Source organism: Brevibacterium sp., assembly GCF_031179145.1.
Classification (GTDB): domain Bacteria; phylum Actinomycetota; class Actinomycetes; order Actinomycetales; family Brevibacteriaceae; genus Brevibacterium.
The window spans coordinates 1-43,628 of sequence record NZ_JAPSIB010000020.1 but is presented as its reverse complement, the minus strand read 5'-3'; the positions used below and the strand labels follow the sequence as shown (position 1 = coordinate 43,628).

Below are 43,628 nucleotides of genomic sequence, written 5' to 3'. Positions count from 1 at the left end.
TGAGCGAGGAGGCCCACCGGGCGAGCACGGCTGTGCTGTCGATCGCCCAGTTCGGTTCTACGCGGTCGATGAATGCCGCAGCCGCCGCGGCCATCACCATGCACTCCTGGGTGCGCCGCCACGTCTACGGCCAGAGCGTGGACTGAGGCGAACACGGCGAAAATGAGCCGACCACGGCGAATGCGACCGTGTGCGCTTGGACCACATCACCGAGCGGCCCACTTTCCATCGAGAGACCGGGCTGCAACCGGACCTCTCGATGGAAAGTGGGCCGCTCGGTGTTCTCGCAAAGTGGGCCGCTCGGTGTTCTCGCAAAGTGGGCCGCTCGTCGGGCGCCGTGGCCCGCGGAGCTCAGTTCAGATCGGCGGCGTGGGGCTCGATGAGTCCACCCAGCTGCGCGAGCTCTGCGGTCAGCGAGTCAGCGTCGTCGAAGGTCCGGGAGATGACCGTCAGACGCTTGGCGTAGTGCCCGATGGGGTACTCCATCGTCATGCCGATGCCGCCGTGCATCTGGATCGACTCCTGGCTGATGTGGCGTGCCGTCCCGTCGACGACGATCTTCGCGGCGACGACATCGCGATGGCGGTCCTTCTCCGCGCCCTCTGATTCGGCGGTGACGGCCAGGCGGGCGAACAGTGCCATGCTGCGGGCATCCTCGAGGGACGCGTACATGTCCGCGGCTCGGTGCTGCAGCGCCTGATTGGTGCCGATAGGGGCGCCGAACTGCTCGCGGGTCCGCAGGTAGTCTGCCGTCATCTTCAGCGACGTCTCCATCGCCCCGACGGCCTCGGCCATGATCGCCGCGTTCGCGGTGTCGAGAACCTCGGCGACCACCTCGGCGGCGGGGGCCGAGTCGAGGCGCTGGGCCGGGGCGTCCTCGAAGAGCACGCTCGCAGTCCCCAGCCCATCGGCCTGCCGGTGCGCGATGCGGCTGACTCCTCGCGCCGAGGCGTCGACGAGGAACAGTCCGAGCTCGCCGTCCTCGACGGCAGTGACGATGAACTGATCGGCGACGTCACCGCCGAGGACGCTGCACTTCTCCCCGTGCAGGGTCACGGATGCATCCCCCGCCGAGGCGGTCGTGCCGTCGGTCGCGAGCCCCTGACTCGCCGTGGCGGTCGTGGCGGTCGTTGCGGGGGAGTCGAGGGAGTAGCGCTGTCCCGCTTCGTAGCCGGCGAACGCGAGGAAGACGCTGCCCTCGCACACACCCGGCAGGATCGCCTGCTTCTGCTCCTCGGTGCCCGCGGCGACCACCGCGTTCGCACCGAGCACCGCCGTGGCCAGATACGGCTCGAGGACCAGAGCGCGGCCGAATGCCTCCATCACGACGGCCACCTCGGCGAAGGTCATACCCGCACCTCCATAGCTCTCCGGCACGGCGAGCCCGAGCAGGCCCATCTCCGCGAAGCTCTTCCACTGCTCGCGGGAGATGCCCTCCTCGCTGCCGAGGATGGCTTCACGCACCGACTGGTCGTACTCGCTGCGGAGGTATTTGGCCAGGCTGCTGCCGAGCTCCTGCTGAATGTCACTGAGTTCGAGATCCATTTCCGTCCTTCTCTTCTCGTCCCTGAAGTCGAAGTGCTGCCGCGCCCGCATCCGCCGTCTGCGCTGCGGGCGCAGATCCGCCTTCAGAGACCGAGCAATGCCTTGGAGATGATGCCGCGCTGCACCTCTGACGAACCGCCGTAGATGGTGACTTTGCGGGTGTTGAAGTAGGCCGGGAGGGCATCGACCGCGCCGAGGGGGAGATCGCTGAAGCCCTCGGCCTGCACCCGATCGGCCACGAAGTCGAGGCCCTGAGGTCCGAGGACGTCGACGAGGAGTTCGCTGATGTCCTCCTGCAGCTGGGACCCTTTGAGCTTGAGCACGGATGAGCGAGGGTCGGGTGCGTCCGCACCGGCTGCCTGGGTGGACAGGATCCGCAGCTGCGTCATCTCGAGTGCCGTGAGCTCGGCTTCGAGTTTCGTCAGCCGGGCCGAGAACAGAGGATCGTCGAGGAGGGTGCCGCGGGCCGTCTTCGTCACCGCCGCGTATGCCTTGGCGCGGGCGAGGTTGACCTTCGACATCCCGATCCGGGCGATTCCGGTGCGCTCGTTGCCGAGGAGGAACTTCGCATAGGTCCAGCCCTTGTTCTCCTCACCGACGCGGTTGCCGACGGGCACCACGACGTTGTCGAAGAACACTTCGTTGACCTCGTGCCCACCGTCGATGAGCTGGATGGGGCGAACCGTGACGCCCGATGACTTCATGTCGATGAGCAGGAAGGAGATGCCGGCCTGCTTCTTCACGCTCGGATCGGTGCGCACCAGGGTGAAGATCCAGTCCCCGTACTGGCCGAGGGTCGTCCACGTCTTCTGCCCGTTGACGATGTACGTCTCGCCGTCGCGCACCGCGGAGGTCTTCAGCGAGGCGAGGTCGGAACCGGCGTTGGGCTCGGAGAAGCCCTGGGACCACCAGATGTCGAGGTTGGCCGTGTCCGGCAGGAAGCGCTCCTTGAGCGACTGCGAGCCGAAGGCCGCGATGACGGGGCCGACCATCGAAGTGTTGAAGGGCAGCGGTTGGGGCACACAGGCCAGCTGCATCTCCTCGAGCCAGATGTGACGCTGGACGGCAGTCCAGTCCTGACCGCCCCATTCCTCCGGCCAGTGGGGCACCGCGCAGCCGTGCCGATTGAGAATCCTCTGCGAAGTGACCATGTCGTCCTTGCTGAGTTCCTGTCCGGTGGCGACCTTGAATCGCAGAGACTCCGGGATCTCGGTGCGGTAGAACTGGCGCATCTGCCGCGCGAAATCGCGCTCCTGCGCGCTCAGAAGGGTGTCCATGAAAACTCCTGATTGATCGTTCATTAAGTCCTGTTCGACATGTTACTGTCCAGTGTCCTCGGTCACAAACGCAATGCGCGCACCTGCTCGGTCACATTTTGGTGTCGACCGGGTAACGATCGCAGGGTCGAAGGGATGCGTTCCTCAAGTTCCGGTCTCGGACTCCCGCTGCGGGATTAGGATGGGGCCATCCGGGGCTCACCGAAGAGTTCGCGTTTTTCGGTGGGCTTCCGCGCGCCGGAACCTGCGCGCACGATGGCCAGAGCAGGAGCAAGATCCCGTCATGATCGCAACACGACCGCAGAAGCAGAGCATCTACGGCTACGTCGCCGAGATCTCCGCCACCACTGCGGCCCTGACCTGCTCTGAGAGCAGCGGGGCAGTCGTCGTCGGTGCGGCCGGGACGGGGAAGACGACGGTGATGCACGCAGCTCTGTCCGGGCTCGACCCGAGGACGCCGATCTTCCGCTTCCGGGGCTCTTCACAGCTGGCGAATCGCAACCTGGGCATCTTCGAGATCTTCCTGTCGCGCAGCGGATCCGCCGGCGACCTGTCGCCGGGCACCGCACTGTCCGTGATCGCCCGGACCATGGAGGCTCGCGCAGAAGGCGGCGTGCCGGTCGCCGTGGTGGACAACGCCGGCCGGGTCGATCCGCATTCGCTCTCGGTCCTGTCGCATCTGGCTGAATCCGGAAGAATCCGTATCCTGGCGGCGATGGAGTCGATCCGTCCGCCGCTCGACCTTCTCGCCGGTCTGTGGATGGCCGGTCTCATGAAGCGCATCGATCTGACCGGCATCGACAAGGAGTCCGCAGCCGCCCTGATGCGCGACGCGGACCCAGAGGCGAGCCCGCGCACCATAGCCGAGCTCCATCGCATGACACGAGGCAACCCCCAGATGCTCAAGGACCTCCTCGCGGGTCGGACGAAGCTGGGTGCCCAGGAGCGGGTGCTCTGGTCGATCGATCCCCGCCATCACCGGCTCCTCGAGATGATCGCCGTCGTCGGAGCCCTGCCCTACGATTCGCTCGTGAGGCTCAGCGAGCCCGGAGACCTCGACGCCCTCACCGAGCACGGGATCATCGCGATGACCAGGGAGCGGCATCCCGCGGTGACCGTGGCCGAACCTGTCGTCGCACAGACGCTGAGAGCGGAACTGCGGCCCGCCCAGGCCCTGCAGCTGTGGAAGGACGTCGTCCGTGTCGTCGACATCGAGGCGGTGGAGGGGCGGGCTCTGTTCGGACTCGTGGCCTGGGGTCAGTCGCTGGGCATCAAGCTCCCGGCCGAGCGAGTGCTCGCCGCGGGATCGTGGGCGAACTCGGCCTGGATGTACGCCGAGGCTGCTGGGATTCTGCGCAACGCGACGCGGTTGGATCGAAGGATCAAGCTCGAGCTCGCTCGTGCTGAGCGCGGACGGGGTGATTTCGCCGGAGCGAAGAAGATCATCGATCACCTCGTCGGGACCGCTCCGGAGGAGGAGGCGTCAGAGACCGAGCTGTCGCGGTTGGCGTGCATCGAGCTGCGGTTGACGGATCCGCGCGAGCCCGAGAAGCTGGGGTCGATCTGGGTGCGTGAACGGCTGACCTCGGCGGCGGAACGGGGCAGGCTCGACGTCACGCGTGCTCGCTTCGACCTCAAGGGCGGACGGATCGTCGCCGGTCGGGACCTGGCCGAACGGGTCTACCGCGATCGAGCGTGTGCGACTCGGCATCGGCTGCGGGCGTGCGCCCTGCTCGGAGTCGCCGAGGTGATGTGCGGGCGGATCGGAATCGGGCTCGAATACCTGGCCCAGGCGGAGGTGATGTTCGAACTGCCCGGAATGACGAGTTTCGAGATCGAGGATGCTGTGCCGCAGTTCTTCCTCGGCCGGTACATCGCCGGGGACTGGGAGGAGGCCCGCCGATCTCTGCGCTGGATGGAGACCTCGCCTCAGCTCGCGGAGGTCACCGCCGCGCTCATCGACATCCGCACCGGCCATGTCGCCCGCGCCCACCAGATCTTCGAGCGCCAGCGGCGCGACTCGAAGATGCTCGAGATGGTGGATCCGATACGGCTCGCCCATCTGGCCAGGCTCCTGGCCGAGGCGCTGCTCGGTCGCATCGTGTCCTCGTCGCTGCCGCAGCCGCCCCCTCCGCCTCCGCCCGACAGCGGATTCGGCGCCTACACCTGGTGGGAGGGCATCGAGGGCCGCCTCTTCGAGCTCCAGACGCGCGCTCTCACCAGCGCCGAGGAGGCTGCGGAGGGACTCTGGGAACTCGGACTCCGGACCGAGGAGGCGGGAGCCCACACACTGACCGCATACGCGTGGATCGATGCGGCTCGGTACGGCCATGCCGGTGCCGTCGAGGCTCTGCCGGCAGTGGCAGCGCAGGTGGACGGTGCGGTGGGCCGCCTTGCGCACGCCGTCGCGACCGCCTTCGCCGGCGGCGACCACGCGGCGCTCATCGAGGCGGCCCGGGAGGCTTTGGCGTTCGGCGCGGTGCTCATGTGCTCGGACATCGCCAAGCTCGCCCGCGCGCGGGCGATGGAGCACCAGGATGCCAAGGGTGTGAAGGAGGCCCGGATCCTGATGGAGACCAGCCTGCGCACCATGCGCTACAACACGCCCGGTGCCCGGCTGCCTGATGTGCTCACCGAAGTCGAGCGGCAGCTCGTCGACGGCGTCATGGCCGGAACGAGCAGTGCCCAGCTGGGCGCGGAGCTGCATCTGTCACCCCGCACCGTCGAATGGCACCTGAGTCGGATCTATCGGCGACTGCACGTGGGCAGCCGTCAGGAGCTGCGGGACGTCGTGCGGACCTGGAGGCGGAGATGACGGCCGAGCCGCTGCTCGACGATTCGCCAGCGGTCTTCGGCCGTGCGGATGAGCTGCAGAGGATCGAGGAAGCCCTCGACTCCTCGTACTGCTCGGGGATCCTCATCGAAGGCGAGATCGGCATCGGCAAGAGCCTGCTGAGCAGAGAGATCCACCGCCGCCGAGGCGATCGTGAGCTGTGGCTGCGCGCCGATTCCGTTCTGTCCTCGGCTCCGTTCGGCGTGTTCGGTCTGGTCGTCGACCTCGACAGAGACCCCGAGACGGTGCTGCCGCGGGTCGTGGCCGCATTGACGGCCGAGGACACTGCTCCCGTCGTGTTCGTCGACGATGTTCAGCACCTCGACGAACACAGCGTCCGCGTGCTGTCCCAGCTGGCCAATGACCGGGCGATCAGGATCCTCGCGACCGCGCGGAGAGCGACCCGGAACGAGAATCTGCCCTTCGCTGATCTCGTCGACGAACGAGTCCTCGATCATCTCGTCCTCGACGTGCTGCCGCATGAGGCGTTCCGGGAGCTGATGGAGGACTTCCTCGGCGGCATCGCCTCGCAGGGGGCCATCGACATCGTCGCCTTCCACTCGGGCCGCAATCCCGGCAAGCTGCTCGAACTCCTGAGGTACACGCGACGGAAGAACCGGTTCCTCCTTCGTCACGGCGTCTGGCTGCTCGATGGGGCTGACATCGACTACGACGACCGGGCGCGCGATTTCACCCGCGCCGACCTCACGCAGTATTCGCAGTCGGAGAGGGAGGCGTTGGAACTCGTCGTCCTGGCCGGGGAGATCGAGGTCGAGCTGATGCTCAGCACGGGTCTGGGATCGGCAGCGGATGCGCTGGTGGCCATCGGCGAGCTGCGGATCGAGCACCGGGATCAGGGCGTCCGCGCCTATGTCGCCGTGGAGAACCACGCCTCCGAGACGATCAGGTACACCGTGCCCATCGGGCGCAGTCGCGAGAAGTTCGAGATGGTGTCGGCCTACCCGGACGCGCCCTCGGAGCGTGCTCGCATCCTCCGGGCCGAATGGGGGCTGGGCTGTGGTGCTGAGTTCGATGAGCAGGACCTCATCGATGCAGCCAGGATCGCGATCCGTCACGGGGAGTGGCACAGGGCGCTGCGACTGCTCACCCAGGTGCCCACCGATCGGATGGCGGCCCACGAGCTCTTCGACCTGGCACGCCTCTACTGCGACTCCGGCAAGATCCCTCTCGGCCTCGACGTGCTGGCACAGTGTCTCGAGAAGTCCTGCTGCCCCTCCGTGATCGTCGACTCGATGGTGGTGTGGTTCCATCATGACTTCGAACGGCGCTCGCCCGCGATCGAATACGACGCATTCACCCGGGCTCTGAAGCGACTCCGGGGCGAGGGCGGCCGAGAGGCTCGTCCGGGCTGCCCGGGAGGAGAGCTCGACCATGAACGTGCGGCGGTGCTGCTCGAACGGATCGACATGCTCTTCCACCAGGGTCGGCCGGCAGCCTTGCCGGTCAGCCCCGAGCAAGTACTCGATCGGACCCTTCCGGAGACGTTCCGGGTCCTCGTCGCGGTCGGCCATGCCTCCGAACTGCTCGATGCGGGACGTGGGCATGAAGCGTTCGCCATGCTGGCGCACACCCGCAGGACGTATCAGTCGTTGGGAACGGGAATGCTCCTGCTCAAGATGATGCAGGTGCGGATCCTCATCCAGCAGGGTGAGCTCAAAGAGGCGAAGCAGCGCCTCCTCTCCCTGCCCACCCACGACATCGCCTACCTCGCGGCCAGAAGCGGGCCCAGCGACATTCTGTGGGCACAGATCCATCTGCTGGAGGGGAGGCTGCCCGAGGCGGCGCGGGCGCTGCGGGCGGGAGTGGAGGGCCTGGCCTACTGGAATCAGGTACCGCTGCTGGCCGCTGCTCTGGGCACGTTGGAACACGTATCGATGCTCCGGGGCGAGGTCGACGCCGCCGACGACTGTCATTCGCGTTTCTCTCAGCTCTCCCACACCAGGCCCTACATCGAGTACAAGCGGGGCCTCGTCCATGCCCTCGTCGCGAGGTGGATGCGAACCGGCGATCCTCTGTACCAGGGGCAGCTGCAGGAGCTGCTCGACGAAGCGATGGCCGCTGGAGCCTACGGGATCGCCGCCTTGATCAGGTTCCTCCGCTTCCGCCATTTCGACGAGATGGATCCGGCCGCGATGTGCTGGTTGGCGAAGCAGGGCACCGATTACGAGCTCCGGCTCCTCGGCGCTCTCGGCCCGGCACTGCGCGACCGCGACGCCTCCGCCATGAACGAATTCGTACAAGAGCATGGGCAGTCGATGCCCGATGTCGCGGCGAAGTGTCGAGAACTGGCGCGGTCGTTCCGGCCTGGGGACAGCAACAGCGGCCAGGTGCGAGCAGGAGACGGCTTGACGGCGCGTGAGCGGCAGATCAGCCGCCTGATCATCACCGGGATGTCGAACGCCGAGATCGGCGAGGAGCTGGGAGTTGCTCTGCGCACGGTCGAGGGCCACACGTACCGGCTGTACCGGAAGCTGGGGATCACCAGTCGCGGGGAGGTCGCTGCGGCGCTGCGCCAGCTGGAGCACTCGTCGACCGAGTGAGCGGCAGGCTGCTCGTCGAGTAGTCGAACGGCTCCAGTTCGACCCCTGCAGGGATCGAGTAGGCCGGTCACGTAATGACCGCTCCATGACTGGGTAGTGACATTGGAATGTCCCGGGATGACCACCTATCGTGTGGCGGTGCATCGGGACGATCGTTGGAGCATGAATACGACGACGATGGTTCCGGTGCAGGAGAGAGCGCTCCCGGACGAAGCCTTTCCATTCCTCGTTCTCAGTGCCGGCGCACCCGAGGAGCGCGCAGCGTGGATCCGGCTGTGGGAGGAATCGCCCGGCCAGCTTCCCTACGCTCACCCCGCCGTCGCCGAGCTCATGGTCGCGCCGGACGACGAGCTGCTCTGCGCGGCCGCACGGACATCGGAGGGAACAGTGTTCTACCCGGTCGTGCTGCGAACCGTGGATGGCGAAGCACGGGACCTGATCTCTCCCTACGGCTATGGGGGTGCGATGTGCTGGAACAGCGAGAACCCCATGGCCTTCGCCTATGACTTCTGGACCTGCTTCGATGATTGGGCTCGCGAGCACAACGTGATCAGTGAGTTCGTCCGCGCATCGCTCTTCGACGACATACTCCCGCACCCCGGCCGGTCCCGCGTGAGATCCCTCAACTTCGTGGCCACCATCGACTCCGATGTCGAGGTGCTCACCGCCTGTGTGCCGAAGGTGAGGCAGAACGTCCGGAAGGCGATTCGATCGGGACTGAGTATGGAGATCGATCGGGATGGTCGCCTCGGGGAGCAGTTCCACCGCATCTACTCAGGGACGATGAAGAGGTTGGGCAGCTCCGAATGGTATCGGTTCCCACCCGAGTTCTTCACCAGGCTCACAGAGGGGTTCGGCGACAGGGCAGTTTATTTCGCGGCATCTCTCGACGGCACTCCGATATCGATGGACCTGGTTCTTCTGGGACGCGATACCGCCTACTACTTCCTCGGCGGGACTGATGTCGAGTACTCGCGTCTGCGGCCCAACGATCTGGTTAAGGCGACGGTCATGGAATGGCTGGCCGGGCATGGCTACCGGAGCTATGTGCTCGGAGGCGGTGTCGCACCGGGGGACGGGCTCGAGAGGTACAAGAAGGGCTTCGCCCCGGACGGTGGAACGAGATTCCGGACGTTCGAACGAGTTCTCGACGGACAGGCCTATTCCCTCCGGGTCGAATCCCGCCGCGCCGAGGCACGATCGCGGGGGCTCGAATGGCCGGCCGACTCGGACTTCTTCCCTCGATACCGATCTCCACTCCCGGAGCCTGCGCCCCTGTCCGTCGAAGAGACCACGGCTGAGAAGGTGCCGACGGTGGAGACAGCTGAGGAGGCAGCCTCTGAGTGGGCGCCCGGGCAAGAGACTCGTGAGTTCGAATGGGAACGAGTAGCGACGTCCGGTAGTGATTCTGGAGTGATCGAGCAGTGCCTCGCATCATTCCCGTGACGACCACCTGGTGAAGGACGGATGACGCGACGATCGTGGAACCGTGATCCTGCATCACTCGACCGGAACCTGCTCATAGGAAAGAGATCTCATGCACCTGATCAATCGACACGGTGAGTTGGAGCGCCTCCGCACTCTGCTCGACCAGGGGCTCAGCGTCGTGCTCGCAGGTCCGCAGGGATCGGGCAAGACAGCACTGCTCGGCAGCCTCGAACGCAGCCTCGGTGTCGATCAGGTCGTCCACGTGCCCTACAACCGGGCCGAATCGAGCATCCGATTCTCCGGCCTCGACATCACGATGTCGACTCTGCGGTCGCTCGCACCCGGAGACTTCGTGCGCGACGTGATCCTCACCGGGGAGGACGACGCCGAGGTTCCCGAGCGCTTCGTGACCCTCATCCGCTCTCTGCCGGTGACGCTCCCGACACTCCTCGTCTTCGACGATGCCGATGCGATGGACGCCGATTCGCAGGACGTCCTCGGGCATGTGCTGAGACGGTTCACGGGAGGTCTGTTGCGGATGGTCGTCTCCGTGCGATCGATCGATTCGCGCAGTCCCTTCTCCGGAGCACCCACCGTCGTCCTGGAGCGCTTCGACCACTCAGCCTCCGTGGCACTGGCCCATCAGCTGGTTCCCGATCAGCTCGCAGCGGAGTCGGCGGAGCTGGTCGCAAGGGCCGGCCAGGGAAACCCACTCGCCATTCAGGACCTGCTCGAGAACATGACGCCCCGGCAGCGACGGGGAGAGACGGCACTGCAACGGCCCCTGCGGACCGGCGCGCCGGTGAAATCGCTTCTCGACGACGAGTTCGGCACTCTCGACGAGGGGACGAGGGAGATTCTCAAAGTGCTGTCCTTGGCCCCGCTGACCTCGTACGGACCCCTCCGCATCCGGTTCCCCGAACTCTGGGAGCGCCTCGACGACCTCGAGGCCGCAGGGGTGATCGAACGCGCGGGAGGTTACCTGTATTTCGCGAATGAACTGCTTCGATCCGCCATCTACCAGGAGATGGACGCCGGCACGCGGGCCGAGATGCACCGGCGGATGAGCGAACAGTGTGCTGCCGCCTCTCCCCGTCTGATGCGCTGGCACAATTCCTTCTGGATCGCCGACGACAACCAGTCGGCCGAGCTCTTCGCCGACGCCTGCCAGATTCTCAGGGAGGGCAGAGCCGACGCCGGCATCGAATTCTGCGAACGGGCGCTCCAGTTGTGCGCGGAACCGAGTGAGCATGCCCATGCGCTGCTCGACGTGGCGGCCCAACTGCACGTCCTCGGAGACTTCGTCTTCGCCGACCGCTGCATCCGACTGGCCGGCGGGTCGAAGGACGCCGCAGCTCGAATCAGGGCGAGGACATTGTCGATCCTCACCGAATTCTGCCGCACCCAGTCCCTGCCGTCGGGATTCCACCGGCCGTGGAGCCGCATGGAGGCGTCGCAGGAACCGACAGAAGTGGCGAAGCTCCAGCTCACCTTGGCCCTGTGCCACGCGTGGAAACGAGATCTGACAGAATCCCAGGAGCTTCTCGACTCGGCAGCCGCTCTTCAGGTCGACTTCGACGACGAATCGCGGAACCTCAGCGAATCGGTGCTCATTCTGCTCGACAGCAGCCGCGGCAGGAGCGAGACGACGCTGGCCGCATTCGAGAAGTTCGTCGACGGCGAATTCTCGGAGACCGTCCCCGGCGTCATTCTGGCTGAGGGGCTGATCCGTACGGAGCACTACAATCGTGCTCGCGCGGTACTCGAACACATTGATGAGAACAGTCCGCGGGCGACGATCTGGAAGGCCTGGATTTCGACGCTCAGAGCCGAGAACGAGATCCGCTCCGGTCAGATCGGCCGCGCGCTGGAGTTGGCGGACGAAGCGAGGAGCAGACACAGCCAGTGTCGGAGCATCCGTGAGGACCGATTCCTGCTGCTCGAATGCTGGCGGCTGCTGGCCCAGGGCAGGGCCAGTGACGCCGAGGCCGTCGAATCGCAGCTGGTCGACTATGCCGCGCGTGCGAACAACAGGCGCGTGATCGCCGACCTCAACGCGCTGCAGGGCGCCTATCTGCTCAGCGTCGACCTCCCCGCCGAGGCGTTGCGCCATCTCCAGCGATGCGAAGAGCTGAGCGCAGGAATATCCAACCCGAACGTCCAGCGGCATGAACCGGACCTCATCGAGGCTCTCATCCGAGTGGGGCGGAGGGAGAATGCTGCGCTCGCACTTCAGCGATTCGAAAAGCGGCTCGACCACTGCCCTTCCCGGTGGGGGGAGCTCGCCGCAGACAGGTGCGAAGCTCTTCTGGCCATGGCGGAGCGCTCGCTGGAGAAGTTTCAGCGAGCACTTCGGAACTGTGGACTCAGCGATTCGCTGTACGACAGAGCCCGACTCATCGAGTGTTTCGGCAGAAGACTCGACGAGCTGGGGTATCACGCCCAGGCAGCGGAGCAGATGAAGATGGCGGCCGACCACTTCGACGAGGCCGGGTCACCTCGCGCCGCCTCGAGAACCGCCCGCCGATCGGTCGAACCGAAAGTGACTCCCGATGACCAGATCCTGGCGCAGCTGACGGAGGAGGAGCAGTCCGTCGTCGAGCTGGTGCGGATGGGTCTGAAGAATCGCGACATAGCCCACCGGATATTCGTTTCCCTGCGGACGGTGGAACTGCGCCTGACTTCCGTCTATCGGAAGCTCGGCGTCGGATCGCGCACAGAGCTCGTCGCGCGATTGAGCCATCAGCCGACTCCGGCCTGATCGCCGCCATCGCTCGACTGAGCGGTCTGCCGACCCCGACCAGCCGATTCCGGTCAGATGATCCCGGTCTGATGGTCTCCGTCATCGAATGCGAGCGCTGACGACGAGGCCGGAGCTGTCCGCGACGAGGCCGGAGTCGTCCGCGAAGACGACCGGAGGCAGGGACCCCAGGCCGGTGAACTCGAGGAGTTCACCGGCCTTCGGCATACCCGGGGATGCCGGTCCAGGGCAACGGCCTCCACGGTCGGCATGCGGCCTCCCGCAGGGTCCGCGCGGAAGGCCGCACTCTGCCACCGTTTTCGGCCCTGACCAGGAAATTCACTGATTACCTGGACAGTGATCGAGCAGATCTCCACCGGCTTCCCCGCGGTCGGGCTGCACATTCCCATCCTGATGAACCTGGGAGAAGACAATGACAATCCTGCCTCTCGAATGGTCCAAACCGGGCCACTCCCTGAGCTGCTGGGCTCAGACAGCTTCGGTCGCTCTATGGAACCGGCGCACCTGGGTGCAGAGCACCTTCGATTTCCTCGCCTGGTTCGCAGCATGCAGCTTGACCTGGCTGGTCCTCGGCGACTCGCAGCCGAATGTGTCCGGTTTCCTCGTGGTTGCGGCCGCCTCGGTGGTCCTTCAGCTCCTTCTCGGCGTCAGTCTTCGACTGTACTCAGAGCATTACCGGTACGGGAGCTTCTCCGAATTCGGAGCACTGGCGGTGTCCACGGTCCTGATCACCGCTGCACTGCTCATCGCCAGGGTCGGAGACGTCTCCTTCATCCTCCTGCTGTCCTCGAGCGCGCTGCTGCTCATGGCCGGCAGCCGGTATCTCATCCGGCTCGGCTACGATGCGGCACAACGGCCGGTCTCGGGGCAGCCGGTTCTCATCATCGGCGCAGGCAGTGCGGGCCAGTCTCTGATCCGGCAGATGGTCGCGGACCCACAGGGGGAGTATCTTCCGGTCGGCATCATCGAGGACGAGCCGAAGAAGCGTCACCTGAGGATCTGCGGTGTTCCCGTTCGCGGAACCAGCGACGACGTCGAGGCAGTGGCCGCACAGCTGGGTGTTTCGGGGGCGATCATCGCGATCGCCGACACGAATGCAGCGTTCGTGCAGAAATGCCGAGATCAGCTGGCAGGGAGCGAATGCTGGCTGCGAACGATCCCTCCGCTGTCCGAACTTGTCAGTCGGCGCGCAGAGGTCACGGACATCCGCGACATCAAGGTCGAGGATCTGATCGGCCGCAGCAGCGTCCACACTGATCTGTCTGCGATCGCGGACATCGTCCGAGGTCGGAGGGTGCTCGTCACCGGAGCGGGAGGTTCCATCGGCAGTGAACTGTGCCTGCAGCTCGCAGCCCTCGAGCCCGCGAACCTCGTCATGCTCGACCGCGACGAGTCAGCTCTGCACGGAGTGGAGCTCACTCTCTTCGGTTCGGCCCTGCTGACTTCGCCCGACACGGTGCTTGCCGACATCAGGGATCCGGAGGCGATCGAGCAGGTCTTCAGCCGGGCCCGCCCGGACATCGTCTTCCATGCTGCCGCCCTCAAGCATCTTCCGATGCTGCAGCGGTTCCCGCAGGAGGCGTGGAAGACGAACGTGCACGGAACCCTCAATGTTCTGACGGCGGCCCGAGCGGTGGGAGTCTCCACATTCATCAACATCTCCACCGACAAGGCGGCCGCGCCGACGAGTGAACTGGGCAGAAGCAAACGCATCGCCGAACGGCTGGTCAGCGAGTTCGCCCAGCGGTCGCGGGGAACCTACCTCTCCGTGCGATTCGGAAACGTCCTCGGCTCTCGAGGGTCGGTGCTGCTGTCCTTCCAGGAGCAGATCCGCAAGGGACTGCCTGTGACTGTGACCGATCCGGAGGTCCGGCGCTACTTCATGACGATCCCCGAGGCGTGTCAATTGGTGCTCCAAGCAGCGGCGATCGGCCAGGACGGCTACGTCATGGTCCTCGACATGGGGGAACCGGTGAAGATCGTCGACATCGCGAAGAACCTCATCGCCATGTCCAACCGAGAGGTCGAGATCATCTACACAGGCCTGCGCGAGGGGGAGAAGCTCGACGAGGAGCTCTTCGGCAACTACGAAGGGACGGTCGTGAGGATCCACGAGAAGATCAACCGGGTCGAGGTCCCTGAGCTCTCCGCCGGGTCGCTGCCTCCGGCAGACGCCTCGACGGAGGAGATCAAGCGATTCTGCGACAGCAGCTGCACGACGCTGCCCGATCCCCGCATTGATATCGATGAGACCGGCCGCGAAGTCGAACATGAAGTCGTCGGCTTCAATGCCGGGCGCTTCCTCGACGTCCGGACGATGGTGAATCGTCATGCTGTCTGAGGCCACGTCCCTTGAACCCACAGCCCTGGCAGTCAGAGCGGATTCCCTCGGAGTCTCGCTCATCACAGCAGATTTCACCTGGCAGATCTGGGATGCGGACGTCGATGCGGACTGCTCAGCCTGGTTGGAGCTGTGGGAGCGCTCTCCGAGTCGGAACCCCTTTGCTCACCCACAGCTGTGCAGGCTCCTCGCTCCCAGCGGCTCCCGTCTGCTGGCGGCGACTCTGACCGACGGACGAGGCCACATCCTCTACCCCTTCTGCCTCCGCCAGGTCGAGGCCGACACGGCTGCGGGTGATGGTGCCACGGACCGCGCAGAGCTGCACGACGTCGTCTCTCCATACGGCTATGGGGGCCCGGTGCATTGGGACCTCACCGACGTCGAGGAATCGGCCGCGTGCTTCTGGCCGCTGTTCGACGCCTGGGCCCGGCTGCATTCGGTCGTCAGCGAATTCATCAGGTTCTCACTGTTCGACGATGAGATTCTGCCCTACCCGGGGACGTTCCGGAGCCGCCAGGCCAACTTCGTCAGGGAACTGGACCATGCTCCCGATCAGATGTGGACGGGGCACGAATTCAAGAAGGTCAGGAAGAACGCGAAAAGGGCGGTTCGCGAGGGAACAAGCATTGTGTTCGACGAGCAGGGCGCGTTCATCGACGACTTCCTCGAGATCTATATCGGCACGATGAACAGGCGCTCCAGCTCGTCCTGGTACAGGTTCGACCGTTCGTTCTTCGAAGAAGTGCACCGTTGGCTCGCTGGTCGCTTCGTCTATGTGTTCGCTCAGCTGGACGGTCGGATGGTCTCAGCCGATCTGCTGGTCCTCGGTTCGGACACCGGATACGACTTCCTTGGAGGAACCGATGAGGGCGCGTTCTCGGTTCGGCCCAATGACCTCGTCAAGGTCGAGACGATGAGGTGGTTGCACGAACACGGGTATCGGCGCTTCGTCATCGGCGGAGGTCTGACCCCGGGCGACACGCTCGAGCGGTACAAACGAGGATTCGCTCCACATGGAGAGGTCGCATTCCGCACCGGCGAGAGAGTGCTGGCGAGAGCGGAGTATGACCGACTCACCACCGACTTGTTCCGGCGGCAACCCGATGCCGAAGCCGCGACGGGCGAGACCGGAAACTTCTTCCCCGCCTACCGGCGGCCTCTGCAGCGCCCCCTTCCGGCCTCAGCGCCCGAGCTCGCCGAGGAGTTCTGAGATGGTCGACTACCCGAGAGTCAAACGCGCAGTCGACTGCGTCGGTGCAGCAGCGGGAATCGTCGTGCTCAGTCCGGTCCTCATCATTGTGGCGGTTCTGGTCATGGCATTCCTGGGCGGTCCGGTGCTGTTCACTCAGCGGCGAGTGACCAAGGACTCGAGAGTCTTCCTCCTGTTGAAATTCCGCAGCATGCGGCCGGTCGACCCATCACGTGGATGGATCGAGGACGAGGACCGCCTGACTTCTTTCGGCCGGTTCCTCAGGGCATCGAGCTTGGACGAACTGCCGAGCCTGTGGAATGTGCTCGTCGGAGACATGAGCTTCATCGGGCCTCGTCCGCTGATGCCTGATCTTCTCCGGCTCTATACGCCTGCGCAGGCAAGACGCCACGAGGTGCGCGGTGGGATCAGCGGTCTCGCCCAGGTCAGCGGACGCAATCAGCTGCCCTGGGACGAGAAGTTCGACCTGGATGTCCGCTACGTCGAGACATTGAACTGGCGACTGGACATGGAGATTCTGGTCAAGACCCTGTTCACGGTCGTCACTGCGCGCGGGGTGACGAACGGGGTGGAGGCGACCACTGACAGCTACGGCGGCACGCTTCGGTCCGACCTGGTCTCCTTCACCGCAATCGAGCGCTCTCGAACTCTGCGGACCTGGGAGGTGACGACGAAGACGGGGATGCGTCTCGGTCGCTGCGAGATCCGCTCTCCCGGCCGGACGACTTGCTTCGTGTCGTTCGAACCACAGCCGGGGTCCGCGCTGAGCCGAGGCGGCGACTACGACGAGCTGCACCGAGAGGTGCTGCGCCTGCTCGTCAATCGGGCAAGGGGCACGGATGCCCAATTCGCCCTCAGCCGATTTCCGGCGAGCACGCCGATCCCCGACTGCTTTCAAGAAGCGGGGTTCGTTCCGGTGGACATCGAAAGAGATCTTCCCGCTCAGGGGTGGAAACCGGAGGAAGAGTTGGACGGCCGGGCCCAGTACGTCTGCCGCCATCTGGTCATCGAAGAATCAACAGCAGCAACGATGGGATTGGCATCATGACTTTCTTGCACGACCTGCCGAAGGCGATCACGAGCGAACAGGAACCGATCCTGCTGTCTCCACCGGATGTCGGAGAGATTGAGGAGACCTACGTCGGAAACGCCATCCGCAGCGGTTGGATCGCACCGGTCGGGCCCGATCTGACGGCGTTCGAAGCCGAGCTCGCGGCCAAGGCCGGAGTCACCCATGCGGTCGGCCTGGCCTCCGGGACAGCAGCGCTTCATCTGGGGCTGCTGAGCCTCGGCGTCGGTTCAGGGGACTCGGTCGTGACGTCGACGATGACATTCGCCGCGACCGCGAACGCCATCGTCTACTGCGGAGCGCAGCCGATCTTCCTCGACTGCCTCGACGATGGGAACATGGATCCGGAACTGCTCCATGAGACTCTCAGAGATCTCTCCGACCGGAATCGTCTGCCGAAAGCCGTGGTTCCGGTCGATCTCCTGGGACGGTCGGCGGACTACGGCAGAATCCTGCCCATTGCGGCGGAGTTCTCAGTGCCGGTCCTCGTCGATGCGGCGGAATCGTTCGGAGCTCATCACGGAGGCCGGCCGACAGCGGCGATGGGCACAGCCGCGGCTGTGTCCTTCAACGGCAACAAGATAATGACCACCTCGGGCGGGGGCGCGCTGCTCACCGACGACGCAGCTCTGGCGGATCATGCCCGCTATCTCAGCACTCAGGCGCGGCAGCCGGTGCCTCATTACGAGCACACGGACATCGGTTACAACTATCGACTGAGCAATGTCCTCGCCGCACTGGGGCGAGCCCAGCTGTCTCGACTCGACTCGATGATCGAGAGGCGGAGGGAGGTCCGACGGAGCTATCGCGTGCTGTTCGAGGCGACCGCCGGCATCGAGATCCTCGGCGGTGAGGATGACGCCGAGGACAACGCCTGGCTGACAGCAGTGCTCGTCGATCCGTCAGCAACCGGTTTCAGCTGTTCCGAACTGGCGATGCATCTGCAGATGCACGACATCGAAACACGGCGCCTGTGGAAACCGATGCATCTGCAGCCGGTGCACTCCGACTGCCTTGCCATCGGGGGCGACGTCGCCGAGGGACTGTTCGAGAGGGGCCTTGCGCTGCCCAGCGGCTCTGCGATGAGCGACGCGCAGCTGTCGCGCGTGGTGCGAGTGATCGAGCACTTCCTCCTGGAGCATGCGGTGCCGCAGGCTTCTTGCGGTCGACCGTACTCACCTCTCGAGCCCCTGTCGCAGGCCACGTCGCCGTTCCTAGCATGAGACACAACTCCTCTGACACGGCCGCGCTCGCGGCGGAACTCTCCCCGGCAGACGACTGACGGGCAAATGGAAGCGAATGACTGATGAACCTCAAGGACTACCTCCTGATCCTGCGAAGGAATGTCGCGCTGCTGATCATCGCCACCATCATCGGAGGATTGGGAGGACTCGGAGTGGCCCTCCTGTTGCCGGCGGCCTACAGCGCGCGAACCGAACTCTTCATCTCCATCGCCACGACTGGGGATCCGAACGAACTTCAGATCGCCTCGACTTTCATTCAGGAGCGGATTCAGACATATGTCGACATGGCCGACAGTCGAGCCGTGGTGCAGCCCGTGGTTGAGCAGCTCGATCTGAATGAAACAGCGGACCAGCTTGCCGAGCGGATCGAGGCCACCAGCGACGAGGGCACCGTTCTGGTCACGATCGAAGCCACTGACGATACGGCAGAGGGAGCTGCGGAGCTTTCCGCCGCTGTTGCGGACAGTCTTGTGCGATTCATCGACGACCTTGAGACTCCAGGCAGCGACGAGCGTTCTCAGATCCAATTGACGGTCGCCAATCCTCCCGTTCCGCCGCTGCTACCGGACGGACTGCCTCTGTGGCTGAAAGTGGCATCGGGACTGGTCCTCGGCCTGGCTTTCGGATTCGGACTCGCCCTCCTCCGTTCCGCGCTCGACACAAAGATTCGGAGCAAGGAGGACATCGAACGGCTGATCTCGACCCCAGTGCTCACTTCCATCCCGGTGGACAGCACCATGGGCGAAAAGCCGCTGATCACTCAGGTGCCGATTCAGAATGTACGCGGCGAATCGTTCCGGCGCCTGCGCGCCAATCTCCGATTCGCCCAAGTCGACGACGGGAACCCGACTGTACTCGTCACCTCGGCGGTGGAGGGCGAAGGGAAGACCACGACAAGTGTCAACCTTGCGATCTCTCTCGCCCAGCAAGGACAACGGGTGGCCCTGGTCGACGTCGACCTGCGTCAGCCGTCAGTGGCCGACCGGCTCGGCCTGGAGAATTCGGCGGGGCTCACCACTGCACTGCTGGGGGAGATCGATGTGAATGAGCTGATGCAGCCGTGGGGCGCTGACGAACTCTACGTTCTCACCGCGGGTGCGATTCCACCCAACCCCGCGGAACTCCTCGACTCGCGGGCGATGAGCCGGGTCCTTGCCGGTCTGGTGGAGGATTTCGACTCCGTGATCCTGGATGGGCCACCGCTGCTCCCTGTCTCCGACAGCCTCGTCGTCGGCAAGAGCGCGGGAAGAGTCCTGCTGGTGGCCGGAGTGGGGCAGGTCCGCACGAACGAGGTGCAGGAGGCCATGTCGGCCCTGGAGATCCTGAATGTTCCGGTCAGCCTGGTGCTCAACAAGGTCCCCACCTCGTTGCCGGAGATGAAGGGTTACGCGAAAGCCTATTCCAGCGTGGGTTCAGCCGGTTTCGGTGACGATGGTCGCGTAATCGCGCCGAGCGTGCCCAGCGGGCCGGAAGGCGCAGGGGCCGACGGCGCCGCAGCCGCAGGGCTCTCACGGAATTCGGACGATCCGCTTCACGGTGATTGGAATCTCTCCACCGAACCGATCCCTCATGTGTGGCCCGCCGGTCTGGAGACCGGCATCGAGACCGAATCGAGCACCATGGAATTGAAGCTCACCTCCCCGCTGCGACGAGATCGGAGTCGGACATGAGAACCGGGCTCGCAATCCGAGTCGGGAAGAGACTCGACTTCGCGCTTCCCTCGATCGCAGGCCGCTGGGAAGGGAGCACCGGAACCGCTCTGTTCGGATCGTCGCATGTTCGTCCTTGACTCCGAATGCCTCCGCTGTCCACCGGTTCCGGTCCTGGCTGACGACGAAATTCGGAGGGCGCTTCCCCTGCGGCGCACGCTGCTCCCGCAGGGATGTTCGAGCGCTGAGGAGACTGACAGTGCCGGTGATGCAGAAGCGGAGCAGTTATTGAAAGGCGACTGGGAAGTTCTCGATTCGCGATTCCGGGTGCTCGTCGTCTGCACCGGCAACATCTGCCGGTCCCCTCTGGCCGCCGCATATCTGCAGTCCCGGTTCGACGAACTGTCTCCTGGGAGATTCGAGATCAGCAGTGCCGGAACTCATGGCGTGGTCAATGGCGCAGTGCCGAGGCAGATCGCTCGTCTGGCGGCGGATTTCGGGCTGTCCCTCGAGTCGTTCAGGGGCCGGGTTCTCTCGGCGGAGATGCTGACGGGCGCTGACCTCATTCTGACAATGGAGCGAAGGCAGCGCAGCATCGCGGTTCAGCTGGAACCGCGGTCCCTCAGGCGAGCGTTCACTGTTCGTGAGTTCGCTCGGATCCTGCCCGCGGTCCCTCCGGAGAACGGGATCCCCGCCGAGCAGAGATGGCAGTCGCTGGTGGCTCTGGCGCAGCGATACCGTCAGCCGACAGTCGGATCCCTCGCTCTCGACGATGTCATCGATCCCTACGGCAGGTCCGCCGCGACCTATCGGGAGATGATCGAACAGCTGCTTCCCGCGCTGCGTGGAATTGTGGAATGGGAACGCCAAGCGAAAAGAGCGAGACCGTGAGACTTTCTCCCGTCGTTCCATCAGGGTCGCCCGAGGCGCTTCAGCAGGAGCTGAACGTCGGCGACCGCGAAGCTCGGCTGCTGTACCGCGCCTCAGGGGGCTGGCTGCCCCTGGCGCGCGCGGCACAGCGGTCGACGGTGACCTCCGGAAAGGGTCTGGACGAACTGCTGACGTCGACCAGCCTGGCCGAATTCGCGATCGCCGATGCCGGCGACATCGTCATCCCACTCGAGTCCCGCGACCGTCTCATCCTCAGGACGCTGTCGCTGCTCCATGGCTTCTCGGACCGAGTGGCCATGACTGCGCTCGAAGCCGTCTCCGAGGCGTTCGGCGAGTTCGCCTCCGACATCGATGATCTCAGACTCGCTCTCCTCCGCCTGCGCTCGAGCGGCATGCTCCTGCCCTCGGAGGGCTCGGACATGCTGTTCGTGCCACCGCTCATCTCGGCTTGGATCCGGCTCCGCTCAGGGGACGACCTGACACCGTCGAGTGAGGCGCGGAGGTTCGTCGTCGAGGCATTCGTCGAGCAGGTCGAATTCTCGAAGGCACCGGACCCGGTGCTCACCGAGAACGCACTCACCCTCGCCCGAAGCGGTCGACTGTGGTCGGCCCTGAGCAGGATCGCCTCGGCAGTGGGTCTCCCGATTCTCTACCTGCACCCGCGAGCCGCACTGGAAGCATTCGCAGAGCTTCCGCAGAAGGCACTCCGCGAGGAACCGGACCTGGTGCTTCCCTCTCTCGTCGCCGACAGAGTGGCAGAAACGTGCCGTCCGACCGGTGCCCAGACCGCTCCGCTCACCGTCGAACGTGTGCGAGAGCTCGTGGCACGCGCTACTGCCCCGGGCAGTCCCGCATCTCGCGCTTTCACACAGCCGACCGGCGCAGACCTGTCTGCATTCGATTCGTCCGACTCTCCGAGCACGTTGAGCGCCGAAACCGATGCGGACGAGATCGCTGACGGCGGAGAGACTATCACCGCCGCAGGGCACAGTGAGGCGAGAAGAGTGCTCGCGCAGATGGTTCAGTTGTCGAGCCGTGGACGTCACCGAGAAGCCGCATCGCTCGGCGCTGCGTGGACCTCGTCAGGCCCTCGCCGCCCACGGACCATGGTCAGATTCGCGGCCGCCGTCGAAGCTGTGCTGGCAGGTGAGCCGGGTCGCGCCTTGGCACTGCTTCGCGACATGGAGGACACAGTCGCGGAGATGGCCGTCGCCGGCGATTTCCTTCCACCGGCCATCGCCGCGTGGTCCGCGCTGGCGTCGTACTTCAGCGGAGACCATAAGAGGGCCGACACCGAACTGGTCAGGTTCACCGAGCTCGACGAACCGCCCCTGGTCCTCGAAGCGGCATTTCGGCCCGCCGCCCTGGTCACGAGGGCCTACCGCGCACTCGATCGTCTGGAGCTCGGTCGCTTGGCCGACCTGGTTGCGCGGATGAAGTCCTTCCCGGAGATGGGGGCGCTGTGGGTTCACGTGCCCCTGCTCGAACGCAGCCTGGCGCTGCTCGGCGCCACCTCGGAGTCAGGGGTGCTTCTGGCCGACGACGAAGCTGAGAGCTATTCGCGGTCGAAGCAGGCGACCGATGACGGGATGGAGATCCTCAGAGCCTCACGCATCGCCGCACTTGTCGGTCTCGGTCAGCTCTACCGGGCCGGCCAGCTCATCGAAGACCTGTCGCCGCGGACCGGTGCGAAGTATGTGCTGATGACACGCAGCTGCATCGTCGCCGGGCATCCGGCCGACGCGCTCGCGCTGGTCAGGACCCACTTCTATCACGACTTCCTCAGCACCCGCGAACGGGCTGAACTGACTGGTCTCGCCGCCGTCGCCCATCTGCGCCTGGGGGACCAGGAGCGAGCGGTCGAGGAGTTCCGTGAAACCATCGAGCTGGTGGTCTGGGTGGGCTCGATGCTGCCGATCGCGCTGCTGCCCGCACCGGATCGCAACGTCCTGCTCGACCTCACGGCAGATGTCTGGGAGCCCGCGCTCCAGAAGCTGACCGGGCATCGATCGACGGCAGTCGACCTGCGCAGGCGTCTCGGCCGCGTCGCGACGGCTCTGGTGGCCAGCGCAGAGGTCCCCAGCCTGACCGCCAGGGAGAGGACCCTGTTGGACCTGCTCGAACAGGGTCTTTCGGTATCTCAGATCGCAGCGCACCTCCACCTCGTCGAGGGCACGGTGAAGAACAACCTCTCGGCCCTCTATCGAAAGCTGGGGGCGACCGGACGCGATTCCGCCCTTGCCCGAGCGAGAACACTCGGATACATGGAGCCTCCCGAAGGATGAGGGCCGAAAGCACAGCGGGCGGATTGCCGCAGAGCGACTGCGGGCCACCGCAGAAACCGGTGGAGGTCGATCTCCGCGGACGTTTCCGACGATAGCGTGGCAACTGGTCGGCCTGGACCTGCTCATCCGGGGTGGAGACCGAGGGGCCAGCGCCCCCTTCGTGTCTCTGGCGGATTCACGAAGGCGTGTGCAGTTCAGCTGGGGCGGACCCGGGATGTGGAGGACACGACGATGGACATCGATGGAGCGGGCGACCACCTGGTTCGCCGAGGCCGGAGCTCCGCTCCAGCGAGAGTCGACGAGAGAGCGGCTCATGTCCGCTGCTGAGAGGCCGACCCCACCTGAGAGGCGTCCCACATCCATGGAGCTGCGGGACTACGTGAGGATCATCCGCCGGAGATGGCTGCTCGTCATCCTGGTGACGGCGCTGGGAATCGGTGCGGGCGTCGCACCCGCGGTGCTGATGCAGCCCAGGTACGAAGCCACCACCCAGCTCTACGTCTCCGTCAGTTCTGAGGCGAGCAGCACCGTCGACCTGGTCCAGGGCAACAGTTTCGCCCGAGAGATCGTCAACAGCTACGTGCACGTGGCCGGCACGGGCGTGGTGCTCGAACCGGTGATCGACGAACTGAATCTCGACATCACGGTGACCGAGCTCGGCAAGCGGGTGGAAACCAGCACCTCGGGGGAGTCGGTCCTCATCGATATCCTGGTCACCGACACAGAGCCCGATCAGGCAGCGCTCATCGCCGACGCAGTCGGCAAGAGCCTCACGGAAGCGGTGCAGAGTCGACTCGAGCCGAAGCTTCCGAACGGCCAGAGCTCGGTCACCCTCACCACCACGCAGAAGGCGCAGACCGAGGAGGAACCGGTGAGCCCCCGGGCCGAGCTCCTGGTGCCCGCGGGTTTCCTGCTGGGTCTGCTCTGCGGAATCGGCGCCGCCGTCCTCACGGCCGTGCTCGACACCCGTGTGAGCTCCGTCGGCGACGTCGGGCAGCTCACCCAGAAGCCTGTGATCGGCAGGATCCCCCGTGGCCCCACCGTCGGCAGGGATCCGCTGGTGATGCGAACCCGTCCGCGCGGCCCTACCGCGGAAGGCTTCCGGACGCTGCGCACCAACCTCGACTTCATCGCCGTCGGCTCCGCGAACCGAGCCTTCGTCGTTACCTCGCCAGGCGTCGGCGAGGGCACATCCGCCACGGCTGTGAACCTCTCGCTCACCCTCGCGCAGGCGGGGCGGCGAGTGGTGCTCGTCGACTGTGACCTCCGCCGACCCATGATCGCACAGTATCTGGGGATCGAGGGAGGCACAGGACTGACCGACGTGCTGGTGGGCAGGGCAGAGCCGGACGACGTCCTGCAGTCCGGGGGCGCAGAGGGGCTCCGCGTGTTGGCGGCCGGCCGCACCCCTCCGAATCCGAGTGAGCTTCTGGAGTCCGAGACGATGGATGCCGTCATCCGAGCCCTCAATGAGGACTTCGACTACGTCATCCTGGACACGCCTCCCACCCTCGCAGTCACTGATGCCTCAGTGGTCGGGAAGAGAACAGCGGGCGTTCTCGTGGTCGCTGCGGCGGGGACCACCGAGAAGCAGGCGCTGGGCGACACGATCCGGACACACGAGGCCGTTGGCGCGTATGTCCCCGGGATCATCGTCACGATGCTCCCGGCGACCGGACTCGGCGCGTACGGATACGGCCGAGGTGATTGCAGGGAGCAGCCGACCCCTGGGGGCGAGCAACGAGCCGAGACCGCGCGCGTGGGGTCGGAGAGCAAGTCCGGGGGCGAGAGCTGATGCTGAAGCGCACTGAGGAGGCGACGGGCGTGCGCACCGCCACCGGCGTCCTGTTGGCGTCCCAGGTGCTGGCCGCCGGAGGCGCTGTTCTGGTGAATCTGCTGGCGGCCGTGGTGCTGGACCCGGCGTCGCGCGGAGATCTGGCCTTCGCTCTGCAACTCGCCTACTTTCTCTCCGTCTTCGCGGTCATGGGCCTGGAACGACCGTACATCGCTGCACGTTCCGGAGTATTCGGCACGGAGTACCGTGTCTTCGCCCGAATGGTGGCTCCCGGCACTCTCGTGATCCTCCCTGTCGCGTTATTCGCGACAGTCGTGTCTCCGTTCAGCACCAGTTGGATGTGGATGGGTGCGATCGCTGTCACCGGCTACGTCGCTCTCAACTCCCTGACGCGGGCTGTGCGGGTCGCCTACGTCAGCAGTCACGACTGGAAGCGGTTCGCCTTCAACGCGATCGCCTCCCAGTCGATCATCATCGCGGGGGCGGCACTGCTCGTGCTGCTCGGCGCAGACGACCCGGTGCTCTGGATGTGGGTGTACGTGGCCTCAGTGCTTCCTGCCGTGCTGCTTCTCGGCATTGCGCTCCGGTCCGGGGCTCTGACCGCACCGCCGGGACTCAAGGAGACGCAGGGACTGCGGCGCCGCGGCTGGGTGCTGCTGCCTTCGGAATTCAGCAACACTGCCATGCTCCGCTCCGACCGACTGCTTCTCCCGGCACTCAGCTCGCCAGCGGAGCTCGGCCTCTACGTGACTGTGGCAGCCGTCCTCGAGATGGCCACTTGGCCCGTGCAGCAGTGGGTGGACGCATCATTGCGCAGCTGGTCGCGGTCAGCTCAGGAGTCACCGCTCCGGGCAGCCCGGCTGATCGGGTGGTGCGTGCTGTTGCTCGTGGCCGCGGCGGCACTGCTGGGAGCAGCCGCGTACGCAATGATCGTGTTCGTCCTGCCGGCGGCGTACTTTCCAGCCACTGCCGCTATCCTTCCCCTGGCAATCTCCGCGGTGGTGTTCGGCGTGACACGAGTCCAGCAGGGTCTCCTCATTGCCGTGAAAGCTCCCGGCTCGGTGTCGATCATCGAAATCATCGGCACAGCCGCCTCTCTCCTCGCCTATGTCCTGCTGATCCCGCAGTACGGGATGCTGGGGGCCGCCTACGGTTCGATCATCGGGTACTCGATCTGCGCTGCGGCAGGCGCGGTCACGATGGCAGTGATGTGGAAGCGCAGGGCTGCGACGAATGCCGCTGGCGGACAGTCGGTCGGCACAACGGACGGCACAACGGTGGACGGAAAAGCCGGCACAACGGACGGCACAACAGACGGCGGAGAAGTCGGCACAACGGACGACGGAAAAGTCCATGCAATGCGGGCTGCGGCGGCAAACAGAGCGGAACGGTCCTGCGGACCGGACCATCGATCGAGTGAGGGAGTGAACTGATGGACGTACTGATGATCGCACATTTCATCGACGGCGGGGAACGGTCCAACAACCGCTTCAGCGCACTGGCCGGAGTGCTTGCGCGGCACGGTGCCGCAGTGGAGCTCGTCACCTCGTCGTTCCACCACCGGGCGAAGGAACACCGGGACCCGTCCGCTCCGGGCAGCTCTCTGTACGCGACCACCTACGTGCCGGAGCCCGCCTATCAGGCCAACGTCTCCGTCAGACGGCTGTTGAGTCATCGTGCCCTGGGCCGCAGTCTCGCGGACTATCTGCGGAAGCGGCGCGTGCCGGATGTCGTCTACTGCGCTGTGCCCTCGCTCGAGGTGGCTGCCGCGGCGGTGGACTATGCCAGGAGGTGCGGGGTGAGACTCATCCTCGACGTGCAGGACCTGTGGCCCGAGGCCTTCGAAATGGTGCTCAGGCCCCCGTGGGCGGCGCGGCGCGCACTCACGCCCCTGCGCCATCGCGCGGACCGCATCTACCGGGCTGCGGATGCAGTGGTGACCGTCTCCGAGACGTACTCGAGGCGGGTGAGCGCGGCGCGGGGCGATGATGCCGCGGTGTCCACCGTGTACCTGGGCACTGACCTGCGGCGCTTCGACGCCTATCCGGCGAAGAGGCCGCCGGAAGCCGGATTCTGCGAACTCGCGTACATCGGAACACTGGGGCACAGCTACGACCTGCCTGCCGTCTTCGGTGCCCTCCGCACGCTCAGGGGGGAAGGGCACCGAATGCGCCTGCACGTGATGGGCAGCGGACCCTTCGAAGAGCGCTGGCGGCGAGACACGGACGATCTGCGGGACGAGGTCGTCTTCCACGGCAGACTCGACTACTCGGAAATGGTCTCGCGCCTGCGCGGCTGCGACATTGCGGTGAACCCGATCGTGGCGGGATCTGCGGGGAGCATCATCAACAAGGTCGGAGACTACGCTGCGGCGGGCCTGCCTGTGGTCAACACGCAGGAGTGCGAGGAGTATCGGTCGCTGCTCACCTCCTATGCGGCGGGGATCAACTGCGACTCCACCCCGGCGGCCATCGCCTCGGCGCTGGCGGGCTTGGCCTCCGACCGGCGATTGCGGGAGCGCGGGCAGGGCTCGCGGCGGCTGGCCGAGGAGCGCTTCGACCGCGGAGTGACCTATGAGCGCTTGAGCGAGTTGGTCCTCCATGCGAGCTGAGGCGAAGTCGACGACGGTGCAGGGCGGTACCGGTCAGGTTCATCGGGGAATCGGCGCTGTTCTGATCCTGCTGATCGCGATGGCCATCGCGCCGGTCGCCGTCGTGTACACGTTCGGTCTCCCGGTGCCGTTCACAGCCGCCGTGGTGGCGGGATATGCGGTGCAGATGGGAATCGTCATCGTCATGGCCATTCACTGGCGGATCCAGCCGCAGGACCCATGGATCGGAATCGCACTGGTTTACGGTATCCTGCAGGCCGTCACTCTGTACTCGGTGGGCGTCCGGTACGGAAGCTACGACCCGATGGATCTCGTGGGGGCGATCGCTGGGATGATCGGCATCGTCGCATACGCGGGTCTGTTCTGCGCACTGCGGCCCAGCGAGCGGGAGCTGCGCACATTCCTCGCAGCTTTTCTCTGGCTCACGTTCGCGGCGATCATCGTCAACTTCGCGCTGAATGCGCCGGACATTCCGCAGATCTTCAACGCCGGGTCGAGTTATCAATTCGATTTCAGGGGCTTCTTCGCCAACCGCAATCAGTTCGGGTACTTCCTCTTCCTGGGACTGGTCGCGCATGCGCTGCATCTGCACGGGAGACGGCCGCAGGTGCACAATGTTCTGCTGTTCTGCCTGCAGTTCTCTTCGCTGCTTCTGACCATGTCGCGGGCCTCGATCGCCGCTTCACTCATCTTCATCACCGTATTCGCGGTGCTTCGGGTCCGGGTCAGAGCGAGGCATCTCGTCATGCTCGTCGTGACAGCTGCGGTCGGAGCGGTGCTCGTGGTCCGCTCCGAGGCAGGGGACGCACTCCGAGATCTCCTGCTGCGACCAGACGCCGCGTTGTCGGGACGGGATGACATCTGGAACATCGGACTCGACATCTGGCGTGAGTCCGGCGTACTCCTGGGCAGCGGGAAGTTCCGCGGCATCGCGATTGCGCAGGAACGCGGGATGGAGCCTTCGGAGTTCCACAGCTTCTTCGTCGAGACACTCGTCGGCGGCGGTCTGGCGGAGCTGATCCTTGTGCTGGTGATCGTCGTGATGGTCTGGGTCCGGCTCGCGAGGTCTCCGCTCGACAGTGGTCGTCGTCATGTCCTCTGTGCTGCGTTGGTGGGCGTCGTCGGTCTGTCCTTCGTCGAGAGCGTGTCACTCTTCACCGTCGGTTTGGTGGGGACCATCTTCACGGTGTTCTTCATCTCGTTGCCGCTCCTGTACGCCGGGCTCCGGCCTTCTCCGGCAGGAGGGGCGTCACAGGCAGCGTGAGGCAGAACCTTGCCGACGGCGGTTGGCACCAGTGCATCCGTGTGGCACCTCGGACTCTCTTGGAACCCGCAGAGTGAGGTTGTGGAGCGAAGGACCGCCCCAGCACGCCGAACGCGAGGTGTGAAATCCTGGTACTGTCTCAATCAGATTCGCATGGGGACCGGGTCAGAACGGTGGTCTGAGGGAGGGTACGTGCAGGAGAGCGCATCAGTCCGTACGGAGGAAGCAGTCGATGGGCCACCGCCCGGCAAGTACTCCTCTCCCGAGACCTTCGAGGTTCAGCGACCCCGGAACGCCCGCGAGTACAGGTCCTGCGCCTATTCGCTTGCCGACGGCTATCGCCCACTGGAGTTGGATGTCTTCGTTCCGGCGGGGGCCGGTGACGATCCTGTCGCTGCCGTCGTCTGGATCCATGGGGGCGGCTACCTCAGCGGCAGCCGACAGCATCCGCCGCTCGAATGGCCTGCGGGCGTGCTCTTCCAACGGATCATCGACGCCGGGATCGCCGTCGTGTCCATCGACTATCGGCACGCCAGGGAAGCGCCCTTTCCCGCTCAGCTGCACGACGCCAAGGCCGCGGTCCGCTATGTTCGAGCTCATGCGTGGCAACTCGGCATCGACCCTGAGCGGATCGCAGTATGGGGAGAGTCCGCCGGCGGACATCTGGCTGCGCTTCTCGGGTTGGTCACCGATGATGACGAACTCGAGGGCGGCGACGGCGTCATCGGGGTGTCGAGTTCGGTGGCAGCTGTCATCGACTTCTACGGCATCGCTGACGTGGAGACGATGCCGAAGCCGAGCGAGGCCGTTCCTCCGGAGCGACTCGCCGTGCTTTCGGAGCTGGGAGCGGAGATTCCCGATCCCATCCAGATTCTGCTCACGGGTTCGACCCTGATCGAGAAGCGGGGGTTGGGGAGTGCCTCACCCACGAACTATGTGCGAGCCGAGGCTCCACCCTTCCTGCTTGTGCACGGCACTGCTGATCTCATCGTGCCTTCCGAGCAGAGCGAGCGCCTCGCCTCGGCGCTGCAGGAACAGGGAGTGTCGGCCGAACTGGTTCTGGTTCCCGGAGGACATGTGTTCATCGGGGGAGATCCGCTCCCGCAGATCGATCGCGGAATCCGGTTCCTTGAGACGATCGGCTTCTGAACAGCCGCTGAGCTCAGTCCGGTCGCCGGCATCCGCTGGGTGCTTCGCACGAACACGGAACCGCCCGAGGGCTGAGCCTCTCGGGCGGTTCGTGGTGCCGAACGGCTGTTCCCACGGCCTTTCTCATTCACGCCGTGACGAGGTTCCTGCGGCGGAAGCCGAGCACCCCGAGACACACGAGCACTGCGGAGACACCGAGGAGGAGGAGCACCGCCTCGGCGGACAGGTCCTGTGCGGGATACTGCCCGACGTGTCGGAAGACGGAGGTGTCGAGGATCTTCGCGTCGAGCTGCAGCATCTGTCCGAACAGCGTCATGACCGCGCTGTAGGCGAAGATGATCCACGTCAGGCCCATCAGGCGAGGAGCGAACCCGTACAGTGCCACCGCGAGTGCGAGGAGGACCCAGACCGCAGCGGTCTGCGCGGTGTGGCCGAGGACCGACGGGCCGAACAGCCCCCAGTCACCGGTCGACAGGGCAGCGCCGACGCCGTCCCCGACCCCGGCGAGGATCATCAGCCACAGTGCTCCCAGTGCCGTGACGCAGGTCCACGACAGGAGCCAGGAGCTGCGGCCGACCGCGGCGGCCAGCACCGGTTCGGTCCTCACGCCCTGCTCCTCGGCGCGCAGGCCGAGAACCGCGAGGACTGCGTAGGCGGTGATGATCATCGCGAAGTACATCGCCATGTACCCGAGGTAGCCGTCGACTATCCCCGCGGCCCCGCCCATGACATCGATGATCTCCGGCGGCATTCCGGCCGCACTGTCGGCCATCGCACCGGTGAAGGAGCCGAAGACCACAGCCATCGTGAAGACCCCGATCGACCACCAGGTCAGGCTCGAGCGCTGCAGTCGCAGGGCCAGTCCGAGTGGCGTCGACAGTGAGGCGCCGGCACGCTCCCGGCCCAGGCGATCTGCGAGGATCCCGGCTGCCAGATCGCGTTTCGACTGCAGTCCGACGGCGATCAGGATGAGGGCCGCGGCCAGGCCGAGGTGCAGCAGCAGCGGCCACCACCGGTCGAGGACGAACGGCGCGGTCTGCTGAGCCCAGCCCAGAGGGGAGAGCCAGGCCAGCCAGTCGAGGTCCCCGTTCTGCACCGCTGACATGTCCCCGAGACCGCGGATGACGAAGGCCCCCGCCAGCACCGCTCCGGCGAGCCCTGAGCCGGCGCGGGCGAACGCGGAGAACTGTGAGGTCACCGCGGTCACCGCGGCGAAGACGCAGCCGACAGCGCCGACGCCGAGGGAGAACAGGAACACCGAGGACAGCGGCTCCGGCTCGGCGGCCGAGTAGCGGAAGGCCAGCGTCATGAGCACGCTCAGGGCCGCATTCATCAGCACCGCGACGAGGAGAGCCGCGATCAGCTGCGTGTTGCGCCCGGTCACGTTCGCGCGGATGAGTTCGGCCCGCCCGGTCTGCTCCTCGACCCTGGTATGGCGGGAGATCGTCGTGATGTTCATCATCGCCGCACCGAGCATGAGGAAGACGCCGTAGACACCGGCGATGAAACGCGGGAGCGTGATGTTCTCGAAGCCGTAGCCGGGACCGGAGATCAGGCCCATGATCGGGTTCTGGGCGAACACCGTCATGGAGGCGAGCGCCTCGTCGTCCATGACGGTGCCGATGGCGTTGGCGAAGTAGGCGGTCAGTGCCGCCAGTCCGAGCACCCACAGCGGCAGCCGCCACCGGTCACGGCGGAGCATGAACCGGATCATCGTGGCCAGACCCGCCAGGCTTCCGCCCTGCCGTCCAGCTGCGGTCGCTTCGCGCCGGAGTCCGCGGGGGCCCGGACTGGGATCGTCGGGGCGAGGGGGTTCGTCGTGGGTGGTGAGGATTCTCGTGGTCATGATCGCACCTCGGTGAAGCTGCGGCTGGTGAGGCCCGCGGGGGACTGGGCGGTGGTGAGGATTTGGGTGTCCGACGGCTGATCGTTCGAGTCAGTGTCGTCGTAGTGGCGCAGGAGCAGCTGCTCGAGCGTCGGCGGGGTCGCTGTCAGCGACCGGATCTCGTGCTCGCCGAGCGTCCGCACGATCGCCGGCAGCTGGGCCGTGTCCGCGCTGAAGTGGAGCCTGGTCCCGATGCGCTCGAGGTCGTGGACTCCATCCATCGTCCGCAACTGCGGCACGTCGGTGGTGACGTCGACGGTGATCGCCGTCCGCGACAGGTGCCTCAGCTCGCTCAGGGCACCCGACTCGACGATCCGGCCCTTGCGGATGATCGAGACCTGATCGGCCAGGGCTTCGACCTGCGCAAGGATGTGACTCGAGAGCAGCACGGTCCGGCCCTCGTCCTTGGCCTCACGGATGCACTCCTGGAACACGGCCTCCATCAGCGGATCCAGCCCGGCCGTCGGCTCGTCGAGGAGCAGCAGGTCGACGTTCGAGGCCAGAGCCGAGATCAGGGCGACCTTCTGCCGGTTGCCCTTCGAATACGTCCGGCCCTTCTTGCGCGGGTCGAGGTCGAAGCGGTCGATGAGCTCGTCGCGTCGACGGTCATCGACTCCGCCGCGGAGGCGGGCGAAGAGGTCGATGGCCTCACCGCCGGTGAGTCCGGGCCACAGCTCGACGTCTCCGGGGACATAGGCCAGCCGGCGGTGCAGCGCCACCGCGTGCTTCCACGGATCTTCACCGAGAAGGCGGACGCGTCCCGAGTCATGCGTGAGGATGCCGAGCAGGATCCGGATCGTGGTCGATTTGCCGGCGCCATTGGGGCCGAGGAAGCCGTGGACCTCGCCGCGGGCGACCTCGAGGTCGAGGCCGTCGAGGGCGCGGACCCGGCCGTAGGTCTTGACGACGTCGGTCAGGGAGATGGCCGGGCCTTCAGAGGGGGTTGTGGTGATCATGATTGATCGTCTCCGTTCGAATCGGTGCCAACCTCGGCGTCGGGGATCGAGTCGAGGATTCCATTGAGGTAGAGGTCGAGCAGGTGTGGAGCCAAGCGGGTCATTGTGTCTTTGATGTCGGTTGTGCCCAGTGACGTCCGGAGCCTCTCGGACAGCACCATGGGAGCCAGAGCGAAGGAAGCGATCATGGCTGCCTGGCCGCGGGGATCGGTGCTCTGCCGGAAGGTGTAGCCCGCGATTCCCTGGGTCACGAAGTTCTCAACCACGTCGATGTAGTGCTCGAAGAAGCGCTGACCGTGATCACTGGGATCGAGCAGCGACTTCACCAGGTAGTCGACGTTGGTGCGCATCTGCGGGTCTTCGAACATCAGTTGGATCGCCATCGTCGAATACTGGGCGTTGGCCTCCTTCGCCTCGGTGATGGCGGTGAAGACGTAGTCGTCGCACGCCGTGCGCAGAGCCTCCTTCGAGCCGAAGTGATGGATGACGAGTCCAGGGGAGACGTCGGCCGCCGAGGCGATGGCGCGGATGGTGGTCTTCGTGAACCCGTTCTCCGCGAACTCCCCGATCGCCGCCTGCTTGATCCGGGCCGCAGTCTCTGGGGAGGAGTTGGGGGAGGTGGTCGAGACCTTCTTCGTTGAACGCATGTTTAATATTAAACGCATGTTCAATCGTCGCGTCAAGGGGTGGCGGCGAAATTCTCGGAATCGCACTGTCGTGGCCGCGCTCCAGTGGATCTCACCGACCTCGAGCGCTCGAGCCCTTGACGTACAACTGATTGGTTGTATGATTTGGGTTATGGAAGCACTTCTCGCCGATCGCGCCGATGCGATGTTCCACGCATTGGCCGATCGCACCCGACGCGACATCCTGCGGCGGGTGATGACCGAAGGGCTTTCCGTGTCCGACTTGGCATCCGGCTACGACATGAGCTTCGCCGCCGTGCAGAAGCACGTTGCTGTGCTCGAGCGTGCGGGTCTCATCTCCAAGCAGCGGGTCGGACGGGAACAGCGAGCCAGGGCCGAGGTCGACGCGATCCGCTCGGTCAGCGCCCTGCTCGACGAGCTGGAAGAACAGTGGCGCTCGAGGGTTCAGCGCATCGACGACCTGTTGGCCGCCGAGGAGCTCGAGAGCAACAGGAGCACTCGATGAGGAGAAGACCATGCCTGTGACAGAAGTGATCAAGGACGAGAAGAGCTTCACCCTGACGATGGTGGCGGAGTTCGCCGCCCCGCCGGAGAGGGTGTGGCAGGTCTATGCGGACCCGCGGCAGATGGAGAAGATCTGGGGACCACCGGAGTACCCCGCCACCGTGGTCGACCACGAGCTGTCCCCGGGCGGCAAGGTCACCTACTTCATGACCAGCCCCGAGGGGGAGAAGTACCACGGCTTCTGGACGGTGGATGCGGTCGATGAACCGCGGTCCTTCGAGTTCGAGGACTACTTCGCGGACGCGGACTTCGAGCCGGCCGAGGGGATGCCGGCGAGCCGGAACCGGTACGAGTTCAGGGCCACCGACACCGGCACCGAGGCGCGCTACACCTCGACCTACGCTACCCTCGAGGGCCTGCAGACCGTGCTCGAGATGGGCGTGGTCGAAGGGGCGACCTCCGCGATCGGCCAGATCGATGAGCTGCTCGCAGGCAGAGACGCGACGGAGTCGGCACCGGCCGGCTGACGCGGGCTCGCAAGTGGCGCTCATCCCCGCAGAGCTGTACGCGGACCCTCTGGCCGGACCGTGATGATGAGGAGAAGTCCGGCCAGCAGCACCAGGAGGATCCCGAGAACTCCCGCCCGCTGGAAGCCGAACACGGAGATGGAGAGCGCGAACATCGCCGGACCGAGGAAGCTGACGGCCCGGCCCGTCGTGGCATAGAGGCCGAAGTTCTCCCCGGCCCGTTCCGCGGGCGTGATCCGGGCGAGGAATGAGCGGCTCGAGGCCTGCACGGGACCGACGCAGAAACTGAGCACGAGTGCGCAGACCCAGAACACCGGCCGCTCGTCGCTGAGGAGGATCGGCAGGCCCCCGAGCAGGATGACGATGAGGCCCGCGACGATGACTGGTTTGGGGCCGACCCGGTCATCGAAGAGCCCGGCGATCATCGCCCCCGCGCCGGCGGCGACGTTGGCTGCCACGCCGAGGACGATGATCTCCGCGGCGCTGAATCCATAGCTGCCCGCCGCGAGGACTCCCGCGAAGGCGAAGATCGCGGCCAGTCCATCGCGGAAGACCGCCGAGGCGATGAAGAACCGCAGCGTCTGGTGCTCGTCCTTCCACATCCGCACGAGGCGTCGGACCAGTGCTGCGTAGTCGGAGATGAAGGCCCTGATGGGGTTCTCGTCCGAGGAGGGTGCGGACTCCGGTCCGGGGGCGGTGAAGAGGACGGGGAGGGCGAAGATCGCGAACCAGACGGCGGACAGCGCTGCGACGATGCGGAACCGCAGCCCGCCGTCGTCCGAGGCGCCGAGGATCCCGACCTCGGGCTGGATGACGAGCACGAGGAGGAGGACGAGGAGGACCAGACCGCCGACGTAGCCCATGCCCCAGCCGAACCCGGACACCCGGCCGACGTTCGCGGGTTCAGTGATGCGGACCATGATCCCGTTGTAGGACACCTCGGCGAACTCGAAGAAGACGCTGCCCACGGCGATGAGCAGCAGACCGAGCCACAGGTACTCGGGGGAGTCGCGGACGAAGAACAGTCCGAGCATCGAGAGGACGACGATGCCGGTGTGGACGCCGAGCCACATCCGATGCCGCCCGCCCGAGTCGGCTCGCGTGCCCACAGCCGGAGCGACCAATGCGATGACGAGCCCTGCGGCGGCCATCGACCAGCCGAGGGCGGATGAGCCGGCCTCCTCGCTCGCCGCGACCCCTTTGGTCAGGTAGGGGGTGAAGACGAACGTGATGATGACGGCGTTGAAGGATGCCGATCCCCAGTCCCAGAGCGCCCAGCTGAGAATCCCGAACCGTGCTCCGCCTCCGCGAGGAGCATGCGCCGGAGGGGTGGGAGCCGCATGTGTCTGCATAAGTGAACCCTACTGAATGGACGGTCCGCTCGAAGGTGTCAAAACGTCATATTTCTTGAAGTTTGGAGGCGAGTACGGCAAGGTTGGCACACGGCTCCATGTATTCGACGCGGAAGGCATAATGAATCGTCCTGGAGAAAGCAGCGACATCGGGCAGCAGACACCGCCGCAGGAGGAACCCGTCGTTGACGCGGAAGTCACCTCGGCAGAACCCGAATCGTCGCCAGATGATGAGCAAGCACACTACCTTTTCGGCGCCCCGGACCCCGTGCGGCTCCATCTGCCGCAGAACCTGCACATCGGCGAAGGTGATTCCGATGATGAGATCACGCAGAAGCTGCGTCATCAGGGAGTGCACATCGGCAAGGGCATGATCGCCCCACGAGTGTTCTGGCCCGCACTCATCGTCATCGTCGGCGTCGCCGCACTCGCCGTCATCCTGCCCGATGTGATCGGCCCGGCGATGGCGTCGATCCAGGGCTGGATCGTCGCCGACCTCGGCTGGTACTACATGCTCGTGGTCGGAGGATTCGTCGCATTCGCCATCGGCGTGGGCCTGTCGAAGTTCGGGAAGATTCGCCTGGGCAAGGACGACGATCGTCCTGAGTTCGGACTGCTCTCCTGGTTCTCGATGCTCTTCGCCGCGGGCATGGGCATCGGCCTCGTGTTCTACGGAGTGGCCGAACCGCTCACCTACGCCACCACCGGCGCCAAACCCGGCTGGCCCGGTGAGGGAGCGGAGCATGCCCAGCTGGGCATGGCGCAGACGTTCGTCCATTGGGGGCTGCACCCCTGGTCGCTCTATGCCGTCCTCGGTCTGGCACTCGCCTACGCGATCCACCGCCGCGGTCGCCCGCTGTCCATCCGGTGGGCGCTCGAGCCTCTGCTCGGCAGCAGGGTCAAGGGCTGGCCGGGCGATGTCATCGATGTCGTCGCCATCTTCGGCACCGTGTTCGGCATCGCCACGTCACTCGGACTCGGCGTCCAGCAGATTTCTGCCGGGATCAAGCACATCGGCCTCGTCGGCGACTACGACAACACCTTCCTCATCATCCTCATCGTCGTCATCACCTTCATCGCCACAGCCTCGGTGGTCTCCGGTGTGGGTGTGGGGATGAAATGGCTCTCGAACATCAACCTCGGCCTGGCTGGGGTTCTCCTCGTCACCGTGCTCGTGCTCGGACCGACTCTCTTCCTGTTCCAGAACTTCGTCGAGTCCCTCGGCGTCTATCTCGCCAACGTCCTCGACATGACCTTCGACGTCGGTGCCTACACCGGTGCGGACGGTGCTGAGTGGAACGCGAGCTGGACGATGTTCTACTGGGGCTGGTGGATCTCCTGGGCGCCGTTCGTCGGCGTCTTCATCGCTCGCATCTCGCGTGGCCGGACGGTCCGGCAGTTCATCGCCGGCGTGCTCCTCGTGCCGTCGATCGTCGGGTTCTTCTGGTTCTCCGTCATGGGCGGAACCGGCCTGCACCGCCAGCTCTTCGGTTCCCGCGACCTGGTCGACCCGGCCGAGGGTGTGGTGGCCGAGCGTGCTCTCTTCGATGTCCTCGGTGCCCTTCCGCTCGGATCGGTCCTCTCGGTCCTGGCGATCATCCTCGTGGCGATCTTCTTCATCACCTCGTCGGACTCGGGTTCGCTCGTCGTCGACATGCTCGCTTCCGGTGGACACCCCAACCCGCCGATGTGGTCGCGAGTGCTGTGGGCTCTGCTCGAAGGTGCGCTGGCAATCGCTCTGCTCATCGCCGGAGGGCTCGGAGCCCTGCAGGCAGGCTCCCTGATGACGGCGCTGCCCTTCAGCGTCATCCTCATCCTCATCTGCATCGCGACGCTCAAGGCCTTCCGCACGGAGGTGAAGCGGAGCGATCAGCTGGAGACCGAAGCCGCCTACCGCGAGCTCGGTGAGCAGCTGGCCGGTGACTTCGACGAATACCTCGGTGAGCAGGTCGACAAACGCATCGACTACCGGCTGACCCGCAGCCGTGGACTCCTCGACCGGCCACGGTCGAAAGGTTCCCGCCGTGGCGGATCAGCGGGTCAGTGATCACCGCGGGACGATCACTTAGGCTGTAGGCAGACAGTTCACCCGCCGAATGGCTCTGTGTGCCATTGAGTTTCGAGAAGGAGCGCTCATGCCCATTGCAAGTCCAGAGGTGTATGCGGAGATGATCGACCGGGCGAAGTCGAAGGGCTTCGCCTACCCCGCGATCAACTGCACGTCCTCGCAGACGATCAACGCAGCGATCCGCGGCTTCGCCGAAGCGGGTTCGGACGGAATCGTGCAGATCTCGACCGGCGGCGCCGAATACATGTCTGGTCCGACGATCAAGGATCGTGTGCGGGGGGCGATCGCCTTCTCGGTGTTCGCCGCCGAGGTGGCCAAGAGCTACGACGTCAACATCGCTCTCCACACCGACCACGCACCGAAGGACGCCGTGGAGGAGTGGGTGAAGCCCCTGCTCGCGCTCTCGACCGAACGCGTCGAGGCCGGCGGTGAACCCTACTTCCAGTCGCACATGTGGGACGGCTCCGCGGTGCCGCTCGATGAGAACCTGACCCTGGCCGAAGAGCTGCTCGAACTCTCCGCCGCGGCGAAGTCGATCCTCGAGATCGAGGTCGGAGTCGTCGGCGGGGAAGAGGACGGCGTCGAGAATGAGATCAACGACAAGCTCTACACGAGCGTCGACGACGGTCTGGCCACGGTCAAGGCTCTGGGAACCGGCGAGAAGGGCCGCTACCTCACGGCGCTGACCTTCGGCAACGTCCACGGGGTCTACAAGCCCGGCAATGTCCGGCTGCGTCCGTCCCTGCTCGGCGAGATCCAGGCGGCCGTCGGCAAGGAGGTGGGCAAGGACTCCCCGTTCGACCTCGTCTTCCACGGTGGATCCGGCTCGAGCGCCGAGGAGATCGCCGAGGCGGTCCGGCACGGCGTCGTGAAGATGAACGTCGACACGGACACCCAGTACGCCTTCACCCGTCCGGTCGTCGAGCACATGTTCCGCAACTACGACGGTGTGCTCAAGATCGACGGCGAGGTCGGGAACAAGAAGCTCTACGACCCGCGCGCCTACGGAAAGGCTGCGGAAGCAGGCATGGCCCAGCGCGTCGTCGAGGCCTGCGAGAACCTCGGCTCGGCAGGCACGAGTCTGAAGTAGACACCTGAGCAGAGGCACTCATCGAGCGGACCACGAGTTCAGTGGTCCGCTCGATGCGTCTCGACTGAGCGGAATCACGGCGTCTCGGTGCTCGAACGCGGCCGGTGCGCGATGCGAACGAAGGGAAGGAACGACGCATGCACACGGAACGCAGGCACACGGAACTGAGCGTCGTCGGAGCCCGCGAGCACAACCTCGCGGACATCACCGTGGGCCTGCCCCACGGGCTGCTCATCGCGATCTGCGGGGTCTCCGGCTCCGGGAAGTCCTCGCTCGCCTTCGACACGATCTACGCCGAGGCGCAACGGCGCTACCTCGAATCCGTCTCGCCCTTCACCCGCCACCTCCTCGGGACCATGGCCGCACCGGAAGTCGACCGGATCACCGGCCTGCCCGCCGCGATCGCCGTCAAACAGCTCGTCACCGCGCCTCCCGAACATTCGAGCGTGGGCACCCTGTCCCAGGTCGCGGATCTGCTTCGGGTCCTCTTCTCCCGCATCGGGACCTATCCGCCGGGGCACGCTCGACTGCTCGCCTCGGCGTTCTCCCCGAACACGGTCGAGGGCGCCTGCCCCACCTGCGCGGCCAAGGGCAGCCTCCACGACATCGACCTCGCGGCTGCGGTGCCCGATGAGGGGCTGACGATCCGCGAGGGCGCGATCGCGGCCTGGCCGGGCGGGTGGCTGGGGAGGAACTTCAAGCATCTCGTCGAGTCCATGGGGATCGACATCGACCGACCGTGGCGGGAGCTGCCCGCAGAGACGCGCGACTGGCTGCTGCTCACGGACGAGACCCCGACCATCACCGTCGAACCCGAGAAGCTCAAGGAGCACATCTCCCGCGGGTACAAGGGGAAGTTCCGCAGCGCCAGGCGCTACCTGCTCGATACGACCGTGACGACCGGTTCCGCCTCGATCCGGGAGCGGACCGAGCAGTTCCTGCGCACCGAGACCTGCCCCGACTGCGGCGGCGCCCGCATCGCCCGGGCCGCACTCAAGGTGCGGATCGGAGGGGAGAACATCGCCGAGGTGACCGCCCGCAGCCTCGGAGACCTGGCGCGATTCATCCGCTCCTCCGTCACCTCGGCGCTGTCCGGAGACGGTTCCGCGCGGGGGCATCCCGACTCCGCGACCGTGGACGCCGCCGCGGTGCTCCTCGACGAGCTCGACAAGCGGATCTCCGTCATCGACTCGCTCGGCGTGGGGTATCTCGCGCCGAACCGCCCTGCCTCCACCCTGTCGCCGGGCGAGCTGCAGAGGCTGCGGCTCGCGGCCCACCTGCACAGCGGACTGCACGGAATGGTGTACGTCTTCGACGAGCTCTCCACCGGTCTGCACCCGGCGGACACGGACCACCTCTTCACTTTCATCGAGGCCCTGCGCGATGCGGGCAACACCGTCATCCTCGTCGAACACGAGATGGAGACGGTGCGGCGCTGCGACTGGGTCGTCGAACTCGGACCCGGAGGCGGCGACAAGGGCGGGCGGGTGATGTTCTCCGGACCCGTCGCGGAGGCGCTGGCGGGCGAGAGCGGAACCGCCGCCCGGCTGCGCAACGAACCGGCGCTGCCCCCGTGGAGTCGGGAGGGTGACCGCGCTGCCGGTGACGTTGCCGACGGCAGGCAACGCGGCGGCCGCCACTCGGCTCAGGCCTGGGCGCGATGCTCGAACCTCAGGGCGAATACGCTGACCGGACTCACCGTCGAGTTCCCCGTCGGGGCGCTGACGGTGGTGACCGGAGTGTCGGGTTCGGGGAAGAGCTCGCTGCTGCGCTCCATCGCCTCGCTCGTCTCCCGGTCCGGGGCCACTTCGCTCCTCGACGACGAGGGTCCGCTGGCGATGGCCGGCGTCGAGGAGTCGTCGGGGCTCGCCGCGGCGAAGGCCGAGGGGCTGGAGTCGTTCTCCCGGGTGGTGAGCTTCGACCAGAGTGCCATTGGCCGTTCGCCGCGTTCGGTCATCGGCACCTACCTGGGGATCTTCGACAGGATCCGGTCCCTCTTCGCGAAGACCCCCGAGGCGAGGGCGCGCGGCTATTCGGCCTCCCAGTTCTCCTTCAACACGGCGACCGGACGCTGCCCGCGCTGCGAAGGGCTCGGCACGATCACGATCGACCTCGTCCATCTGCCCGCGTCGAGCGGAAGATGCCCCGAATGCGAAGGCCGCCGATTCACCGAGGACACCCTCGAGATCACCGTGGACGGTCTGAGCATCGCCGAGGTGCTCGGACTCTCGATCGATGCAGCAGGCGCCTGCTTCGCCGAGGTGCTGGGCGCCGTCGACCACTTCGAGGCCCTGCAGAGAGTGGGGCTCGGCGGGCTGCTGCTCGGCCAGTCGTCCTCGACGCTCTCCGGTGGAGAGGCGCAGCGGCTGCGCCTGGCCGCAGCCATGCGCGCAAGGAGACGGCGGGAGCGTGCGCTCTTCGTCCTCGACGAGCCGACGAACGGCCTCCACCCGAGCGATGCGCGGGTGCTGTCCGACCTGTTCCGGCAGATCGTCGGCGAGGGCGACACCATCCTCATGGCCGACCACAACATGGAGATCGCGGCCGGAGCCGACTGGCTCATCGACCTCGGGCCCGGCGCGGGTCCTGACGGGGGACGACTCGTGGCAGCCGGGGCACCCGAGGAGGTCGCACACGGGGGAGTGGGAGCTACGGCCCGGGTGCTCAGGGAGCGGTTCGGCTGACGGTTCCCTCGGTTTGCCGCGTGCGGTCGAACGGCGGCACGCGCGGTGCAGGCACGCGCGGTGCAGGCACGCGCGAGGCCCGGGACACCATTGTCCCGGGCCTCGCGTCACTTCTTCGTGCGGCTGATCAGCCCTTCCGGACTGCTCCCGACTTGAGGCTCTCAAGACGATGGGTCCAGAAATCGGCATTCCTGATCTCGAGCGCCTTCGGATCGAAGACCGGGTCCAGTCCCTCCTTCGTCTGGCGTTCGAAGTCCCGGAGGATCTTGAATGCCGGCTGCTGGAGGATGAGGATCGCGATGATGTTCAGCCATGCCATCAGTCCGACTCCGACATCGCCCAGGGCCCATGCGCTGCCCGAGGCCTGGATCGCGCCGACTGCGACGGCGATGAGGATGAGCAGCTGCAGGAGGCGTTCCCCGATGACCATCACCAGGGGGTTCTTGAAGCGCCCCAGCAGGTAGACGAGGTTCGTCTCGGCCATGTAGTAGTACGCGACGATGGTCGTCAGCGCGAAGAGGAAGATCGAGATCGCGATGAAGCTGGCGCCGAAGCCGGAGATCAGGGTGTCGAGCCCCGCCTGCGGCCAGGTCTCGCCCGGAGTGGCGGCGATCTCCTCGGCCAGCTGTCCCCGGCCGGAGCCGATGACGGTGGTGCCGTCCTCACCGAAGACCTTGTACATGCCGGTGGAGAGGATCATGAACGCGGTCGCCGAGCAGACGAACAGGGTGTCGATGTAGACGGAGCCGGCCTGGACCAGTCCCTGCTTCGCGGGGTGTGAGACCTCGGCTGCGGCGGCGGCGTGCGGACCGGTGCCCTGACCGGCTTCGTTCGAGTAGATGCCGCGCTGGACGCCCCACTGGACGGCCATGCCGAGGATTCCGCCGAAGGCGGCTTCCGGGCCGGCGTCGATGCCGAAGGCCGAGGTGAAGATGAGTTCGATGACCGGGATGATCTGATCGGCATTGAACAGGGTGACGAGGATCGCGGCGATGATGTAGACGATGGCCATGAACGGCACGGCGAGTGAGGCGAAGTGGGCGATGCGCTTGACGCCGCCGATGATGATGAAGCCCAGGATGACGGCCAGACCGAGAGCGGTGATCCAGGTCGGCAGGTTCCAGGCATTGCTCATGGCGCCGGAGATCGCGTTCGACTGGATACCGGGGAGCATGAAGCTCATGGCCATGACGGTGACGAAGGCGAACACCATGCCGTAGACCTTGAACAGGCCCTTGGCCTTGGTGTGGCGGTAGGCCTTCTCGATGAAGAAGGCGGGGCCACCCCGGTACTCACCGGTCTTGGGGTCCTGCTGCTTGTAGATCTGGCCGAGGGTCGATTCGACGAACGACGTGGAGGCGCCCAGCAGCGCCGAGATCCACATCCAGACGACGGCACCCGGGCCGCCGAAGCCGATCGCGGTGGCGACGCCGGCGATGTTGCCGACGCCCACGCGACCGGCCAGCGATATCGACAGCGCCTGGAACGAGGACACTCCCTCATTGGAGCTCTTGCCCCGGAACATCTGTGTGAAGATCGCCTTGATCTGACGGATCTGCACGGCTCTCGAGCGGATCGTGAAGTACAGTCCGGCGCCGAGGCACAGGTAGACAAGGGCTGACGACCAGATGATGCTGTTCAGCCATTCGATGAAAGCGGACACGCTTCTCCTAAGTTGTTGTGCAGTCTTTCTCTGCGGACAGGGCGAACCCTCATGGTTGCTCCTGTGATACGACTCATAAGTCAAACTGATTGTGACCTGTGACGCAAACCGACAGGGTCCATCGTACGTGCCGGAATTCACAGATCATCCGCTTTGCCGATTTTCCGTCCGGAGGATCGGACGAGGAGGTCTGATCTGGGGCGTTGCCCGGTGATCTGTGGTACTCATGCCCCTTCTCGGCGCTCGGCGGGCAGTCCGAGGCGGCGGGCTCGCCCCCGTCCTGTGACCGAGTTCACCTATTTTGTTACCTGTGCGTATGATGTGAAGTGGATCTCTCCG

At 65.7% G+C, this 43,628-nt stretch carries 29 protein-coding genes and 1 pseudogene; 22 read left to right on the top strand and 8 right to left on the bottom strand.

The features are described 5' to 3' along the window. Window positions 1-146 (top strand): annotated as a pseudogene (locus RIT73_RS14245) (rRNA methyltransferase); the annotation flags it as partial. Window positions 147-351: 205 nt separating this feature from the next. Here the strand turns inward: RIT73_RS14245 and RIT73_RS14240 are convergent. Continuing rightward, entirely contained in the window at window positions 352-1,545 is a 1,194-nt protein-coding gene (locus RIT73_RS14240; protein WP_309132752.1) for an acyl-CoA dehydrogenase family protein, read from the bottom strand. A gap of 83 nt (window positions 1,546-1,628) precedes the next feature. Continuing rightward, window positions 1,629-2,822, bottom strand: coding sequence for an acyl-CoA dehydrogenase family protein (locus RIT73_RS14235; protein WP_309132751.1), 1,194 nt, complete (start codon window positions 2,820-2,822; stop codon window positions 1,629-1,631). Between the two features lie 283 nt (window positions 2,823-3,105). On the opposite strand from RIT73_RS14235, the gene RIT73_RS14230 reads away from it, so the two are divergent. From RIT73_RS14230 to RIT73_RS14215, 4 genes are all read left to right on the top strand, one after another. Then, window positions 3,106-5,637 carry a LuxR C-terminal-related transcriptional regulator gene (locus tag RIT73_RS14230; protein ID WP_309132750.1) on the top strand — a complete coding sequence of 844 codons (2,532 nt, stop codon included), beginning with the start codon at window positions 3,106-3,108 and terminating at the stop codon, window positions 5,635-5,637. Next, window positions 5,634-8,216: a LuxR C-terminal-related transcriptional regulator gene (locus RIT73_RS14225; RefSeq protein WP_309132749.1), complete on the top strand. Its 2,583-nt coding sequence runs from the start codon at window positions 5,634-5,636 to the stop codon at window positions 8,214-8,216. The genes RIT73_RS14230 and RIT73_RS14225 overlap by 4 nt, the downstream gene beginning before the upstream one ends. A gap of 162 nt (window positions 8,217-8,378) precedes the next feature. Next, window positions 8,379-9,662: a GNAT family N-acetyltransferase gene (locus RIT73_RS14220; RefSeq protein ID WP_309132748.1), complete on the top strand. Its 1,284-nt coding sequence runs from the start codon at window positions 8,379-8,381 to the stop codon at window positions 9,660-9,662. A gap of 91 nt (window positions 9,663-9,753) precedes the next feature. Next, on the top strand, window positions 9,754-12,405 hold the full coding sequence (locus RIT73_RS14215; RefSeq protein WP_309132747.1) for a LuxR C-terminal-related transcriptional regulator: 2,652 nt from the start codon (window positions 9,754-9,756) through the stop codon (window positions 12,403-12,405). Between the two features lie 81 nt (window positions 12,406-12,486). On the opposite strand, the gene RIT73_RS14210 is transcribed toward RIT73_RS14215, so the two are convergent. Further along, window positions 12,487-12,612 carry a hypothetical protein gene (locus RIT73_RS14210; protein ID WP_309132746.1) on the bottom strand — a complete coding sequence of 42 codons (126 nt, stop codon included), beginning with the start codon at window positions 12,610-12,612 and terminating at the stop codon, window positions 12,487-12,489. A gap of 205 nt (window positions 12,613-12,817) precedes the next feature. Between RIT73_RS14210 and RIT73_RS14205 the strand changes: the two genes are divergently transcribed. From RIT73_RS14205 to RIT73_RS14150, 12 genes are all read left to right on the top strand, one after another. Beyond that, the gene (locus RIT73_RS14205; RefSeq protein ID WP_309132745.1) at window positions 12,818-14,746 is read left to right on the top strand and encodes a nucleoside-diphosphate sugar epimerase/dehydratase; all 1,929 of its coding nucleotides are present in this window, start codon (window positions 12,818-12,820) and stop codon (window positions 14,744-14,746) included. Continuing rightward, a complete protein-coding gene (locus tag RIT73_RS14200; RefSeq protein WP_309132744.1) occupies window positions 14,736-15,956 on the top strand; it encodes a GNAT family N-acetyltransferase in 1,221 nt (406 codons plus the stop codon). The genes RIT73_RS14205 and RIT73_RS14200 overlap by 11 nt, the downstream gene beginning before the upstream one ends. Window position 15,957: 1 nt before the next feature. Continuing rightward, window positions 15,958-17,004, top strand: a complete 1,047-nt coding sequence (locus tag RIT73_RS14195) for a sugar transferase (protein WP_309132743.1) — start codon at window positions 15,958-15,960, stop codon at window positions 17,002-17,004. Continuing rightward, entirely contained in the window at window positions 17,001-18,248 is a 1,248-nt protein-coding gene (locus RIT73_RS14190; protein ID WP_309132742.1) for an aminotransferase class I/II-fold pyridoxal phosphate-dependent enzyme, read from the top strand. The genes RIT73_RS14195 and RIT73_RS14190 overlap by 4 nt, the downstream gene beginning before the upstream one ends. An 83-nt stretch (window positions 18,249-18,331) precedes the next feature. Further along, the gene (locus tag RIT73_RS14185; protein WP_309132741.1) at window positions 18,332-19,939 is read left to right on the top strand and encodes a polysaccharide biosynthesis tyrosine autokinase; all 1,608 of its coding nucleotides are present in this window, start codon (window positions 18,332-18,334) and stop codon (window positions 19,937-19,939) included. Between the two features lie 267 nt (window positions 19,940-20,206). Then, the gene (locus RIT73_RS14180; RefSeq protein WP_309132740.1) at window positions 20,207-20,809 is read left to right on the top strand and encodes a low molecular weight phosphatase family protein; all 603 of its coding nucleotides are present in this window, start codon (window positions 20,207-20,209) and stop codon (window positions 20,807-20,809) included. Next, on the top strand, window positions 20,806-23,094 hold the full coding sequence (locus RIT73_RS14175) for a LuxR C-terminal-related transcriptional regulator (RefSeq protein WP_309132739.1): 2,289 nt from the start codon (window positions 20,806-20,808) through the stop codon (window positions 23,092-23,094). The genes RIT73_RS14180 and RIT73_RS14175 overlap by 4 nt, the downstream gene beginning before the upstream one ends. Window positions 23,095-23,335: 241 nt before the next feature. Beyond that, on the top strand, window positions 23,336-24,889 hold the full coding sequence (locus RIT73_RS14170) for a polysaccharide biosynthesis tyrosine autokinase (protein ID WP_309132738.1): 1,554 nt from the start codon (window positions 23,336-23,338) through the stop codon (window positions 24,887-24,889). Next, a complete protein-coding gene (locus RIT73_RS14165; protein ID WP_309132737.1) occupies window positions 24,889-26,322 on the top strand; it encodes a polysaccharide biosynthesis C-terminal domain-containing protein in 1,434 nt (477 codons plus the stop codon). The genes RIT73_RS14170 and RIT73_RS14165 overlap by 1 nt, the downstream gene beginning before the upstream one ends. After that, window positions 26,322-27,500 carry a glycosyltransferase family 4 protein gene (locus RIT73_RS14160; RefSeq protein ID WP_309132736.1) on the top strand — a complete coding sequence of 393 codons (1,179 nt, stop codon included), beginning with the start codon at window positions 26,322-26,324 and terminating at the stop codon, window positions 27,498-27,500. Before RIT73_RS14165 ends, RIT73_RS14160 begins: the two co-directional genes overlap by 1 nt. Further along, window positions 27,490-28,764 carry an O-antigen ligase family protein gene (locus RIT73_RS14155; protein ID WP_309132735.1) on the top strand — a complete coding sequence of 425 codons (1,275 nt, stop codon included), beginning with the start codon at window positions 27,490-27,492 and terminating at the stop codon, window positions 28,762-28,764. The genes RIT73_RS14160 and RIT73_RS14155 overlap by 11 nt, the downstream gene beginning before the upstream one ends. A gap of 192 nt (window positions 28,765-28,956) precedes the next feature. Continuing rightward, window positions 28,957-29,913: an alpha/beta hydrolase gene (locus RIT73_RS14150; RefSeq protein WP_309132734.1), complete on the top strand. Its 957-nt coding sequence runs from the start codon at window positions 28,957-28,959 to the stop codon at window positions 29,911-29,913. A gap of 127 nt (window positions 29,914-30,040) precedes the next feature. On the opposite strand, the gene RIT73_RS14145 is transcribed toward RIT73_RS14150, so the two are convergent. The 3 genes from RIT73_RS14145 to RIT73_RS14135 are packed head-to-tail and all read right to left on the bottom strand — an operon-like array spanning window position 30,041 to window position 33,401. After that, window positions 30,041-31,759: an ABC transporter permease gene (locus tag RIT73_RS14145; protein ID WP_309132733.1), complete on the bottom strand. Its 1,719-nt coding sequence runs from the start codon at window positions 31,757-31,759 to the stop codon at window positions 30,041-30,043. Further along, on the bottom strand, window positions 31,756-32,754 hold the full coding sequence (locus RIT73_RS14140) for an ABC transporter ATP-binding protein (protein ID WP_309132732.1): 999 nt from the start codon (window positions 32,752-32,754) through the stop codon (window positions 31,756-31,758). The genes RIT73_RS14145 and RIT73_RS14140 overlap by 4 nt, the downstream gene beginning before the upstream one ends. After that, window positions 32,751-33,401: a TetR/AcrR family transcriptional regulator gene (locus RIT73_RS14135; RefSeq protein ID WP_309132731.1), complete on the bottom strand. Its 651-nt coding sequence runs from the start codon at window positions 33,399-33,401 to the stop codon at window positions 32,751-32,753. The genes RIT73_RS14140 and RIT73_RS14135 overlap by 4 nt, the downstream gene beginning before the upstream one ends. Before the next feature lie 151 nt (window positions 33,402-33,552). Here RIT73_RS14135 and RIT73_RS14130 point away from each other — a divergent pair, with 151 nt between their 5' ends. Together RIT73_RS14130 and RIT73_RS14125 are read left to right on the top strand one after the other, a co-directional pair. After that, the gene (locus tag RIT73_RS14130) at window positions 33,553-33,906 is read left to right on the top strand and encodes a metalloregulator ArsR/SmtB family transcription factor (protein WP_309132730.1); all 354 of its coding nucleotides are present in this window, start codon (window positions 33,553-33,555) and stop codon (window positions 33,904-33,906) included. A gap of 10 nt (window positions 33,907-33,916) precedes the next feature. Next, on the top strand, window positions 33,917-34,432 hold the full coding sequence (locus RIT73_RS14125) for an SRPBCC domain-containing protein (protein WP_309132729.1): 516 nt from the start codon (window positions 33,917-33,919) through the stop codon (window positions 34,430-34,432). 20 nt (window positions 34,433-34,452) lie between these two features. Here RIT73_RS14125 and RIT73_RS14120 read toward each other — a convergent pair whose 3' ends face one another. Next, a complete protein-coding gene (locus tag RIT73_RS14120; protein WP_309132728.1) occupies window positions 34,453-35,784 on the bottom strand; it encodes an MFS transporter in 1,332 nt (443 codons plus the stop codon). Window positions 35,785-35,905: 121 nt separating this feature from the next. Here RIT73_RS14120 and RIT73_RS14115 point away from each other — a divergent pair, with 121 nt between their 5' ends. The 3 genes from RIT73_RS14115 (at window position 35,906) to RIT73_RS14105 (ending at window position 41,626) form a co-directional block, all read left to right on the top strand. Further along, window positions 35,906-37,831 (top strand): BCCT family transporter, encoded by a 1,926-nt coding sequence (locus RIT73_RS14115; protein ID WP_309132727.1) that lies wholly within the window; start codon window positions 35,906-35,908, stop codon window positions 37,829-37,831. A gap of 88 nt (window positions 37,832-37,919) precedes the next feature. After that, complete coding sequence (gene fbaA, locus RIT73_RS14110; RefSeq protein ID WP_309132726.1) at window positions 37,920-38,942, top strand: class II fructose-bisphosphate aldolase; 1,023 nt, start codon at window positions 37,920-37,922, stop codon at window positions 38,940-38,942. 137 nt (window positions 38,943-39,079) lie between these two features. Beyond that, window positions 39,080-41,626: an AAA family ATPase gene (locus tag RIT73_RS14105; protein ID WP_309132725.1), complete on the top strand. Its 2,547-nt coding sequence runs from the start codon at window positions 39,080-39,082 to the stop codon at window positions 41,624-41,626. Between the two features lie 127 nt (window positions 41,627-41,753). Here the strand turns inward: RIT73_RS14105 and RIT73_RS14100 are convergent, their stop codons facing one another. Then, the gene (locus tag RIT73_RS14100; RefSeq protein ID WP_309132724.1) at window positions 41,754-43,289 is read right to left on the bottom strand and encodes an alanine/glycine:cation symporter family protein; all 1,536 of its coding nucleotides are present in this window, start codon (window positions 43,287-43,289) and stop codon (window positions 41,754-41,756) included. Window positions 43,290-43,628: the final 339 nt, after the last annotated feature.

Excerpts from the sequence above, each read along its gene's own strand:
- fbaA (WP_309132726.1), top strand. The coding sequence starts at position 37,920 with ATGCCCATTGCAAGTCCAGAGGTGTATGCGGAGATGATCGACCGGGCG.
- RIT73_RS14135 (WP_309132731.1), bottom strand. The coding sequence starts at position 33,401 with ATGCGTTCAACGAAGAAGGTCTCGACCACCTCCCCCAACTCCTCCCCA.
- RIT73_RS14240 (WP_309132752.1), bottom strand. The coding sequence starts at position 1,545 with ATGGATCTCGAACTCAGTGACATTCAGCAGGAGCTCGGCAGCAGCCTG.
- RIT73_RS14170 (WP_309132738.1), top strand. The coding sequence starts at position 23,336 with ATGGAGCGGGCGACCACCTGGTTCGCCGAGGCCGGAGCTCCGCTCCAG.
- RIT73_RS14115 (WP_309132727.1), top strand. The coding sequence starts at position 35,906 with ATGAATCGTCCTGGAGAAAGCAGCGACATCGGGCAGCAGACACCGCCG.
- RIT73_RS14155 (WP_309132735.1), top strand. The coding sequence starts at position 27,490 with ATGCGAGCTGAGGCGAAGTCGACGACGGTGCAGGGCGGTACCGGTCAG.
- RIT73_RS14105 (WP_309132725.1), top strand. The coding sequence starts at position 39,080 with ATGCACACGGAACGCAGGCACACGGAACTGAGCGTCGTCGGAGCCCGC.
- RIT73_RS14215 (WP_309132747.1), top strand. The coding sequence starts at position 9,754 with ATGCACCTGATCAATCGACACGGTGAGTTGGAGCGCCTCCGCACTCTG.
- RIT73_RS14160 (WP_309132736.1), top strand. The coding sequence starts at position 26,322 with ATGGACGTACTGATGATCGCACATTTCATCGACGGCGGGGAACGGTCC.
- RIT73_RS14130 (WP_309132730.1), top strand. The coding sequence starts at position 33,553 with ATGGAAGCACTTCTCGCCGATCGCGCCGATGCGATGTTCCACGCATTG.
- RIT73_RS14190 (WP_309132742.1), top strand. The coding sequence starts at position 17,001 with ATGACTTTCTTGCACGACCTGCCGAAGGCGATCACGAGCGAACAGGAA.
- RIT73_RS14165 (WP_309132737.1), top strand. The coding sequence starts at position 24,889 with ATGCTGAAGCGCACTGAGGAGGCGACGGGCGTGCGCACCGCCACCGGC.
- RIT73_RS14230 (WP_309132750.1), top strand. The coding sequence starts at position 3,106 with ATGATCGCAACACGACCGCAGAAGCAGAGCATCTACGGCTACGTCGCC.
- RIT73_RS14200 (WP_309132744.1), top strand. The coding sequence starts at position 14,736 with ATGCTGTCTGAGGCCACGTCCCTTGAACCCACAGCCCTGGCAGTCAGA.
- RIT73_RS14125 (WP_309132729.1), top strand. The coding sequence starts at position 33,917 with ATGCCTGTGACAGAAGTGATCAAGGACGAGAAGAGCTTCACCCTGACG.
- RIT73_RS14210 (WP_309132746.1), bottom strand. The coding sequence starts at position 12,612 with ATGCCGAAGGCCGGTGAACTCCTCGAGTTCACCGGCCTGGGGTCCCTG.
- RIT73_RS14225 (WP_309132749.1), top strand. The coding sequence starts at position 5,634 with ATGACGGCCGAGCCGCTGCTCGACGATTCGCCAGCGGTCTTCGGCCGT.
- RIT73_RS14145 (WP_309132733.1), bottom strand. The coding sequence starts at position 31,759 with ATGACCACGAGAATCCTCACCACCCACGACGAACCCCCTCGCCCCGAC.
- RIT73_RS14235 (WP_309132751.1), bottom strand. The coding sequence starts at position 2,822 with ATGGACACCCTTCTGAGCGCGCAGGAGCGCGATTTCGCGCGGCAGATG.
- RIT73_RS14195 (WP_309132743.1), top strand. The coding sequence starts at position 15,958 with ATGGTCGACTACCCGAGAGTCAAACGCGCAGTCGACTGCGTCGGTGCA.
- RIT73_RS14120 (WP_309132728.1), bottom strand. The coding sequence starts at position 35,784 with ATGCAGACACATGCGGCTCCCACCCCTCCGGCGCATGCTCCTCGCGGA.
- RIT73_RS14220 (WP_309132748.1), top strand. The coding sequence starts at position 8,379 with ATGAATACGACGACGATGGTTCCGGTGCAGGAGAGAGCGCTCCCGGAC.
- RIT73_RS14185 (WP_309132741.1), top strand. The coding sequence starts at position 18,332 with ATGAACCTCAAGGACTACCTCCTGATCCTGCGAAGGAATGTCGCGCTG.
- RIT73_RS14140 (WP_309132732.1), bottom strand. The coding sequence starts at position 32,754 with ATGATCACCACAACCCCCTCTGAAGGCCCGGCCATCTCCCTGACCGAC.
- RIT73_RS14205 (WP_309132745.1), top strand. The coding sequence starts at position 12,818 with ATGACAATCCTGCCTCTCGAATGGTCCAAACCGGGCCACTCCCTGAGC.